Source organism: Micromonospora sp. NPDC005197 (genome assembly GCF_040608295.1).
Classification (GTDB): domain Bacteria; phylum Actinomycetota; class Actinomycetes; order Mycobacteriales; family Micromonosporaceae; genus Micromonospora.
Genome location: NZ_JBEXHY010000039.1, coordinates 1 through 49,652 on the forward strand (window position 1 = coordinate 1; position 49,652 = coordinate 49,652).

42 protein-coding genes and 2 pseudogenes are annotated in these 49,652 nt (G+C 73.7%); 16 read left to right on the forward strand and 28 right to left on the reverse strand.

Annotation, left to right across the window (positions count from 1 at the left end):
• Window positions 1-189: 189 nt before the first annotated feature.
• Window positions 190-402, reverse strand: a complete 213-nt coding sequence (locus ABZU46_RS15525) for a hypothetical protein (protein ID WP_354858099.1) — start codon at window positions 400-402, stop codon at window positions 190-192.
• A gap of 135 nt (window positions 403-537) precedes the next feature.
• Between ABZU46_RS15525 and ABZU46_RS15530 the strand changes: the two genes are divergently transcribed.
• From ABZU46_RS15530 to ABZU46_RS15540, 3 genes are read left to right on the forward strand one after another with little or no spacing between them, the layout of a single operon-like run.
• A complete protein-coding gene (locus ABZU46_RS15530) occupies window positions 538-1,653 on the forward strand; it encodes an ATP-dependent DNA ligase (RefSeq protein WP_354858101.1) in 1,116 nt (371 codons plus the stop codon).
• 58 nt (window positions 1,654-1,711) lie between these two features.
• Complete coding sequence (locus tag ABZU46_RS15535; RefSeq protein ID WP_354858103.1) at window positions 1,712-3,283, forward strand: alpha/beta hydrolase; 1,572 nt, start codon at window positions 1,712-1,714, stop codon at window positions 3,281-3,283.
• 21 nt (window positions 3,284-3,304) lie between these two features.
• Complete coding sequence (locus tag ABZU46_RS15540; RefSeq protein WP_354858105.1) at window positions 3,305-3,757, forward strand: GNAT family N-acetyltransferase; 453 nt, start codon at window positions 3,305-3,307, stop codon at window positions 3,755-3,757.
• Between the two features lie 580 nt (window positions 3,758-4,337).
• Here the strand turns inward: ABZU46_RS15540 and ABZU46_RS15545 are convergent.
• From ABZU46_RS15545 to ABZU46_RS15570, 6 genes are all read right to left on the reverse strand, one after another.
• On the reverse strand, window positions 4,338-5,063 hold the full coding sequence (locus ABZU46_RS15545; protein WP_354858170.1) for an ABC transporter ATP-binding protein: 726 nt from the start codon (window positions 5,061-5,063) through the stop codon (window positions 4,338-4,340).
• An 11-nt stretch (window positions 5,064-5,074) separates the two neighbouring features.
• Window positions 5,075-6,070, reverse strand: a complete 996-nt coding sequence (locus ABZU46_RS15550) for an ABC transporter ATP-binding protein (RefSeq protein ID WP_354858107.1) — start codon at window positions 6,068-6,070, stop codon at window positions 5,075-5,077.
• 1 nt (window position 6,071) lies between these two features.
• Window positions 6,072-8,777: an FtsX-like permease family protein gene (locus ABZU46_RS15555; RefSeq protein ID WP_354858110.1), complete on the reverse strand. Its 2,706-nt coding sequence runs from the start codon at window positions 8,775-8,777 to the stop codon at window positions 6,072-6,074.
• Complete coding sequence (locus ABZU46_RS15560) at window positions 8,774-11,971, reverse strand: ABC transporter permease (RefSeq protein ID WP_354858112.1); 3,198 nt, start codon at window positions 11,969-11,971, stop codon at window positions 8,774-8,776. The genes ABZU46_RS15555 and ABZU46_RS15560 overlap by 4 nt, the downstream gene beginning before the upstream one ends.
• 143 nt (window positions 11,972-12,114) lie before the next feature.
• Window positions 12,115-12,333, reverse strand: a complete 219-nt coding sequence (locus ABZU46_RS15565) for a helix-turn-helix transcriptional regulator (protein ID WP_354858114.1) — start codon at window positions 12,331-12,333, stop codon at window positions 12,115-12,117.
• Window positions 12,333-12,812, reverse strand: coding sequence for a DUF2975 domain-containing protein (locus ABZU46_RS15570; protein WP_354858116.1), 480 nt, complete (start codon window positions 12,810-12,812; stop codon window positions 12,333-12,335). Before ABZU46_RS15570 ends, ABZU46_RS15565 begins: the two co-directional genes overlap by 1 nt.
• Window positions 12,813-12,893: 81 nt before the next feature.
• On the opposite strand from ABZU46_RS15570, the gene ABZU46_RS15575 reads away from it, so the two are divergent.
• Window positions 12,894-13,313 (forward strand): barstar family protein, encoded by a 420-nt coding sequence (locus tag ABZU46_RS15575; RefSeq protein WP_354858119.1) that lies wholly within the window; start codon window positions 12,894-12,896, stop codon window positions 13,311-13,313.
• A 91-nt stretch (window positions 13,314-13,404) separates the two neighbouring features.
• Here the strand turns inward: ABZU46_RS15575 and ABZU46_RS15580 are convergent, their stop codons facing one another.
• Together ABZU46_RS15580 and ligD are read right to left on the reverse strand one after the other, a co-directional pair.
• The gene (locus ABZU46_RS15580; RefSeq protein ID WP_354858120.1) at window positions 13,405-14,655 is read right to left on the reverse strand and encodes a DUF222 domain-containing protein; all 1,251 of its coding nucleotides are present in this window, start codon (window positions 14,653-14,655) and stop codon (window positions 13,405-13,407) included.
• A gap of 211 nt (window positions 14,656-14,866) precedes the next feature.
• Complete coding sequence (gene ligD, locus ABZU46_RS15585; RefSeq protein ID WP_354858123.1) at window positions 14,867-15,892, reverse strand: non-homologous end-joining DNA ligase; 1,026 nt, start codon at window positions 15,890-15,892, stop codon at window positions 14,867-14,869.
• Window positions 15,893-15,939: 47 nt separating this feature from the next.
• On the opposite strand from ligD, the gene msrB reads away from it, so the two are divergent.
• Window positions 15,940-16,344: a peptide-methionine (R)-S-oxide reductase MsrB gene (msrB, locus tag ABZU46_RS15590; protein ID WP_139582112.1), complete on the forward strand. Its 405-nt coding sequence runs from the start codon at window positions 15,940-15,942 to the stop codon at window positions 16,342-16,344.
• A 9-nt stretch (window positions 16,345-16,353) separates the two neighbouring features.
• Here msrB and ABZU46_RS15595 read toward each other — a convergent pair whose 3' ends face one another.
• The 3 genes from ABZU46_RS15595 to ABZU46_RS15605 form a co-directional block, all read right to left on the reverse strand.
• Window positions 16,354-16,971 carry a DUF305 domain-containing protein gene (locus ABZU46_RS15595; protein WP_354858124.1) on the reverse strand — a complete coding sequence of 206 codons (618 nt, stop codon included), beginning with the start codon at window positions 16,969-16,971 and terminating at the stop codon, window positions 16,354-16,356.
• Window positions 16,972-17,034: 63 nt separating this feature from the next.
• The gene (locus ABZU46_RS15600) at window positions 17,035-17,781 is read right to left on the reverse strand and encodes a lytic polysaccharide monooxygenase (RefSeq protein ID WP_354858126.1); all 747 of its coding nucleotides are present in this window, start codon (window positions 17,779-17,781) and stop codon (window positions 17,035-17,037) included.
• A 109-nt stretch (window positions 17,782-17,890) separates the two neighbouring features.
• Complete coding sequence (locus tag ABZU46_RS15605) at window positions 17,891-18,166, reverse strand: isoamylase early set domain-containing protein (protein ID WP_354858128.1); 276 nt, start codon at window positions 18,164-18,166, stop codon at window positions 17,891-17,893.
• A gap of 157 nt (window positions 18,167-18,323) precedes the next feature.
• On the opposite strand from ABZU46_RS15605, the gene ABZU46_RS15610 reads away from it, so the two are divergent.
• The 4 genes from ABZU46_RS15610 to ABZU46_RS15625 all read left to right on the forward strand — a co-directional run bounded on the left by ABZU46_RS15610 (window position 18,324) and on the right by ABZU46_RS15625 (window position 21,440).
• Window positions 18,324-18,584 (forward strand): Prokaryotic metallothionein, encoded by a 261-nt coding sequence (locus tag ABZU46_RS15610; protein ID WP_354858130.1) that lies wholly within the window; start codon window positions 18,324-18,326, stop codon window positions 18,582-18,584.
• 179 nt (window positions 18,585-18,763) lie between these two features.
• Window positions 18,764-19,708 (forward strand): DMT family transporter, encoded by a 945-nt coding sequence (locus tag ABZU46_RS15615; protein WP_354858132.1) that lies wholly within the window; start codon window positions 18,764-18,766, stop codon window positions 19,706-19,708.
• A 24-nt stretch (window positions 19,709-19,732) separates the two neighbouring features.
• A complete protein-coding gene (locus ABZU46_RS15620; RefSeq protein ID WP_354858134.1) occupies window positions 19,733-20,188 on the forward strand; it encodes a GNAT family N-acetyltransferase in 456 nt (151 codons plus the stop codon).
• A gap of 118 nt (window positions 20,189-20,306) precedes the next feature.
• A complete protein-coding gene (locus tag ABZU46_RS15625; protein WP_354858135.1) occupies window positions 20,307-21,440 on the forward strand; it encodes a lytic polysaccharide monooxygenase in 1,134 nt (377 codons plus the stop codon).
• Between the two features lie 51 nt (window positions 21,441-21,491).
• On the opposite strand, the gene hemQ is transcribed toward ABZU46_RS15625, so the two are convergent.
• The 3 genes from hemQ to hemE are packed head-to-tail and all read right to left on the reverse strand — an operon-like array spanning window position 21,492 to window position 24,704.
• Window positions 21,492-22,193, reverse strand: a complete 702-nt coding sequence (hemQ, locus tag ABZU46_RS15630; RefSeq protein WP_354858136.1) for a hydrogen peroxide-dependent heme synthase — start codon at window positions 22,191-22,193, stop codon at window positions 21,492-21,494.
• Window positions 22,190-23,599 (reverse strand): protoporphyrinogen oxidase, encoded by a 1,410-nt coding sequence (hemG, locus tag ABZU46_RS15635; protein ID WP_354858138.1) that lies wholly within the window; start codon window positions 23,597-23,599, stop codon window positions 22,190-22,192. The genes hemQ and hemG overlap by 4 nt, the downstream gene beginning before the upstream one ends.
• A 7-nt stretch (window positions 23,600-23,606) precedes the next feature.
• Entirely contained in the window at window positions 23,607-24,704 is a 1,098-nt protein-coding gene (hemE, locus tag ABZU46_RS15640) for a uroporphyrinogen decarboxylase (RefSeq protein ID WP_354858140.1), read from the reverse strand.
• A 149-nt stretch (window positions 24,705-24,853) separates the two neighbouring features.
• Here hemE and ABZU46_RS15645 point away from each other — a divergent pair, with 149 nt between their 5' ends.
• A complete protein-coding gene (locus ABZU46_RS15645; RefSeq protein ID WP_266250991.1) occupies window positions 24,854-25,426 on the forward strand; it encodes a DUF3000 domain-containing protein in 573 nt (190 codons plus the stop codon).
• 27 nt (window positions 25,427-25,453) lie between these two features.
• On the opposite strand, the gene ABZU46_RS15650 is transcribed toward ABZU46_RS15645, so the two are convergent.
• Together ABZU46_RS15650 and ABZU46_RS15655 are read right to left on the reverse strand one after the other, a co-directional pair.
• Window positions 25,454-26,392 carry a hypothetical protein gene (locus tag ABZU46_RS15650; RefSeq protein WP_354858141.1) on the reverse strand — a complete coding sequence of 313 codons (939 nt, stop codon included), beginning with the start codon at window positions 26,390-26,392 and terminating at the stop codon, window positions 25,454-25,456.
• Between the two features lie 195 nt (window positions 26,393-26,587).
• Window positions 26,588-27,820: a trypsin-like peptidase domain-containing protein gene (locus tag ABZU46_RS15655; RefSeq protein WP_354858144.1), complete on the reverse strand. Its 1,233-nt coding sequence runs from the start codon at window positions 27,818-27,820 to the stop codon at window positions 26,588-26,590.
• 266 nt (window positions 27,821-28,086) lie between these two features.
• On the opposite strand from ABZU46_RS15655, the gene ABZU46_RS15660 reads away from it, so the two are divergent.
• The 4 genes from ABZU46_RS15660 to ABZU46_RS15675 all read left to right on the forward strand — a co-directional run bounded on the left by ABZU46_RS15660 (window position 28,087) and on the right by ABZU46_RS15675 (window position 33,745).
• Window positions 28,087-29,412 (forward strand): ribonuclease D, encoded by a 1,326-nt coding sequence (locus tag ABZU46_RS15660; RefSeq protein ID WP_354858146.1) that lies wholly within the window; start codon window positions 28,087-28,089, stop codon window positions 29,410-29,412.
• Window positions 29,413-29,521: 109 nt separating this feature from the next.
• Complete coding sequence (locus ABZU46_RS15665) at window positions 29,522-30,718, forward strand: thiolase family protein (protein WP_354858147.1); 1,197 nt, start codon at window positions 29,522-29,524, stop codon at window positions 30,716-30,718.
• Complete coding sequence (locus ABZU46_RS15670) at window positions 30,715-32,775, forward strand: 3-hydroxyacyl-CoA dehydrogenase NAD-binding domain-containing protein (RefSeq protein ID WP_354858150.1); 2,061 nt, start codon at window positions 30,715-30,717, stop codon at window positions 32,773-32,775. Before ABZU46_RS15665 ends, ABZU46_RS15670 begins: the two co-directional genes overlap by 4 nt.
• A gap of 181 nt (window positions 32,776-32,956) precedes the next feature.
• Window positions 32,957-33,745 (forward strand): hypothetical protein, encoded by a 789-nt coding sequence (locus ABZU46_RS15675; RefSeq protein ID WP_354858152.1) that lies wholly within the window; start codon window positions 32,957-32,959, stop codon window positions 33,743-33,745.
• A 66-nt stretch (window positions 33,746-33,811) separates the two neighbouring features.
• On the opposite strand, the gene ABZU46_RS15680 is transcribed toward ABZU46_RS15675, so the two are convergent.
• The 7 genes and pseudogenes from ABZU46_RS15680 to ABZU46_RS15710 form a co-directional block, all read right to left on the reverse strand.
• Complete coding sequence (locus ABZU46_RS15680; protein ID WP_354858154.1) at window positions 33,812-34,363, reverse strand: levansucrase; 552 nt, start codon at window positions 34,361-34,363, stop codon at window positions 33,812-33,814.
• A gap of 36 nt (window positions 34,364-34,399) precedes the next feature.
• Entirely contained in the window at window positions 34,400-34,861 is a 462-nt protein-coding gene (locus ABZU46_RS15685) for a VOC family protein (RefSeq protein ID WP_354858156.1), read from the reverse strand.
• A pseudogene (locus ABZU46_RS15690) lies at window positions 34,858-35,176 on the reverse strand (VOC family protein). Before ABZU46_RS15690 ends, ABZU46_RS15685 begins: the two are co-directional and overlap by 4 nt.
• Before the next feature lie 147 nt (window positions 35,177-35,323).
• Complete coding sequence (locus tag ABZU46_RS15695) at window positions 35,324-36,505, reverse strand: HAMP domain-containing sensor histidine kinase (protein WP_354858158.1); 1,182 nt, start codon at window positions 36,503-36,505, stop codon at window positions 35,324-35,326.
• On the reverse strand, window positions 36,502-37,170 hold the full coding sequence (locus ABZU46_RS15700; RefSeq protein ID WP_039907546.1) for a response regulator transcription factor: 669 nt from the start codon (window positions 37,168-37,170) through the stop codon (window positions 36,502-36,504). The genes ABZU46_RS15695 and ABZU46_RS15700 overlap by 4 nt, the downstream gene beginning before the upstream one ends.
• Window positions 37,171-37,255: 85 nt before the next feature.
• Entirely contained in the window at window positions 37,256-38,551 is a 1,296-nt protein-coding gene (locus ABZU46_RS15705) for a PQQ-binding-like beta-propeller repeat protein (protein WP_354858162.1), read from the reverse strand.
• Window positions 38,548-39,825, reverse strand: coding sequence for a PQQ-binding-like beta-propeller repeat protein (locus tag ABZU46_RS15710; protein ID WP_354858164.1), 1,278 nt, complete (start codon window positions 39,823-39,825; stop codon window positions 38,548-38,550). Before ABZU46_RS15710 ends, ABZU46_RS15705 begins: the two co-directional genes overlap by 4 nt.
• A gap of 117 nt (window positions 39,826-39,942) precedes the next feature.
• Between ABZU46_RS15710 and ABZU46_RS15715 the strand changes: the two genes are divergently transcribed.
• Window positions 39,943-41,838: a hypothetical protein gene (locus ABZU46_RS15715; protein ID WP_354858171.1), complete on the forward strand. Its 1,896-nt coding sequence runs from the start codon at window positions 39,943-39,945 to the stop codon at window positions 41,836-41,838.
• Here the strand turns inward: ABZU46_RS15715 and ABZU46_RS15720 are convergent.
• Both ABZU46_RS15720 and ABZU46_RS15725 read right to left on the reverse strand, forming a co-directional pair.
• Entirely contained in the window at window positions 41,835-43,637 is a 1,803-nt protein-coding gene (locus ABZU46_RS15720; protein WP_354858166.1) for a hypothetical protein, read from the reverse strand. The two genes, ABZU46_RS15715 and ABZU46_RS15720, sit on opposite strands and share 4 nt — an antisense overlap.
• A complete protein-coding gene (locus ABZU46_RS15725) occupies window positions 43,637-45,352 on the reverse strand; it encodes a hypothetical protein (protein ID WP_354858173.1) in 1,716 nt (571 codons plus the stop codon). Before ABZU46_RS15725 ends, ABZU46_RS15720 begins: the two co-directional genes overlap by 1 nt.
• 593 nt (window positions 45,353-45,945) lie before the next feature.
• On the opposite strand from ABZU46_RS15725, the gene ABZU46_RS15730 reads away from it, so the two are divergent.
• On the forward strand, window positions 45,946-47,106 hold the full coding sequence (locus ABZU46_RS15730) for a hypothetical protein (RefSeq protein ID WP_354858175.1): 1,161 nt from the start codon (window positions 45,946-45,948) through the stop codon (window positions 47,104-47,106).
• A 170-nt stretch (window positions 47,107-47,276) separates the two neighbouring features.
• On the opposite strand, the gene dxs is transcribed toward ABZU46_RS15730, so the two are convergent.
• Together dxs and ABZU46_RS15740 are read right to left on the reverse strand one after the other, a co-directional pair.
• Window positions 47,277-49,223: a 1-deoxy-D-xylulose-5-phosphate synthase gene (gene dxs, locus ABZU46_RS15735; RefSeq protein ID WP_354858169.1), complete on the reverse strand. Its 1,947-nt coding sequence runs from the start codon at window positions 49,221-49,223 to the stop codon at window positions 47,277-47,279.
• 81 nt (window positions 49,224-49,304) lie between these two features.
• A pseudogene (locus ABZU46_RS15740) lies at window positions 49,305-49,652 on the reverse strand (class I SAM-dependent RNA methyltransferase); the annotation flags it as partial.

The window sequence follows — 49,652 nt, forward strand, 5'->3', positions numbered from 1 at the left end:
GACCAGGTCGACCACGCCACGCAGGTCGACCTGGAATGTGTGGACCACGCCTGAGTTCTCCCCGCTCCCGATGCCGGCCGGCCGGCGCCGCCACGCCCTGCCGACGACGCTGCCCGGCGGATCGTGACGGCGGCATCCACCGGGCGGTCCGATCGTCGATCGGGCCGTGGGTCCGCCGGCCGCGCGGGATCAGGCGGCTTCGCGCAGGTCCGCCAGGCTCAATGGGGTACGCCGACGCAGCAGCTCCTCCAGCTCCGCCACCGAACCGACCTCGCCGAGCACGTCGCGGCCACCGCCGAACCGCTGCGGGTAACGGCGGGTCAGCCGGTAGCGGTAGCGGCCCCGGATCAGCTCCACGCTCACCCGCCACCGCCCGCAGCAGTCACAGACCCACTCGGACACCCCGCGAAACTAGCTCTGACCTGCGGTTATCTGATTCGCCCAGGCAGGACGAGCGGCGCGCGGGCGGACACGCCACCGCCGCACCCATGGTGATCTGCCTCACGACTGTCGGCCCCGTCTGATTGACTGGTCGCCGTGGACCTGCCGATCAACCCGCCCGTCGAGCCGATGCTGGCCAAGAGCGTCCCGAGGCTGCCCACCACCCCCGGGGTCACCTACGAGCCCAAGTGGGACGGGTTCCGGTGCATCGTGTTCCGTGACGGCGACGAGGTTGAGCTGGCCAGCCGGGGCGGCAAGTCGATGACCCGCTACTTCCCCGAGGTGGTCGAGCAGGCCCGCCGTCAGCTGCCCGAGCGGTGCGCCGTCGACGGCGAGCTGATCGTGATCCGGCGGGACGGGCCGTCCGGCCAGCCCCGGCTGGATTTCGAGCTGCTGGCCCAGCGCATCCACCCGGCGGCGTCGCGGGTGAAGCTGCTCGCCGAGACCACTCCCGCCGACTTCGTCGCCTTCGACCTGTTGGCGATCGGTGACGAGGCGCTGCTCGACCAGCCGTACCCGCGCCGCCGGGAGCGTCTGGTCCAGGCGCTGGCCGGGGTGCGCCCGCCGGTGCACGTCACCCAGGTCACGACCGATCCGGAGACCGCACGCCGCTGGTTCGACGTCTTCGAGGGCGCCGGGCTGGACGGGCTGATCGTCAAGCCGGCCGACCTGCCGTACGAGCCGGGCAAGCGGTTGATGTTCAAGGTCAAGCACGCCCGTACGGCCGACGCGGTGGTGGCCGGCTTCCGCTGGCACAAGTCCGGCCCGGTGGTGGGTTCGCTGCTGCTCGGCCTCTACGACGACGCGGGCGTCCTGCACCACGTCGGGGTGAGCGCGTCGTTCAGCATGGCCCGCCGCGCCGAGTTGCTCGACGATCTGGCCCCCTACCGGGACACCGGCGGCGAGCACCCGTGGGTGCACGGCGATCACGAGCGTGGCCAGCGCATTCCGGGTGGGGTGAGCCGGTGGACCGGCACCAAGAACCTGGAGTGGGAGCCGCTGCGCCCGGAGCTGGTGGTCGAGGTGGGTTACGACGCGATGGAGGGCGAGAGGTTCCGGCACACCGCCCAGTTCGTCCGCTGGCGGCCGGACCGCGACCCCCGCTCCTGCCGCTACGACCAGCTCGACCGCCCGATCCGCTTCGACGTGGACCAGGTGCTGCGCGGCGATCCGGCGGTCACCCTCGATCGGGCCGCCACCGGTCCGGCGTAGCCTGGCCGTCGACCCGACCCCGGAGGATCACGTGAGCTGCACCGCCGACCAGCCTCGGATGGCGACCAGTCGCCGGGTCCGTCGCAGCCTCGTCGCCTTCGCCGTGGCGGCGCTGCTCACCGCCGGCTGCACGCTGCCGGCGTTCGCGCCGCGCACCGACGTGGAGGGTGCGGCGGCGCCGGCCGGCTCGTCGGCGACCTGGCGGGCCTGCCCGGAGGCTGCCGAGGACCTGGTCGGGCGGGGCGCTCCGGACATGCGCTACGAATGTGCCCGGATCACGGTTCCCCGGGACTGGGGCACCGGCGGCGGGGCGACCGCCGGGCCGGGCGTCGGCCAGACCTTCGAGATCGCCCTGCTGCGGGCCCGGTCCACCAAACAGCGGGACCGGATCGGCTCACTGGTGGTCAACCCCGGCGGCCCGGGCGGCTCCGGTGTGGACACCGCCGTCTACCTCTCTTTCGGCCCCCAGTTCGGTGGGCTGCCCGCCTCGGTCACCGAACGCTTCGACATCGTCGGCTTCGACCCGCGCGGTGTCTCCCGGTCGAGTCCGGTGAAGTGCATCTCCGACGCCGACCTGGACGCCAGCTTCGGCTACGACCCGGATCCGGCGAGCCAGGCGGCGTTCGACGGCTTCGCCGGGTTGAGCCAGCGCATCGGGCGCGGCTGCGGGGACCGCTACGGCGACCAGTTGCCGCTGTACGGCAGCGAGCAGGCCGCTCGGGACATGGACGCGGTCCGCGCCGCGGTCGGCGACGACAAGCTCACCTACCTGGGTTACTCCTACGGCACGCTGCTCGGCGCCATCTACGCCCAGCTCTACCCGCAGCGGGTGCGCGCGCTGGTGCTCGACGGCGCCGTCGACCCGCAGCAGCGCCTGATCGCCGGCTCGGAGAGCCAGGCCCGCGGGTTCGAACGGGCCTTCGACAACTTCACCCGCTGGTGCGCCGCCAACGCCGCGCGCTGCCCGATCGCCCCGGACGCCCGCGCCGCCGTGACCTCTGCCATCGACAAGGCCAAGGTCTCCCCGGTCCGCGGCGACGACGGGCGGGAGGCCACGGCGGGCTGGGTCTTCTACGCGGTCATCTCCTCGCTCTACACCGAGGCCGGCTGGCAGGAGTTGGCCCGGGCCATCGACCGGCTGGCCGAGGGCGACCCGAAGGACGTGTTCCGCCTCGCCGACTCGTACGCCGGCCGGGAAGGCGACGGGCACTACTCCAACCTGTTCGACGCCAACCTCGCCATCAACTGTGCCGACGAGACCGAGAAGCCGAGCCGGGAGCAGATCCGCCAGTTGCAGTCGCAGTGGCGGACGAAGTACCCGCTGTTCGGTCCGGCGCTCGCGGTCGGCATGTTGAGCTGCGTCGAGTGGCCGGGTGGTCGGGACCCGTACCCGACCGGGCGGGCCAACGGCGCACCACCGATCGTGGTGGTCGGCACGACCGGCGACCCCGCCACGCCGTACGAGCAGACCGGCCGCCTCGCCTCGATGTTGGGCGTCGGCCGGGTGCTCACCTGGGAGGGCGAGGGGCACACCGCGTACCCGCAGACCTCCTGCATCACCAGGGCCGTCGACGCGTACCTGCTCGACCTGACCGTGCCCCGGGAGGGCCTGCGCTGCCCGGCCAAGTGACGCTGTGCCAGGCTGACCGGCATGACCGACATGATCTTCCGAGAGGCGGTACGGGCCGACCTGCCCGCCGTCATCTCCCTGCTCGCCGATGACGTCCTGGGCAAGACCCGCGACTTCACCGAGGTCGATGAGGCGTACGAGCGTGCGTTCGCCGACATCAGCGCCGACCCGCGCAACCAGCTGATCGTCGCCGAGCAGGGCGGCGAGCTGGTCGGCTGCCTCCAGATCACCTACATCCCGGGGCTCGGCCGGCACGGCGCCGAGCGGTCCCTGATCGAGGCGGTCCGGGTCCGCTCGGACCGGCGCGGCCAGGGGCTCGGCCGGGAGTTGATGACCTGGGCCATCGACCAGGCCCGGCACCGAGGCTGCGCCCTGGTGCAGCTCACCACGGACAAGTCCCGCGCGGACGCGCACCGCTTCTACCTGGGGCTCGGCTTCGTGGCCAGCCACGAGGGCATGAAGCTCCCGCTCTGACGCCGCCGAGGGCGTCGGCCCGCCAACGTCGCCAGCCCGCCAACGTCGCCAGCACCGTTGGTGGCGCCGGCGCTGTAGCGCCTCAGGGTCCCCAGGTTGCCCCTCCGGCCCTGTAGAGCTGCCCCAGATCTGGGGCAGCGAACAACGGCGGTGGCGGCGGGAAGGCCACGCCCGCACGAGTACCACCCAACACACGGCCCGCATGCCCACCCCAGCACGCCCAGCACAAGTCCCGCACACCCCCGCCCAGCATGCTCAGCACAAGTCCAGACGCCGTCGCCCTGCACGAGGCCCACACGCCCCGCCCAGCACACCCAGCACAAGGCCGCACGCCTACCGCGCGGCCCATATCTGGGGCAGCTCTACAGGATGCGAACAGACCACAGCCGGTCCCCTCTGATCGAGCCCGCGCGGCCCGCGGCACGCAGCCTGTGGTCCGCCGGCCGCCGACCGCCGACCGCGCACCACCGACCACCGATCACGGGCCACGGACCACGGACCACGGACCACGGGCCACGAACGACGGACCACGACCCCGGAGCACCGACCACCGGCCACCGACCACGGCCGGGGGCAGCGGTCAGCCGTCGACCAGGCGGCCGTCGCGCAGGACGAGCACCCGGTCGGCGAGGTCGATCAGGGCCGGGTCGTGGGTGGCGACCAGGGCCGTCATGCCACGGGCGTGCACCACCGCGCGCAGCAGGTCCATGATGGAGCGGCCGGTCTCCGAGTCCAGCTGTCCGGTGGGTTCGTCGGCGATGAGCAGGTCCGGCTCGTTGGCGAGCGCGCGGGCGACCGCCACGCGCTGCTGCTGACCGCCGGACAACTCGTACGGGCGCTGCGCTGCGTGCCCGCCCAGGCCCACCAGCTCCAGCAGCACCGCCACGCGCTGCTCCCGCTCGGCGGCCGGCACCTGTGCCAGTCGCAACGGCACACCCACGTTCTCGGCGGCGGAGAGGATCGGCACCAACCCGAAGGTCTGGAAGACGAAGCCGACGGTGCCTCGGCGCAGCCGCAGCAACTCGGCCTCCCCGGCCGAGGTCACCTCGTGCCCGGCCACCACCACCTGGCCGTTGTCCGGCCGGTCCAGCCCGCCGATGATGTTCAGCAACGTGGTCTTGCCGGCGCCGGAGCGACCCCGGATGGCGACCAGCTCACCACGGTTGGCGCTGAACGAGACGTCCCGTACCGCCTGCACGGCGTGCTCACCGCGGCCGAAGGTCCGGCTCACGCCGCTGACCCGCACCACCTCGTCCGCAGGCGTTCCGGAGCCACCGCTGAACCCGGCCGCTCCGGCCACCACCATGTCCTGAGGACTCACGCCCGTGCCTCCCGCTCGTCCGAGGCCCGGTCACCGGGCCGTACCTGCACGTGGTCGGGCTCCAGATCGAGCCGGACCCGCTCTTTCAGCGACAGCGCGTCGACGAACGCGGCCGGCAACTGCATCCGGCCGTTGCGGTCCAGCACCGCGTACTCCTCGCTGACCAGTTCGGTGTTGCCGTCCGCGCCGACGCGCGCGGTCCGGCGTACCTCGGAGGCGGTTCGGCCGTCGCGGATCGCGACGGTCCGGCGGACCTGGGTGGCCACGGCGTGGTCGTGGGTGACGACGACGATGGTCACGCCCAGTTCGGCGTTGATCGTGCGCAGCGCCGCGAAGACCTCCGCGCCGGTGGCCTCGTCCAGTTCACCGGTCGGCTCGTCGGCGAAGAGCACCTCCGGGTCGTTGGCCACCGCCACCGCCACCGCGCACCGCTGCTGCTCGCCGCCGCTGAGCTGACCCGGCCGACGGTCCGCGCAGTAGCCCACGCCGACCATGTCGAGCAGCTCCCGGGCCCGTTCCCGGCGGGCCTTTCCGCCCCGCTTGCCCGCCAACTGCATCGGCAACTCGACATTTTCCAGCGCGGTCAGGTACGGCAGCAGGTTGCGGCCGGTCTGCTGCCAGACGAAACCGACCAGCTCCCGCCGGTAGCTCAGCCGCCGCTTGGCCGACAACGAGAGCAGGTCGTAGTCGGCAACCCGGGCGATGCCGGCGGTCGGCGTGTCCAGACCGGAGAGGATGTTGAGCAGGGTCGACTTGCCCGAGCCGGACGCGCCGACGATCGCCACCAGCTCACCCCGGTCGATGACCAGGTCCAGACCCTGCAGGGCGACGACCTCCACCCCCTCGGTCTTGAAGATGCGCACCAGACCGTCGCAGACGATGTGTCCGCGCAGTCGGTCCTGCCCGCCGGCCCGCTCGGCAGCGCGTTGCGCGGCCCTCTGCTGCAGGGCGGCCAGGTCGGGCACCAGTGGAGTCTGTGCGGTAACGGTCATCTCAGCTCTCCTCTCCGAGCCGGAGCACCTCACCGAGGCGCAGCCGGCGGTTGTTCAGGGCCTCGACGGCGACCGCGAAGCCGAGGGCGACCGCCCCGAGTGCGAACACCGCGACGACCAGGCCGGGTTCGAACGCCACCCGAACCGGCATTCCGCCGGTGAACGCGGACAGGCCGAGCACCGGATTGAGCACCAGCGGGAGCACCGCGCCGACCAGCGCGCCGGTCAGCACCGACACCCCGACGAGCGGGGCCAGCTCGACCAGCAGCAGCCCTCGCCACTGTCGGCGGGACAGGCCGAGGGTGCGCAGCCGGGACAGCACCTGCCCCCGGGCCCGCGCGCCGGCCAGCACGGTGAACGCGATGGCCAGCAGTCCGAGCACGGTGCCGCCGGCGGCGCCGGCCACGAACCCGAAGGCCAGCACGCCGTTCGCGCCACCGTCACCGAGGTCCCGTCGTACGCCCGCCCGGGTGTCGACGGTGACCCGGAGCGGCCGTTCCCGGCCGGTCACCGCACCCTGCTGCTGGTACCGCAACTGGCCCTGGTCACCGGCCTGGCGCAGCGCCGCCACGTCGAGCCGGTCCCCGGCGACGAGCAGGCTGGTCGGCACCGGCGTGGTGTTCCGCGGCGGCAGCGCCTGCCAGGGCAGGATGACGAACCGGCTGGTGCTCGCCGCCAACACCGGGAAGCTGTCCTGCGCGCCGGCCACCCGGAACTCGTACCGCTGCCCCTGCACCGACACGAACGCCGAGCCCTGCAGGCCCGTCCGCGACAGGTCGGCGGCCACGGCCGGGGACACGATCGCGGGCAGCGGCCCCGGTTCGGCCCGGGCGGAGCGCAACGCGTCCGGCACCGTCACGTCCACCTCTGCGTCGCCGGCGACCCTGGCCAGTCCGGGGCCGTCGACCAGCAGCACCGTGGTCTGCCCGACCCGCGCGTCGGTGCCGACCTCGTCGGTCGCCAGCCGCTGGTCCGGCTCGATCAGCACCGGGGTGGCGGCCTGGACGCCGGGCAGACCGGCCAGTGCCTCGACCGTGTCCGGGGCGAAACGTTCCCCCCGGATCACCGCGTCGGCGGGAACGATCCGCTCCACGGCCCGGTCGCGGCTGGCGTCGACGCCGGCGGCGACGACCGCGCAGAACGCCGCGGTGCCGATCGCCAGCACCACGACGACCAGCGGCGCGGCGACGGCGGATCGCCCGGCCCGCGCGGTGCCGAGGAATGTCACGCTGCCGCGCGTCCGCGCGGCCAGCCGGCTGACCAACCGCAACGGCCAGGGGTACGCGCGCAGCGCGAGCACCGCCGCAGCGACCGCGAGCAGCACCGGCACGGACACCAGCAGCGGGTCCACCTCGCCGAGGGTGAGCCCGCGTCGGCGCAGCAGCACTGCGGCGAGCCCGGCCAGCAGCAGCAGGAAGACCTCGACGGTGAGCCGGCGCGCCGACGGGCGCACCCGGACCAGGTCCCGGCGAGCGACACCGCCGCCCTGCACCGCCAGCGTCGCCAGCGGCAGCGCCAGGGTGACCAGCACGGTCGCCGCCGCGGCGTACCGGGCGGTCGGATCCGGAGCGCCGGGGAACAGGGTGCCGAGCAACCAGCCGACCAGGGCGGCGACCGGCACCACCAGCAGTGACTCGGCCAGACTGCGCCGGGCGCCGGCGGTGGCGGCGCCACCACGGGCACGGATCAACGCGAACTCCGAGCGGCGCCGGCGGGTGGCCAGGATGGCCGCGAGCACGATCAGCCCGGCCAGGGTGGCCAGCACGCCGGCGCCGATGACGGCGAGCAGGGTACGGGCGGCGTTCACCTGGGCGGCGAACGCCCGCAGCGGAACGTCGACGCCGATGGTCAACGTGAAGCCCGCCGGAACGTTGCGCTGCATCTCCTGCAGGCCGCCGATCATCTGGTCCAGACCGCGTGCGTCGATCCGGTCGACGCCCAGTCGGTACCGCCACTCGGACTGGATCGGCCAGCCCTCCGCGGCTCGCTTGTTCATGGCGGATTGAGCGATCACGCCCGTGATGGTGAACGGCTCTCCGTCGCCGACCGGTTCGATGACCCGCAGCAGCTGCGGCAGTCCGTCCCACATCCCGTCCGCGCGGTCGATGGGCCGGAACAACCCGGACACCACCACAGGTTTCGGGTCGACGAAGGTGCCCGCGAGGTCGACGGTGCCGATGCGCAGCCGGCTGCCGGCGCGCAGGTTGAGCTTGTGGGCCACGTCGACGTCCAGCGCCACCTCGATCGGCCGGTCCGGGACGTAGGTCTCACTCGGCCAGGCGCCCTCGACGAGGGCGCCGGCGTCCTGAACCCCGGGCATGGCCCGCAGGCCCAGGTCGACAAGCAGGTTGCGGGCCGCGAGATCCGGCCCGACCAGGCGGGTCGGCGGGAGGTCCACCCGGTGCCACCGCTCGGTGACCGCCGAGCGCACCTGCGGCGGCATCGCCGCGGCCAGGGCGTCGGATCGCTCCTGCGCTTCCGCCATTGCCGTCTTCGTCGTGGGAACGGCGGAGTTCGACGTGTACGAAAGGTCCCGGCGGGCGGCGGGCTCGCTGGCGAGCTGCGACCGCAACCCCTGTTCCGCGAGCCGGTTGACGAGTCGGGGCACTCCACTGACCAGCAGCGTGACCACCAGGGTCAGCACCGCCAGAAGCAGGAACTGCCCGCCGTACGCCCGGACCCGGCGGGCGGCCGCGCCGACGCTCATCGTTCTCCCCCGATTCGCAGCTGCACCGCCGCCACCCGCTGACGGATGCCGGCGGCGATGAACGCGCTGAAGGCGAGCGCCGCCAGCAGCAGGCCGACCGCGGTCAGGCCGATGGGCACCCAGGGCAGCGCGAAGGCCGCCGGGGGCACCGGCCGGCCGGCGGCCGGGGTGAGGATGACCAGCGGAGCCATGGTGGCCCCGACCGCGGCGCCGAGCAGCAGCCCGACCCCGACGCCGATGCCGGCCAGGAAGGTCTGCTCGGCCAGCAACGCCCGGGCCAGCAGCCGCGGTGTCGCGCCGAGGGTGTGCAGCACCGCGAACTCGCCGAGCCGGCGCCGGGCGGTGGCCCACACGTCGACCATGAGACCGACCAGGGCGAGCAGCACCGCCCCGAGCGCGGCGGCGAGCATCCCCGTCCGCGACCCGCGCCAGTACGGGTCGTCGGCGGCGGCCTCGATCACGGCACGCCGGTCGAGGACGGTGACGCCGGCCAGCTCACCGCTGGCGCGGGCCGCAGCCGCCGGGTCGTCGGCGCCGATCCACCACTCCGGCACCGGCCGGATGGTTCCGCCGGAGCGGATCAGCGCGTCGACCGCCGTGGGCAGGTCGAGCAGCACGCCCTCGCCGGTGGTGGTCGGCACGGAGTCCAGTTCGCCGAGCAGTCGGGCCGGCACGGACGCGCCGGAGAGGGTCAGGTCGAACGTGTCGCCGGTGTGCAGGCCCAACGCGTCACGTACTCCGGCGGTCATCAGCACCGGGACGGGTGCGATCTGCCCGGCGGGCACGATGGCGAACCGGGTGGGCGGTTGGTAGGCGAACTGTCCGCCGGGGATCACCTCCACCGGGAAGCTCGCGGCGATCCCCGTCGCGGTGGCCTGCGCCGCGGCGGGCGCCTGGTTGTCCGCCTGGCGGCCGGTCGTCGTGCTCCAGTCCCCGGTCAACTCGGCGGGTCGCGTCGTGCCGTCCGCCCCGACGAGCGTCAGCCCGTCCACCTGGAGCCGGTACGAGTTCCCGGCCGCCGCCCCGCCGTCGGCCTCGAAGCCGGCGAGGCGCAGCCGCGCCGGGCCCACGTCGGGCAACCGCACGGTGAACGGCGCGGCCCGTCCGTCGCTGGTGGCGCTGACCGCCGGCAGCCGGAAGGCCAGCCCGTCGGTGCTGGTGACCAGCAGCGCCACCGCGATCTGCTGTGGCCGGACGGCCTGGTCGACGGGGGTGCGAGCCGTGCCGGTGATCGCACGGGTGCCGACGGGCAGTTCGACGCCGGCGGGGGCGCCGCGCGCGGCGACCATCCGTTGGTACTGCGTCGACACCGGCTCGTCGCTGAGCCGGTCGGCGAGCCGGACGACGCCTGTCGCGCTGGCCGGGTCGAACCCGATCACGGTGACGGGCAGGTCCGCACGGCCGATGCGTACCTCGTCGCGCCACGCCGGCACCGCCCGGTGCACGCCCGGCAGCGCGGCGAGCTGACCGGCCCGAGCCGGCGGGGCGGAGCCGGCCCGCTCGGTCACCCGCAGGTCGGCGCCGACCGTGTGGCCGGCCTGCTCGACCTGGGACCGCTCCCCCGTGCTGATCAGTGACCAGGCCAGGGTGCTCCCGCCGACGGCGAGGGCGAGCAGCAGCACGGGCCCGGCGTGCGGACGCCGGCCGGCCTGCCACATGCCGAACATGGTGGCCGTCCACGGCCGCCGGTCGACGAACCGCTCGGCGAACCGGGTCAGCGGCGGGAGCACCCGCAGCGCCAGCACGGCCCCGGCCAGCACACCGAGGGTCGGGGCGGCCACCAGCAGCGGGTCGAGCCCGAGACGGCCGTTCGAGCCAGCCAGCGGTGAGGCGTACCGGCGCAGTTGCACCCAGGCGAGCACGGCGAGTGCGACCAGTACCAGGTCGACGCTGGCCCGCTGGATGCTCGCCGACCGGTTTGGTCGGGACCGGGCGGCCATGTCGGCCACGTACGTGCCGGCCCCCCGCAGCGTCGGCGCGACCATGGCCACCAGGCATCCGGCGGCGGTCGCTGCGGCAGCCGCCCAGACCAGGGTGGTGTTGCCGCCGGCGGCGGACAGTTCCGCCGCCCCGCCGGGCCGGACGAACCGCAGCGCCTCCCCGGCGATCACCGGCCCGAGCAGGGCGGCCGGCGCCACCACGAGGGTCGCCTCCCGGGCGGCCAGGCCCGCCAGTTGCCTCCGGGCGGCGCCCCGGGCGCGCAGCAGCGCGGTCTGTGGACGGCGGTCCTCGTGCAGCAGGGCGGCGACCAGCACCAGCGCGTACCCGCCGAGCACCAGGATGAGCAGCAGCGGGGTGGCCAGTGCGGAGCGTCCCACCAGGTCGGCGCGGCCGATCCGGTCGAGCAGTTGGTCCATCTTCGTCAGGGACTGCGCCGAGCTGCCGAGTTGGGCGGCCTCCGGCACCGCCGTCGAGGCCGCATTCACGGCGGCCCGCACCGCGGGCAGGTCACCGGCGTCGACGCCGCCGAGGTCCGGTTCGGCCAGCCAGGACGCCGTCACCGAGCCCGGGAAGGCGGTCGCGAAGTCGGCCGGGTCCAGCGCGAACGGCCCGTACGAGGTGGCCGACCCGGCGCTGCCCGCACCCACACCGGGGGCCAGCAGCCAGTACACCTCGGTCGGGTCGCGGGGCCGCCAGGTGCCGGCGAGCACCACCTCGCTGGCCTTCTCGGTGGAGCGGTCCCGCAGCGGGATCCGCTCGCCGGTGGTCAAGCCGAGTGTCGTGGCGACCCGTTCCGGCAGGCTCACCTGGAGGGGTTTCGCTCCGGGACGCGGCCACGCTCCGCTGGTCAGCTCGGCGTGCGCGGCCAGGTCGTCGAGGGTGGCCAGGTTCGCGAAGATCGGCTCGTCGCCCGTACGCGGCACCGAGCCGAGGTCGCCGGTCAACTCCCGGCCGGTGCCGTACCGGGCCCCGGCGACGGTGACCGGGACCCCGGCGAGCCCGTCGGCGAACTCGGCCCGTGCCGCCTGGTCGCGGGTGGCTAACTCGGCGGCGTCACGCCCGCCGGCGCCGCTGATCAACAGGCCGCGCTCCTCGGCCGGCGACGCGGCGACCAGCGCCCGCTGCCCGGCGTCCACCGCCCGGCGGTTGTAGTCGGACAGGCCGGTGACCAACGCTACGGCCACCAGGGCGGCGATCACCGCGGCAACCAGCAGACCCCGCGCCTCGCGGGCCCGCCTCCACACCAGCTTCATCCGACGCCTCCCCTGGCCCTGGTGGGCCGACGACCTTCAAAACAGGTCACCCACGGGGAAAGGTTCGCGCCCGTTACATGATCGTTATTACGAGCACGGCCGGTGCGGTCACGTTCCGCACAAGACAGCGGCGATGACGTACCTCATGGGGTTTCCTCCTCCTCGACCCACTCGAGCAGATCTCCGGGCTGGCAGTCGAGCACTCGGCACATCGCTTCCAGGGTGCTGAAGCGGACGGCCTTGGCGCGGCCGTTCTTCAGCACCGCCACGTTCGCCGGGGTGAGCCCGACGCGCTCGGCGAACTCGCCGACGCTCATCTTGCGCTTGGCCAACTCGACGTCGATGCGGACGATGATGGGCATCAGATCACCGCTTCCATGTCGGTCCGCAGCGTGGTGGCCTGCCGCAGCAGCGCACGCATCACGACCATGAGGAGCCCGAGCACCGTCACGCCCATCGTCAACAGGAACAGCAGGATCGGGCCGCCCGGGTCGTCCGCGTTGAATCCGACGTAGAGGAAGACGCCCACCAGCACCAACCAGCCCGCACCGATGGCCCACACGATCAGGTCGACCCACCTCAGGGACGCCTCGGTGAAGATCCGGTCGTTCTTGACCAGGCTGAGCAACTGCCAGGTGCACACGATCACCACCTGGACGCACAGCACCCAGAACACCGTCACGGCGGTCAGCGGCCACCGCAGGTAGGCGTGCTCCGGCGACTCCTGGGCCATGTGCGCGAACTGCCCGGGCAGCGAGAAGGTCTGAAATCCGATCAGGACCACGAACAGCACCACAAGGACGACCCTGAGAGCGGCTACCGCTCGACGTTCAACAGCCATGCATCGAGTTTCGCTCGTTACCTATCGAAAGTCAATCGGTACGGGGTCCGCCCCATCCGGGTGGACCCGCATACTTGGACCGTGACCAACCAGAGCGACGCCCTCCCTGTGCTGACGATCGACGGCGCCTCGTTCGTCGACTTCGCCGGCTTCGTACGCGAGTTCTCGCGGCTGCTGCCGCACGCCACGTGGAACGGAAACCTCGACGCCTTCAACGACATCCTGCACGGCGGCTTCGGCACCCCCGAGACGCCGTGGGTGCTCAGGTGGCTCAGCTCCGACGCGTCGCGGGAGGCGCTCGGTCATGACGCGACGGCCCGATGGCTGGAGCAGATCCTGCGCACCTGCCACCCGTCGAACCGCGCCGGCATCGAGGCCAGGCTGCGCAACGCGCGACGCGGCCACGGGCAGACGCTGTTCGACATGATCGTCGAGATCATCCGCGACCACGGCCCACGCGGCGAGGAATCCGAGAACGGCATCATCCTCGAACTGCTCTGAACCGCGGCGGACGAACCAACCGCACCGTAACGATCTGGTCGGGATCAAGTCCGCGGTTGGCTGGCGAGAAGGGAACCCGGGTGCCGATCGCCTACGTTCGCCGGTGGTAGTGGTTGCGGCGCGGCAGTTGCTCCGGGTCGAGCCAGGCCGGCGGCACGAACTCCGGGTGCCCGTCGCCGCCGAGGCGGACAGCCCAGTCGCTCTGATGGACGTGGCGGTGGTGGTGGCCGCAGAGCAGGACGGCGTTGTCGAGGCTGGTCGGGCCACCGTCAGCCCAGTGGCGGATGTGGTGGGCGGCGCACCAGCGCGGTGGTCGGTCGCAGCCCGGGAACGCGCAGCCGCCGTCCCGGAGGACCAGGGCTCGACGCAGCGGACCAGAGATGAGACGGCGCTGTCGACCCACATCGAGAACCTGGCCGGCACCGCCCAGCACGGCAGGCAGGATGGCGGCATCGCAGGCGAGCCGACGCACCGTGTCGGGGGTGAGCCGCAAGCCGACATCGAGCGCGCCGGCGCCCAATTGCCGGGTCAGCCCGTCGAAGCTGGCGGTGACGACGAGCTGCGCCGGGTCGCCGCCGGTCTCGGGCAGCTCGTCGGTGCGCAGCGCCAGCCGGCACACGTCGGCGAGGGCGTCGTGGCGGCGCTGACCGGCACAGCGGGTGTCGTCGGGGCCGGAGGGCGCGCTCAGCGGATCGATGGCGGCGCGCAGCAGCGCGGCGGCCTCCGGGTCGAGGGTGCCGCTGAGCCGGAGCCGCCCGCCGGCCTGCTCGGAGATGGTGACGTGCCGGTCGCGGGCCACCCGGGCGGCCTCGGCGGCCAGGGCCGCCGCAGCGGCGGCATCGGCGAGGTCGGGGGCGACGTGGTCGAGGATCCGAGTGCCCATCTTGCGCAGCAGGGTGGGATCGAACTGCTCGGCCCACTCCACCAGTACGCCGACGGCCTTGTCCGCGACCTCGACGCCCGCCGAGGCCGACACGGTGGCGGCCGTCTCGGCGATGACCCGGGCCTGCTCGACGCTGACCGCCCCATCCGCCAGGGCGGCCCGCACGCCGGGCGGTGCCACGTCGAGCGACGCAGCGAGCCCGACCAGCCGACGGGCGGCGGCGACGTCGAGGCGCAGGCGGTGGCGCAGCCACACCGCCGTCGAGGACGCGCCCTGAGCAACCGCGGTGCCCCGACCGTCCAACTCCCGCACGACCGCCAACTGCACTGACGCCAGCCGCTGCTGGAGCCGGTGCGCGGCATCGAGCGCCACGACCAGATCGTGCTCGGAGAGCGCCCACGTGGCGGCGTCGGTGCAGGTCGCCACCGCACTCTCCGCCCGCGCCAACTCATCGATCACAGACAAATTTTAGAACGGGTGTACGACAACTTCGGGCCCCTGGCCCGACCGAATGCCGCCCGAGCCGAGCAACTTCCTCAGCCTTCGGCCAACTCTTCGATGCCACGGCTGAACTGATCAAGCTCCACCCCAACCCGGCGCCCGATCCGACGGAGCTGTTCACCCGGGTTCTGGCGTGGACCGCCCAGCCATCCCCGTGAGGCAGGGCCGGTCAGGCGCTCTCGCGCTTGGCGCGGCTGGGCTGCACGCGCTTGGGTTCGCCGGGCATCTTGGGGTGGTCCGGCGGGTACGGCAGGTCGCCCTGGCCGGCTGCGGCGTCGCGCTCGGCCCACTCCAGCAGGGGCGTGATGTCCCACGGGGCGTCGTCGATGCCGGCGTGCGGGTCGCCCTGCTCGGCGAGGCGGGTCGGGACGCTGCGCAGGTCGAAGTCGTCCGGGTCGACGTCGGGCAGCTCGTCCCAGGTGACCGGGGTGGAGACGGTGGCCCGCGGGTTGGCCCGCAACGAGTACGCGCAGGCGATCGTCCGGTCCCGGGCCATCTGGTTGTAGTCGACGAAGACCCGGGTGCCGCGCTCCTCCTTCCACCAGGCGGTGGTCACCAGGTCGGGGTTGCGGCGCTCCACCTCCCGGGCCAGCGCGATGGTGGCGCGACGCACCTCGGTGAACGTCCAGCGGGGCTGGATGCGCAGGTAGACGTGCACGCCGCGCCCCCCGGAGGTCTTCGGCCAGCCGGTCGCGCCGAGCTCGTCGAGGAGCGCGCGGACCTCCCCGGCGGCGCGCGCCGCGTCGGCGAAGTCGGTGCCGGGCTGCGGGTCGAGGTCGATGCGCAGCTCGTCGGGGCGATCCACGTCGGCGGCGCGCACCGGCCACGGGTGGAAGACGATCGTGCCCATCTGTGCCGCCCAGGCCACGTGCGCCAGGTCGGCCGGGCAGAGTTCGGCCGCGCTGCGACCGCTCGGGAAGGTGATCTGGGCGGTGGTCACCCAGGGCGGCACGCCCCGCGTGGGCACCCGCTTCTGAAAGAACGCCTCACCCTCGATGCCCTCGGGGAAGCGTTGCAGCGTGGTGGGCCGGTCCCGCAGGGCGCGCATGATCCCGTCGCCGACCGCCAGGTAGTAGTGGAAGACGTCCGCCTTGGTGAACCCCCGCTGCGGGAAGATCACCCGGTCCGGACTGCTCAGCCGTACGCTGCGCCCGGCCACCTCGACCTCGGCGACCGCTGCCTTGGTGCCACCCATCCCGCGACCATATGCCACGCCCCCGACGTTCGACGTACCGTTGACGGGTGAGTCTTGACGACAACAACCTGCCCAAGACCGAGGACGAGTGGCGTGTCCGCCTGAGCCCCGAGGAGTTCCACGTCCTGCGGGAGGCCGGCACCGAACGCCCGTGGACCGGCGAGTACGTGGACACCAAGACCCAGGGCGTCTACCACTGTCGGGCCTGCGGTCTGGAACTCTTCTCCAGCGACACGAAGTTCGACTCGCACTGCGGGTGGCCGAGCTTCGACGACGCCATCCCGGGCCGGGTCAAGGAGATCGAGGACCGCAGCCTCGGCATGGCTCGTACGGAGATCCGCTGCGCCCGCTGCGACAGCCACCTCGGGCACGTGTTCCACGGCGAGGGCTTCACCCCCAAGGACACCCGGCACTGCGTCAACTCGATCTCGGTCCGGCTGGAACCGCGCTGACGGGCACGCTCAGGGCGTACCCCTGAGCAACTCGACCTCGGCGCTGCGGGACTGGTCGATCCGCCGGGCCAGGTCGCGGACCCGCTCGTTGCGGCCGACGCCGACCTGGGCCCGGGCCAGGTCGGCGGCGGCCCGCTGGTGGTCGGCGAGGACCTCGCGCAGCACCCGGTCGACGTCGGCGTCCGACGCGGCCCGCAGCCGGTCGAGCGCGGTGTCGTCGCCGTGCCCGGCGTGGTCGTGCCCGGCCGCGCTGACGCCCGGCCCGGTCGTGGGCAGCCAACCGCGCATGGCCGACAGCTCGTCGGCCTCGGTCGCCTCGATGGCGGCGGCCAGGGTGCGCAGCGCGTCGTCGCGCAGCCGGTCCCGGGCGAGCCGGACGATCTGCACCGTGCGTTCGCTGTGCCCGATCATCGTGCTCAGGAACACCACGTCGATGCCGCTCATCTCGGCTCCGGCCGGCGGCGCTCCGGCCGGCGGTGCTCCGGCCGCCGCGGGCCCGGCCGCCGCGGGCCCGGCCGCCGCCGACGCGGCTGGGGACGCGGGAGCCGGCGGGCCCTCCGACGGCCCGGCGCAGGCGGTGAGCAGCGACGCGGCGAGCAGGCACGTCAGCAGGGTTGCGCGGGGCATGCCGGGGGCTCCGATCATCCGGGGACGGCGACACGGGTGCGGCCGGGGCCGCACCCGTGCGGGTCAGACCTGTTGCCAGAGCGCCGGCACGTTCGGCGGCTCCCAGCCGGGGATCGCCGTGTGGGCCTGCCGGCAGCGGTACGTCAGTCCGCCGTAGGTGACCTGGTCGCCGACCTGGTACGCCCGGCCGGCGGTCCAGGTGCCACCCGTCGGGGGCGGGGTCGTCGGCGCCGTGGTCGGGCTGGTGGTCGGCCGCGGCGTGGGTGAGGTGGTCGGGGTGGGGGTGGGCGTCGACCCGCCGCCGCCGATCTGCACGTCGATGCAGGAGTAGAACGCGTTCGCGGTGTCGGCGATGTTCCACACGGCGAGGATCTTCTGCCGGCCGGAGAAGCCACCCAGGTTGACGGTGTGCGAGACCGTCGCGCCCGGCTGCTGCCCGTTGCCGTTGACCACGCCGACGCGGGTGTTGCCGATCCAGTACTCCCAGTTGCTGGTGGCGTGCCGGGCGGTGTTGACCCAGGTGAAGGTCAGTGAGCTGCCGACCGACGTGGCCGGCCAGCCCCGACTGTCGTCGTTGAGGACGGCGAACTGGGCGATGCCGGCGTTGCAGCTCTTCAGACCCTTGGGCCCTTCGACGCTCTGCGGCTCGTACTTGATCTGCCCGCAGTCGGGCACCCGGCCCTGCGCGCAGAGCGCCTGCCGGCTCGGTGGGGCGGAGACGTAGCCGTGCGCCTGGGCGGGCCCAGCGACGGTGAGGGTGGCGGCGACAGCGCCCGCCGCCACCAGCGGGACGGTGATTCTTCGACGCATGGGGGCAGCTCCTTCTCCAGGTGCGGTGAGGTGCCCCCAAGGTAATTTAAACTTTATTAACAGTAAAGGGCGTGGTCGATAAATACATCGATGGTGACGACTTCGCTCCTCAGAGTCGCAGCAGGCTGCCGCGGTCGTCGACCACGTCGGCCGTCTCGTCGTCGAGCCAGACCCCGCCGCTGGCGAGATAGCGGAACCGGTACTCCCCCGGGCTGAGCTTCACGGTCACCGTCCGGGTGCCGTCGCGGCGGGCCACCAACTCGTGCCGGCCGGGCTCCCAGTCGTTGAAGGAGCCCACGACGCTCACCGGGCCGGGCGGGGCGTCCCGTGGGAGGCAGAACGTCACCCGGGTCTGGCTGCCGAAGAGCTTGTTGCGTTTGATCATGGCGATCCTCCGGGGGTCACGGCGGTTCATCGGGCCTAACGGACGACACGCCGGAGCCGACACGCCGCCCGGCCCGACCAGCTGGCGGTAATTCGCCCGCCGCCACCCTGCCCTGAGGCACTCTGGTGGCACATGTCCTGATACGGGGGGTTTTTCGGTGGCAACCTGCGAGGTCTGCGGCAACGACTACTGGATGGCGTTCGAGGTGCACACCGTCAGCGGTGACGTGCACACCTTCGACTCGTTCGAGTGCGCGATCCACCGCATGGCACCCATCTGCGAACACTGCCAGATCAAGATCGTCGGGCACGGCGTGGAGGTCAACGGCCGGTTCTTCTGCTGCGGGCACTGCGCCCGCGCGGTCGAGGGCACCGAGGGCGCCGAGATCCGCGACGCCGTCGGCGCCCGCCCCGCCTGACCGCGCGCCCTGCGGTACGGTCGCCCGATGCGGCCACTGCTGGGCGTCCTGCCCCCGCCGCGCTCCTGAGCGGAGCGCCGCGCCCCACACCGACCGGGTGACCGACCCGGGCCGGCCAGTTCGCCGTACGCGCTCCGTCGACGTCGTCCCCGTCAACGTCACCCCACCGGAGCGCACCCGTGTCCACGTCCCGTACCGCGCCGCCGGCCGCCCCGGCCCCGGCCGCCCTGAAGGCCCGCACCGGCCTGATCCAGATCACCGTCACCGGAGTCCTGTGGGGCACCACCGGCGTGGCGGTGCAACTGCTGCGCGAGGGCACCGGGCTCAGCCCGGTGAGCATCGGCTTTTTCCGCCTCGCGATCGCCGCGCTCGTCCTGCTGGCGTGCACCGCCGGCCGGCTCCGCACGCTCCCGGCCGCCCTGCGCGCGGCACCCGTACCGCTGCTGCTCACCGGCGTCGGCCTCGGCCTCTACCAGGCGCTCTACTTCGCCGCCGTGGCGCTCGCCGGGGTCAGCGTGGCCACCGTGGTGAGCCTGGGCCTGGCGCCGGTGCTCGCCGCGACCTGGGAGTCGCTGCGGGCCCGCCGGCTCCCCGGCCCGGTACGCCTCGGCACCCTGGTCACCGCCGTGGCCGGGCTCGCCCTGATCACCGGGGCCACCGCCGAGCCCACCACGGCCGCGCCGGCCCCGCTGCTGGGCCTGCTCGCGGCCGCCGGGTCCGGCCTCGGGTACGCGGTGACGACCCTGATCAGCCGCCAGGTGTCGCAGCACACCGCACCGATGACACTGACTACCATCTCCACTGTGGTCGGCGCGCTGACCCTGGCGCCGATGGCACTGGTCGCCGGCGTCGCCGTCGACGTACGCCTCGACACCCTGGCGCTGCTGCTGCACCTCGGCGTCGTCACCACCGCCGTGGCGTACGCGCTGTTCTACGCCGGGCTGCGCACGACCGCGGGCAGCGTCGCGGCCGTGCTGACCCTGCTCGAACCGCTGACGGCGGCGGCGCTGGCCGTGGCGCTGCTGCACGAGCCGCTCCCACTGCCGGTGCTCCTCGGCGGCGCGCTGCTGCTCACCGCCGTGGCCGCCACCTACCTCGCACCGACCCGCGGGGACGCCGCGTGAGCCGGCCCGGCCTACCATCGGTGGGTGCCCCAGCAGACCACCGAGATCCGGGTGGCGTCCTTCGCCGACCTGGACGCCCGCACCTTCCACGACCTGCTCAAGCTGCGCATCGACGTGTTCGTGGTGGAGCAGAACTGCCCCTACCCCGAGCTCGACGGGCGGGACGTGGAGCCGGGCACCCGCCACCTCTGGTTGACCGACGGCGGCGCGCCGCTGGCGTACCTGCGGATCCTCGCCGACCCCGACGGCGCCGCCCGGATCGGTCGGGTGGTGGTGGCCCCGCAGGCGCGCGGCGGCGGGCAGGCGGGCCGGCTGATGACGGCGGCGCTGGATCTGGTCGGCAACCGGCCCTGCGTGCTGGAGGCCCAGTCGCACCTGGTCGATTTCTACGCCCGGCACGGCTTCGCGGCCAGCGGCCCGGAGTACGTCGAGGACGGCATCCCGCACACCCCGATGCGCCGCAAGGTCATTGACGTCTGACGATCGACCTGGCATCGTGCCGGGTAGAGCCAGCGCGGGAGCAACGCAGTAGGCACGGGAGCGGGCAACTCCCGGCTGTCCGGGTGTCGTCGTCCGACCTCATCCCCCCGGGGGCTCCATGTCCACTCTCGCCCGATCACCACGCGTGCTCCGGCCACTCGCCATCGCGGCGGCCGCCACGCTCCTGCTGACCACCGCGCTGAGCGTCGCGCTGGTCCAGCCCGCCTCCGCGCACGGCTCGGTCGTCGACCCGGCCTCGCGCAACTACAGCTGCTGGCAACGCTGGGGCAGCGACTTCCAGAATCCCCGGATGGCCACCGAGGACCCGATGTGCTGGCAAGCCTGGCAGGCCGACCCGCAGGCCATGTGGAACTGGAACGGGCTGTTCCGCGAGGGTGTGGCCGGCAACCACCAGGCCGCCGTCCCCAACGGCCAACTGTGCAGCGGCGGACGCACACAGAACGGTCGCTACAACGCCCTGGACACCGTCGGCGCGTGGAAGGCCACCCCGGTGTCGAACAACTTCCGGCTGCGCTTCTTCGACCAGGCCAGCCACGGCGCCGATTACATCCGGGTGTACGTGACCAAGCAGGGCTTCAACTCGTCGACCGAGGCGCTCGGCTGGGACGACCTGGAGCTGGCCGGCCAGATCGGCAACACCCCGGCGTCGCAGTGGAACCCGGACACCGGTGGCGTCTCCATCCAGATCCCGGTCAGCGCGCCGGGCCGCACCGGACGGCACATCGTCTACACCGTCTGGCAGGCCAGCCACCTGGACCAGTCGTACTACCTGTGCAGTGACGTGGACTTCTCCGGCGGCACGAGCACGCCGCCGCCCACCACGCCACCGCCGACGACCCCGCCGCCCACCACGCCACCGCCCACCACCCCGCCCCCGAGCACGCCGCCGCCGAGCACGCCGCCGCCGAGCACTCCCGCGCCGGCCGGCGCCTGCTACGCGACGTACACGATCACCGGTCAGTGGGCTGGCGGCTTCCAGGCCGAGGTGAAGGTGACCGCGGGGGCCAGCTCGCCGACGCAGAGCTGGTCGGTGAGCTGGAACTTCAACAACGGTCAGAAGGTCGCGTCCGCGTGGAACGCCAACGTCACCACCAACGGCACACTGGTGACCGCGCGCAACGTGAACTACAACGGCGCCCTGGCCGGCGGAGCGAGCACCACGTTCGGCTTCCTCGGCTCGTGGACCGGTAGCAACCCCGTTCCCCTGGTCTCCTGTACGAAGACCAGTTGATCCCCGTCCGGCGCCGCACCCGGGCGGGGGTGCGGCGCCGGCCGGCGGGGATCAGACCAGGCAGTTGACGATCTCGGCGACCGACCGGCGGCGGCCCGTGTAGAACGGGACCTCCTCGCGGACGTGCCGGCGGGCCCCGGAGGCGCGCAGGTCCCGCATCAGGTCGACGATCCGGTGCAGCTCGTCGGCCTCGAACGCGAGCATCCACTCGTAGTCGCCCAGCGCGAACGAGGCGACCGTGTTGGCGCGTACGTCCGGGTAGCCGCGGGCCATCTTGCCGTGCTCGGCCAGCATCTCGCGCCGCTCGGCGTCGGGCAGCAGGTACCACTCGTACGAGCGCACGAACGGGTAGACGCACAGGTAGGGGCGGGCCTCCTCGCCGGCGAGGAACGCTGGGATGTGGCTCTTGTTGAACTCCGCCGGCCGGTGCAGCGCCATCTGCGACCAGACCGGGGTCAGCGCCCGGCCCAGCGTGGTGCGGCGGAACCGCAGGTACGCGTCCTGCAGCGCGTCGCTCGACGCGGAGTGCCACCAGATCATCACGTCCGCGTCGGCGCGCAGCCCGGAGACGTCGTACACGCCCCGGATCACCACGTCCTTGCCGGCCAGCTCGTCGAAGAGGGACTCGACCTCACCGGTGACGTTGTCCCGCAGGGACGGCAGTGGGGCGCTGGCCCGGAACACCGACCACATCGTGTAACGGATGCTGTCGTTCAGCTCCCGCAACCGGGCCGCGTTGGTCTGCTCGGTCATCTCGCCGATCCTCCCAGTGCTGTGATGATCTCGTCGGCCGCCGTCTCGCCGGAGCGGACGCAGACCGGTATGCCGACACCGTCGTAGCCGGCGCCGGCCAGAGCCAGGGTGGGATGCGCGGCCCGCAACGCCGTCCGCGCGGCGGTCACCCGGTCGGCGTGCCCCGGGGTGTACTGGGGCAGCGCGCCGCCCCACCGCTGCACGTGCCCGTCGACCGGGGCGGGCAGCGGGGCGCCGAGCACCGCCGACAGCTCCCGGTGCACGGTCGCGGCCAGGTCCGCGTCCGGGCGTTGGAGCTGCGCCTCCTCGCCGTAGCGGCCCACCGAGGCGCGCACCAGCGCCAGCCCGTCCGGCCGCCGCAGGTGCCCCCACTTCGTGGTGAAGAACGTGGCCGCCTTGATCAGCAGCCCTTCGGTGCTCGGCACCAGGAAGCCGGACAGCTCGGGCAGCAGCGGCTGCGGCAACGCCAGGGTGACCAGCGCGACGCTCGCGTAGTCCAGCTCGCCCACGGCCGAGGCGGCCACCGGGGCCGGGCCGGCGAGCAGCCGGGCCGCCGGCCGGGCCGGCACAGCCAGCACCACGGCGTCCACGTCGACCAGCTCAGGATCGCGGGTCGGGCCGACGGTGAGCCGCCACCCCGTGCCGGTGGGCGTGAGGTCACGCACCGCGGCGTCCCGTCGTACCGTCGCGCCGCTGGCCGTCACCGCAGCCTCGACCAGGGTGCTGAGCCCACCCGCCAGGGTGCCGAAGACCGGGGCGCCCGGCGCGCGCGGCGCGGCGGCCTGCGCCGCCCGGACCGCGCCGACCAGGGTGTGCTCCACCCGCGCGGCACGGGCCAGCGCCGGCATCGTGGTGACCAGCGACAGGTCGTCCGCGCGGCCCGCGTACACGCCACCCAGCATGGGGTCGACCAGCCGGTCGACCACCTCGTCGCCGAAACGGGACCGGACCAGCGCGCCCACCGAGACGTCCGCGTCCGGCCCGACCAGCGGCCGGCCGCCGTCGGTGTCGGCGTCCGCGGCCGGGCGCGCGACCGTGGCCACCCGCTCCAGATCCCCGGGTACGCCCACCAGCGTCCCGCCCGGGATGGGGCGCAGCCCTCCGTCGACGACAAGCGCGGCCTGCCCGACGCTGGGGTGCACGATCTTCTCGGCCAGCCCGAGCCGGCGAGCCAACGCCACCGCCGCGCTCTCGGCCCCGGTCGGGTCGCGCATCAGGAACGACTCGGCGCCGAACTCCACCGGCGCGCCGGCCAACGTCCCGGTGCGCAGCTTGCCGCCCACCGCGCCGGACTGCTCGTACACAGTGATCTCGGTGCCCTCCGGCGCGCGGTCGCGCAGCCGGACCGCGGCGGCCAGCCCGGCGATCCCGCCGCCGACCACCGCCACCCGCCAGGGCTGCCGCATCGCCGTGTCAGCCCTGGTCGGCCCGGCGGCTGGAGACCTCGTGCACCAGCGCGACCACCCGGGTCAGCACGTCCGGGTCGGTCTCCGGCAGCACACCGTGGCCGAGGTTGAACACGTGCCCGGGGGCCGCCCGCCCCTGCGCCAGGATCCGGCGCACCTCGGCCTCCACCACCGGCCACGGCGCGAGCAGCACGGTCGGGTCCAGGTTGCCCTGCACCGCCTTGTCCGGGCCGATCCGGTGCGTGGCCACGTCCAGCGGAGTACGCCAGTCGACGCCGACCACGTCCGCGCCGGCCTCGCCCATCGCGCCGAGCAGCTCGGCGGTGCCGACCCCGAAGTGGATGCGCGGCACGCCCGCGTGCGCCAGCCCGCTCAGCACGGCCGTCGAGTGCGGCAGCACGTAACGGCGGTAGTCGGCCTCGGAGAGCGCGCCCGCCCACGAGTCGAACAGCTGCACGGCGGACACGCCGGCCTCGATCTGCACCCGCAGGAAGGCCAGCGTCACCTCGGCCAACCGGCCGCAGAGCGCGTGCCACAGCTCGGGATCGCCGTACATCAGCGCCTTGGTCTTCGCGTGGGTCCGCGACGGGCCGCCCTCGACCAGGTAGCTGGCCAGGGTGAACGGCGCGCCGGCGAAGCCGATCAGCGGGGTGTCGCCCAGCTCGACCACCAGTTGGCGGACGGCCTCGTCCACGTACGGGACGTCGTCGCGGCCGATCGGGCGGATCCGCTCGATGTCGGCGGCGGTACGGATCGGCTCGGCCACCACCGGGCCGGTGCCCGGCACGATGTCCAGGTCGATCCCGGCCGCGGCGACCGGCACCACGATGTCGCTGAACAGGATGGCCGCGTCGACCCCGTGCCGGCGCACCGGCTGGAGGGTGATCTCGGTGACCAGCTCCGGGCGACGGCAGGACTCCAGCATCGGCACGGTGGCCCGGATCTCCCGGTACTCCGGCAGTGAGCGGCCAGCCTGGCGCATGAACCAGACCGGGGTGTGCGGGCCGGGCCGACGCCGACAGGCCCGGATGAAGGGCGAGTCGGCCGGGCCGCCGGGGCGCGGGTGTCCGTCTCGGGCGGCAGTGCCCGTGGTGTCCGTGGTCATCGCCGCAATCGTGCCACGCCGCCCGACCCCAGCCCGCCGCGGGTGAACGGAAGGGGACGCACCTAACGTCCGTCGCGCGGCCGGGCGGTCGGGGTACGTGTCGGCGCGCCGTCGAAGCGGGTGGGCCGACGGCGGCATAGGCTGCCGACATGGCCCCCCCGATCGCGCTCCCGGAGACCTTCGCCCGCGCGGTCGCCGGGCTGCGGTCGCCGGCACCCCGACCGGAGATCACCCTCGAGGAGGTCGGCGCCCCCCAGCGGCTCGCGCCGTTCACGTTCGCGCTCTCCGCGACGGTGCTGCGCGACGGCGACGAGGTGGCCACCGGCCGGCTGATCCTCCTGCACGACCCGGCCGGGCACGAGGCCTGGCAGGGCACGCTGCGACTGGTCACCTACGTGACGGCGGAGTTGGAGGTCGACCTCGCCGCCGACCCGCTGCTCCCCGGGGTCGGCTGGACGTGGCTGACCGACGCCCTCGACACCCAGGACGCGGGTCACCGGGCGATCGGCGGGACGGTCACCCAGACCATGTCGACCCGGTTCGGCGACCTCGCCGGGCCACCGACGGCCGGCGACATCGAGATCCGCGCCTCCTGGACGCCCGTCGACGACGACCTCGCCCCCCACCTGCTCGGCTGGTGTGCCCTGCTCGCCTCGACGGCCGGCCTGCCCCCACCCGGGGTCACCGCCCTGGCCGACCGCCGTCCGGCCGCCACCGCCTGAGACCCCGGCGGCGGCCGGCACAGCGGATCAGAGGTAGTTCTCCGCCTCGTTGCACACCTTGTCGAGGCCCTTCATCGCCGCGTCGTACGCGCCCTTGTTCCCCGCCGCCGCCGCACCCAGCGCGGTGGTCAGCTTGTCCAGGCAGCTCGCGATGACCTTCTTCTGCCGGGCCTGCTCGTCGCGGTCGTTGCGGGTGCCGGTCAGGTCCTGCTCGGTGTTGTCGAGCTTGTCCTGCATGGCCTGCAGATCGGTCTTGAGCTTCCCGATCTCGGTGGTGTTGGCCGCGATCGTCCCGTCGCGCTGGCTGACCTGACCGGTGAGGCGCTTCTCGGTCCGGTTCAGCTCGTTGTTCTTGGTCACGAACAGCCCGGTCATCACCCCGCTGAGCACGAAGAGCAGCGCGGCCACCAGGGCCAGCACCAGCACCGCGCGACCCCGCCGCGGAGCCGCGGCAGCGCCGTACGGCACCATTCCGGGCGGGCCCGACATGGGCTGCCCGTACGCCGGGCCGGAGACCGGCGGCGCGGACATCGGCTGGCCGTACGCCGGACCGGAGACCGGCGGCGCGGACATCGGCTGGCCGGCGTAGGGCGGGGCGCTGGCCGGGTAGCCCGGCGTCTGCGGGGTGCCGTACTGCGGCTGCGTGGGCGCGGCGGCACCGTACTGCGGCGCGGCCTGACCCGGCGCGTACTGCTGCTGCGGTGCCGTCTGACCCGGCCCGTACTGCTGCGGCGGCGTGGGCTGGCCCGGCGCGTACTGCTGCGGCGCGGGCTGCCCGGCCGCGTGCTGCACCGTCGCGTCGGGGTCGGGCGCGTGCTGCACCGTCGCGTCGGTGCCGGCCGCGTGCTGCACCGTCGCGTCGGTGCCGGCCGCGTGCTGCACCGTCGCGTCGGGGTCGGGCGAGCCGGCCGGCGGAGTCGGGGTGGCGGGCGGGAGACCCTCCGGCCCGGTCGGTGGCTGGGACATGTTCTTCCTCCAGGTGAGCAGGTCCTCCGCCGGTAGGCGCGACGGACCAGGTGCAGCGGCGGGATCGTCCGGGACCGAGGACCCGGATGGGTCGGGGACGGCCGGGGAGGCCGTCAGGCGCGAGCGGCCGGGGAGGCCGTCGGTGGCGGGAGCGGCCGGGCGGCCGTGGGTGGCGCGAGCGGCTGGGGCCGCAGGTCAGCAGATCTTGAAACCGTCGCAGGCGACCTTGATCGGGATGGCGAGCCCGATGCCCTCGGCGTCACGAGCCTTGGCGGTGGCGATGCCGACCACCTGCTTGCTGCCGTTGATCACCGGGCCGCCGGAGTTGCCGGGGTTGATCGGGGCGTCGAACTGGATGGCCGGTCCGGAGCCGCCCTGCGCGGCGCGCAACGCGCTCACCACACCGGTCGTGACGCTGTCCTCCAGGCCGAGCGGAGCACCGACGACGATGATCTGCTGCCCGGACTTCACGGCGCTGGGTGCGGTGACCAGGCCGGCGAACTTGCCGGTCGCCCGCAGGTGCGCCACGTCGTTGGCCTTGTCGACCTTGACGATGGTGGCCGGGAAGCGCTGGTCCGTGCGCTCCAGGAAGACCTGCCGGCCGCCGCTCTCCCAGATCGACTCGACCACGTGGAAGTTGGTGAACAGGTTCGTGCCGCCACCGGCGGCCGGCTTGCCCACCGCGAACGCGGTGCCGGTGAACTGGCCGGCCCGCACCCGGAAGACGCTGGGCAGCACGGCGCTGGCCACCGCCTCGGGGTTGAACGCCGCCCCGGCCTGCTTCTCCAGCGCGTCCGTGCGCTGTTCCAGGCCGTCGAGGCGGGTGCCGTCGCCGTCCTGGGCCTGGGCCAGCCGGCGGTCGGTGGCGGCGAGCCGGTCGCCGAGCCGGTCGAGCTGGTACGCCTGCAGGCCGGCCACGGCGGCCAGCGCGACGACGAGCAGCACGGCGAGCACCACTGGCCAGCGACGCCGGGTGGGTCGCGCAGGCGGGGTGACGCCCGGCCAGCCGGGCTGACCGGGGTGACCCGCGGTCGGGAACGGCGGTGCGCTGGCCAGGTCACCGGCGGGCGGATAGCCGCCGGCGCCGTAGGCCGTGGGAGCGCCCGGGGCGTACGGTCCGGCGCCGTACGACGCCGGACCTGCCGCGTACGGCGCTGGCCCGGGCGCGTACGGCGCGGCCGTGCTGTGTCCAGCGGCGGGGCCCGGCGCAGCGGCCGTGGTGTGCGGGCCGGCCGGCACGGGCCCCTGGGGCGCCGCGCCCCACTGGCCGGCGTTGGGTGGGGCCGCCCAGCCGGCACGGGGTGCCGGGACGGCGGCGGAGGGCTCGACCCCGGGGCCCGGTGCACCGGCCCAGGTGGCGCCGACCTCCGGGTGCGGTTCGATGCGCGGCGGCAGGGGGCCCGGCCGTTCGGCCGCCCGCCCGCTCACGTCGTCAGGCTCGGCGCCCGTTGGCCGTGCGTCCCCCGCACCGAAGCCAGCCGTCATGATCGTCTTGCCCTTCCCCGTGGTCGTGCGCTTGCGGCCACGGCCCAGGATCACCCGAGCGGGGCCGGCGGCTCGATGGACCGTACCTGCGCGAACGGGCTTTGTCTCCCCCAATGTCCGGCATCCGAAGGGACACCTTGTGGACACCTGACCGACACACGCCGGACCGGCTGCACACGCCGGATCACGGCGCGCACTAGGGTTGGCAGGTGACCGACGAACCACCCCTGCGCCGTCGGCCCACCGAAGAACTCCCGGGACACGCACCCCAGCACCCGCCGTCGGCCCAGCCGCAGCCGGCGGGCGAGGGGCCCGACCCGACCGACGGTGGGCCCGTTCCGCTGACCGCCCCCCGCGACGGCACCCCTGATCCGGTGACCACCCCGGCCGAGCTCGCCGAGGTCGTGGCACGGTTCGCGGCGGGCACCGGCCCGGTTGCCCTGGATGCCGAGCGCGCTTCGGGGTACCGGTACAGCCAGCGCGCGTACCTGGTGCAGCTGCGCCGCGAGGGCGCCGGCACAGCGCTGATCGACCCGCTGCCGCTGCCCGACCTCAGCACGCTGGACGCGGTGATCGGCGAGGCCGAGTGGGTGCTCCACGCGGCCAGTCAGGATCTGCCCTGCCTGGCCGAGGTGGGGCTGCGTCCGCGCCGGCTGTTCGACACGGAACTGGCCGCTCGGCTGGCCGGGTTCGAGCGGGTCGGCCTGGCCGCGCTGACCGAGCAGCTACTCGGATTCACCCTGGAGAAGCATCACTCGGCGGCCGACTGGTCGAGTCGACCGCTGCCCGAGTCGTGGCTGACCTACGCCGCGCTCGACGTGGAGATGCTCACCGACCTCCGCGACGCGCTCGACGCCGAGCTGGCCCGGCAGGGCAAGTCGGCCTGGGCCGCCGAGGAGTTCGCCGCCCTGGTCCGGACCGGCGCCCGGCCGCCCCGGGTCCGCGCGGAACCCTGGCGGCGCACGTCGGGCATCCACCGTGTGCGCGGGGCGCGGGCCCAGGCCCGGGTCCGCTCGTTGTGGTACGCCCGGGACCAGATCGCGGCCCGGCGGGACGCCGCGCCCGGCCGGGTGCTGCCGGACTCGGCCATCGTCGCCGCGGCCGAGCTGGACCCGAAGGACGAGAAGACGCTGCTGACGCTGCCCGGCTTCGGGGGGCGGTCGGTCCGTCGGCTGGCCCGTACCTGGCTGGCCGCGCTCGACGACGCCCGGGAGCTGCCGGACGACGCGCTTCCGGTCATCCCGGCGGTGGAGGGCCCACCACCACCGCACCGGTGGGCCGAGCGGGACCCGGTGGCGGCCGGTCGCCTGGCCCGCTGCCGGGAGGCGGTGGTCCGCATCGCGGGCGAGCACAACCTGCCCCCGGAAAATCTGATCACCCCGGATTCGGTACGCCGTCTGGCGTGGAGCCCGCCGGAGGAGGTCATCGAGGACACGGTGGCGGAGTCCCTGCGCGGCTTCAACGCCCGCGAGTGGCAGATCGCCCTGCTGACCCCCGACCTGACCCAGGCCCTGGCCCCCAACCCCATCCCCTGACCTGCCCCCGCTCTCTGGTGTGGGGTGTGCCACAGCGGGGGGCGGGCGGCAGGTTGGTTACTGGCGAGTAGCATCCGGGGTAACGTGCCCGTTCGGCTAGGAGGCTCAAGTGCCCCGTGAAGTTCGGGATGTCGTCTTCGTCGACGGCGTCCGTACCCCGTTCGGCAAGGCGGGTGGCATGTACGCCAACACCCGCGCCGACGACCTGGTGATCCGCTGTATCCGTGAACTGCTGCGCCGCAACCCGCAGCTGCCGCCGGAGCGGGTCGAGGAGGTCGCCATCGCGGCCACCACCCAGATCGGTGACCAGGGCCTCACCATCGGCCGTACCGCAGCGCTGCTGGCCGGTCTGCCCAAGACCGTTCCCGGCTTCGCGATCGACCGGATGTGCGCCGGCGCGATGACCGCCGTGACCACCGTCGCGAGTGGCATCGCCATGGGCGCGTACGACGTCGCCATCGCCGGTGGCGTCGAGCACATGGGCCGCCACCCGATGGGTGAGGGCGTCGACCCCAACCCGCGCATCATCGCGGAGAAGCTGGTGGACCCGTCGGCGCTGGTCATGGGCGCCACCGCGGAGAACCTGCACGACCTGGTCCCGCACATCACCAAGGAGCGCACCGACGCGTTCGCGCTCGCCTCGCAGCAGAAGACGGCGAAGGCGTACGCCAACGGCAAGCTCCAGGACGACCTGGTGCCGGTGGCCATCCGCGACGCCGAGGGCGGCTGGGGTCTGGCCGGAGTGGACGAGGCCCCCCGCGACACGTCGCTGGAGAAGCTGGCCACCCTGAAGACCCCGTTCCGCCCGCACGGCAAGGTCACCGCGGGTAACGCGGCGGGCCTGAACGACGGCGCCACCGCGAGCCTGCTCGCCGACGAGGCAACCGCCCGCGAGCTGGGCCTGCCGATCGCCATGCGGCTGGTGTCGTTCGGCTTCGTCGGGGTGGAGCCGGAGGTGATGGGCGTCGGCCCGATCCCGTCGACGGAGAAGGCCCTGCGCCTGGCCGGGCTGACCATCGACGACATCGGACTGTTCGAGCTGAACGAGGCGTTCGCCGTGCAGGTGCTCGCCTTCCTCGACCACTTCGGCATCGCCGACGACGACCCGCGGGTCAACCCGTGGGGCGGCGCCATCGCCATCGGCCACCCCCTCGCCTCGTCCGGCGTACGGCTGATGACCCAGCTGGCCCGCCAGTTCGCCGAGCACCCCGAGGTCCGCTACGGCGTCACGGCGATGTGCATCGGCATCGGCATGGGCGGCACGGTCATCTGGGAGAACCCGCACTGGACGGAGGGCGACAAGTGAAGGCGCCGAACGAGGTCGTCACCAGGGCGCTGCTGCGCTCGGTGACCGTACCGGGGCTGGACCGACCCGCCGCCCTGATCACCCTGGACAACGGCTTCGACCACACCAAGCCGAACACCTTCGGCCCGGCCGGTCTGACCAGCCTGGACGAGGCCATCACGGCCGCGCTCGCCGCCGACCCGGCGTTCATCGCGGTCACCGGCAAGCCGTACATCTTCTGTGTGGGCGCGGACATCGTCGGCCTGCCGCAGCTCGCCGACCGCGCGCAGGCGCTGGAGATCGGCCGGCTCGGCCACCGGGTCTTCGCCCGGCTCAAGGACAGCACCGTGCCCACGTTCGCGTTCGTCAACGGCGCGGCCATGGGCGGCGGCCTGGAGCTGGCGCTGCACTGTCACTACCGGACGCTCTCCGGCGGCGCGGCGGCGCTCGCCCTGCCCGAGGTCTCCCTCGGTCTGGTGCCCGGCTGGGGCGGCACCCAACTGCTGCCGAACCTGATCGGCATCCCCGCCGCCACGCAGGTGATCATCCAGAACCCGCTCATGCAGAACAAGATGCTCAAGCCGAAGCAGGCCGCCGAGCTGGGCATCGCGGACGTGCTGCTGGAGCCGGCCGACTTCCTGGAGCGGTCGCTCGAATGGGCCGCCGGCGTGGTGCGCGGTCAGGTCACCGTGACCCGGCCCGAGGTCGACAAGGACATGTGGGCGGGCGTGCTCTACTTCGCCCGGGAGACGCTGAACCAGCGGCTGCACGGCGCGGTCCCGGCCGCGTACAAGGCGCTCGACCTGTTGGAGACGGCGAAGGACGGCGACTTCGCCGCCGGCACCGCCGCCGAGGACGAGGCCCTCGCGGACCTGGTCTTCTCCGAGGAGCTGCGCAGCGGCCTGTACGCCTTCGACCTCGTGCAGCGGCGGGCCAAGCGGCCGGCCGGCGCACCGGACAAGGGCCTGGCCCGCCCGGTCACCAAGGTCGGCATCGTCGGCGCCGGCCTGATGGCCAGCCAGTTGGCGCTGCTGTTCGCCCGCCGCCTCCAGGTGCCGGTCGTCATGAGCGACCTGGACCAGGCCCGGGTGGACAAGGGCGTCGGCTACGTGCACACCCAGATCGAGAAGGCCGTCACCAAGGGCCGGATGGACAAGGGCACCGCCGCCAAGCTCTACGGCCTGGTCAGCGGCACCGTCGACAAGGGCGCCTTCGCGGACGCCGACTTCGTCATCGAGGCGGTCTTCGAGGACCTGGGCGTCAAGAAGCAGGTCTGGGCCGAGCTGGAGAAGATCGTCTCCCCGGAGGCGGTGCTCGCCACCAACACCAGCTCGCTGTCCATCACCGAGATGGCCGCGGAGCTGGAGCACCCGGAGCGGGTGGTCGGCTTCCACTTCTTCAACCCGGTGGCCGTGCTGCCGCTGCTGGAGATCGTCCGGGGCGAGCGGACCGACGACGCCACCCTCGCCACCGCGTTCGCGGTCGGCAAGCAGCTCAAGAAGTCGAGCGTGCTGGTCAAGGACGCCCCGGCGTTCGTGGTGAACCGGCTGCTCACCCGCTTCCTGGGCACCGTCTTCGCGGCCGTCGACGCCGGCACGCCGTTGGACGTGGCGAACAGCGCGCTGGACCCGCTGGGCCTGCCGATGCGCCCGCTCGCCCTGCTCCAGCTCGTCGGGCCGGCCGTGGCGTACCACGTGGGCGGCACCCTGCACGAGGCGTTCCCGGACCGGTTCGGGGTCAGCGAGAACCTCAAGCGGATCGCCGACTCGGGCCAGCCGATCGTGGTCGACGACCAGGTCAACGACGAGGTGGCCAAGCTGCTCGTCGTCGGTGACCAGCCGCTGACCGCCGAGCAGGTACGCCAGAACGCGCTCGACGCGCTCGCGCAGGAGATCCGGCTGATGCTGGACGAGGGCGTGGTCGCCGAGGCGCAGGACATCGACCTGTGCATGATCCTGGGCGCCGGTTGGCCGTTCCACCTGGGTGGCGTCACGCCGTACCTGGACCGGACCGGCACCAGCGAGCGGGTCACCGGCCGGCGGTTCCTGCCGCTCGGGGCGGCGAGCCTGCCCGCCTGACACGACCCCAGCACCACCGTCGCGGTGGCCGGACCGTCCCTCGTGGACCGGGCCGGCCACCGCGCTCGTTGGTGACCGGCCCGGGAGCGCGCGGGACCGGGCGGGACCTGGGCGGGGGCCACGCTGGGGCGGTCGCCGGGTTACGATCACGCGCTTTGCACACCCATCCTGGAGCTGACTGATGTCCCAGCCGCCGGCCAACCCCTTCGGCCCGCCGCACGATTCCCCTCCCCCGCCGCAGCAGCCGGGCCAGCCGGCCGTGCCGCAGCAGCCGGGCCAGCCGCAGCAGCCCGGCGGTTGGCCGCCGCCGCAGCAGCAGGGCTTCCCGCCGGCTCAGCCGGGGCAGCCGTACGGCGACCCGAACCAGTTCGGCGGCCCGCCACCGGCGAAGAAGTCGAACGTCGGCAAGATCATCCTGATCGTGCTGGCCGTGGTGCTCGTGCTCTGCCTCGGCGGCGCGGCGATCACCTGGTTCGCGGTCAAGGACGAGGTGGGCGACGTCGTCGACGCCACCAAGACCCGGGTGGTCGCGCCGGCCACCCTCGCCGGCCGGGCGAAGAACACCGACCCGCAGTTGCAGACGATCGCCGACCAGATGGTCACCGAGATGAAGACCGAGGTGCAGAACGAGACAAGCACGATCGGCGCGTTCTACGGCGATCCGGCCAAGCAGGACCTGATCATGATCACGGCGGTGTCCGGCGTGATGGCCGACCCGAAGAAGGAGCTGGACGAGGCCGTCACCGGGCTGTCCAGCGAGCTGTCGGTGACCAACATGGCGGTGGCCGAGGCGGGCCCGCTGGGCGGTGACGCGCGCTGCGGCGACGGCAAGACCGAGGGCGTGCCGCTCGGCGTCTGCGTCTGGGCCGACCGGGGCAGCGTGGGCCTGGTGGTCATGTACTTCAAGTCGGCCGAGGAGACGAAGGCCGAGTTCGTCACCATCCGGGGCCAGATCGAGCAGCGCTCCTGACCCGTGCACGACCGGGGCCCCGGCCACCTCACGGTGATCGGGGCCCCGCCGTACGGCACGGACCGCTCAGGCTCCGGCCACCGGGAAGTACGCGTTCAACTTGCTCCGCAGGTGGGCCGCGTAGATGAAGCCGAGCGCCGGATTGCCGCGGTACGCGCTGGCCGTGCCGCTGCCGGCGTCCACCGCCACCGGACGGGCCACCGCGGCGAACTTCATCTGCTGGCCCCCCTGCGCCCACGCCGAGGCCGCCGGCTCGACCTGGGTGCCGACCAGGGCGGGGAACACGGCCACGCCGTTCTGAAAGCCACGCAGCTGCCCCTTGCGGGCCAACACGTAGTCCATCGCCGTGGCGGTGAACCTCTGCAGAGCGTCCGCCGTGACCAGCGTCGTCGGCGCGGCCACCGTGAACAAATGCAGCTTGGTCGCCATCCACCGCATCCTGAAGTCGCCCCGGTAGCCGATCAGCACCGGTACGCCGCCCCAGTCCTCGGTCCGCACCTCGCAGCCGTCGGCCCGAAGCCGCTCGCCGGTCGCGGTGAGGTACGCCTGCACCGGCTCGGTCGCCGTCGTGTCCATATCTGCCCACACATCCTTCATCTGGCTGCTGTGGTCGCTCATCCAACACCACGCCAACCTGTTACGCCGTCCCGTGGATCACGGCGACGCGACAGGATCCCCGGCGGCCGTCTCCAGCGCCTGGACCGGCTCGACGTCACCCGTCGCCGCGACGCCCGCCGGTGACGTGGCCCGCTCGGCCGCGCTGCGCAGCACGCAGAACTCGTTGCCCTCCGGGTCGGCGAGCACCACCCAGCCGGAGCCGTCCGGCCGGATCTGGTCCGCGACGTGCACCGCGCCGATGCCGAGCAGCCGCTCGACCTCGTCGGCCCGCGACCGGTCGGCCGGCTCCAGGTCCAGGTGCAGTCGGTTCTTCACCGCCTTGCCCTCGGGCACGGCGATGAACAGCACCTCCGGCCCGCCCGGCGGCAGGAGCATCGCCTCCGGGTCGCCCGGAAAGTCGTCGGGCTGCCGGGGGCAGTCGAAGACCTGCGACCAGAAACCGGCCAGGGCGTACGTGTCGCGACAGTCGAAGCTGATGTTGTGGATCGTCGAACTCACGGTTGGTCCTCCACAGTGGTGATGGCGACACGTTCCCCGGCGCTGCGCAGCACGCAGAACTCATTGCCCTCCGGGTCGGCCAGCACCGCCCAACCCGTCCCGTCGGCATGCCGCCGGTCGGCGACCATCGTGGTGCCGAGGCCGAGCACCCGCTCGATCTCCTCGTCGCGGGTTACCGCCTCCGGATCACCCGGGACGTCCTCGCTGTGCCGGGCGTAGGCCGAGCACGGCCGACCAGAAGCCGGCCAGGGAGTACGTGTCGTGGCAGTCGAAACTGATGTTGCGGATCCGTGGATACACGGGGGGTCCCTCCATGCTCGGATGGGGACGCTCCGCTGCCCGGGGTCAGCCGGCGACGACCCGGGGTGCGGAGCCCTGACTGGTGGACATCGACGTACCCCCCTTCGCCTCCGAGCTGACGGCGTGATCTTGCCACCGGCCGAGCGCCGTGTGCAACCCAATTCAGCCGGTGGTGGTCACCGCACCGGTCACCGCCGGGGCGTCCGCGGTCGGCAGGGTGACCGTCACCTCCAGGCCGCCGCCGGGCTGGGCGATCACCCGGACGGTGCCGCCGTGCGCCTGGCAGACCGCCCGGACGATGGACAGGCCCAGGCCGGAGCCGCGCGCCCCGGTGCGTTCCCGGCCACCGCGCCGGAACGGCTCGAACAGTCCGGGCACGTCGGCCTGGTCGACCTCGAAACCGGTGTTGCCCACCACCAGCCACGAGCGGTCGCCGTCGGTGCCGGTACGCACCCAGAGCCGACCGTGCAGGTGGTTGTAGCGGACCGCGTTCTCGATCAGGTTGCCGGCCAGCCGGTCGAGCAACCCCGGATCGCCGACCACCGGCGCGGATTCCAGCGACGTCTGCACGCGCAGGCCGATCCGCTCCACCTCGCGGCGCATCGCCGACAGCGCGTTGGCGGTGCCCGTCGCGAGGTCGCACTCGGTACGCCGGCCCAGCCGCCGCCCGGCCTGCGCCTCGCTGCGGGCCAGCACCAGCAGCGCGTCCACCAGGCTGTTCGCCCGCTCCGAGGCGTCCCGGACGACGGTCGCCATCCGGCGGTACTCGGCGGCGTCCGCGTCGTCGTCGCTGAGCGTCACGTCGATCTCGGTCCGCATCACGGCGAGCGGGGTCCGGAGCTCGTGCGAGGCGTTGGCCACGAAGCGCTTCTGCGCCTCGAACGCGGACGCGATCCGGTCCAGCATCGCGTCGAACGTCTTGGCCAGCTCGGCGACCTCGTCGTCCGCGCCCGAGTAGCCGATCCGCTGGTCCAGCGTCGCCTCGCCGAGCCGCTGGGCGGTCGCGGTCACCTGGTGCAGGGGCCGCAGCGCCCGGCCGGCCACGGCGTACGCGCCGGCCACCCCGACCACGCTGATCGCCAACAGCGCGACCAGGCCCTTGGCCAGCAGCTCCCCGGAGGCGGCGTCGACCAGCTCCCGCTGCCACTGGGCGGCGTCCATCCGCCCACCGTCGGAGAGCAGCACCGTCGTGCCGGGCAGCAGCTCGTCGGTGGGCCGCAGCGCGTCACGGACCAGCAGCCAGGCCAGCAGCACCAGGATCGCGCCCGCGCCGACCAGCAGCACCCCGTTGAGCAGCGTCAGCCGCAACCGCAGGGTGGGTCGCAACCGCCCCGGCCGGCTCACGGCAGGACCTCGGCCGTGCGGTAGCCGGCCCCCACCACCGTCTCGATCAACGGCGGGTCGCCGAGCTTTCGACGCAGCGTCATGACGGTCACCCGGACGATTGTGGTGAACGGGTCGGTGTTGGCGTCCCACACCCGCTCCAACAGCTCCTCGCTGGACACCACCGCGCCCCGGGCCTTGAGCAGCTCACTGAGCACGCCGAACTCCTTGTTCGTCAGGTCCATCGGCACACCGGCGCGGGTGGCGACCCGGCGGGCCGGGTCCAGCACCAGGTCCGCCAGTTCGAGAACCGGCGGCGCGGCCGGGGTGGCCCGCCGGCCCAGTGCCTGCACCCGGGCGACCAACTCGTCGAACGCGAACGGCTTGGGCAGGTAGTCGTCCGCCCCGAGCTGCAACCCCTCCACCCGGTCGGCCACCGTGCCGCTCGCGGTCAGCATCAGCACCCGGGTCAGCGCCCCGGAGGCGGCGAGGTCGGCGCAGATCTGGTCGCCGTGCACGCCGGGCAGGTCGCGGTCGAGCACCACCACGTCGTACCGGGTGACGAACGCCGCCTCGTGGCCGGCGTCGCCGTCGTACGCCACGTCCACCGCCATGCCCCGCTTGCGCAATCCACGCGCGATCGCGTCGGCGAGGTTGCGTTCGTCCTCCACCACCAGTACCCGCATCCCGGCCTCCTCGCTGCTGACCACCGACAACCTAGTGCCGGCGGGCAACAATCCTCCCTCGCCGCCCACACCGACCCGGCGGTGGTCAGCCAGGCAACCGCCACAGCCCGTACGCGCTGTCTCGGCGCCGGCAGAGCAGTCGCCCGGTGAGGGCCTGACAGTCCCCGGTCGCGTCCCGCAACACGTCCAGCATCCGTGCCCGGCCACCGGCGACGTCCAGCTCGGCGACGAGCAGGCCCCCGTCGGGATGGCGGCGTACGCCGATCAGCGGGTCGCCGAGGGCGAACCGGGCCAGCTCCCACCGACCCAGCTCGGCCAGCACCCGGCCGGTCGGTGGGTCGAGCACGACGAGTTCCTCCGCGCCCGGCCCGGCGCTGCTCACCGTGGTGGCCACCAGCCGACCGGCGTAGGGCCAGACCCACCCCCAGCGGTCGCTCCCCCAGAGGTCCCGACCGGTGGCGGTGTCGAGCGCCCGCAGCCCGCCGGAGCGGGTCTGCACGCAGATGACGACGCCACAGTCCGACGCGTACAGCGCCTCGCCGGCGGGCACACGCCACCGCTGGCGCAGGTCGTCGAGCCCGTACGCGGTGATCGTGGCCGACGGACCGCCGATGGTGAGCAGCAGGTCGTCCGCCAGTTGCACGGACAGGCTGGACCCACCGCCGGAGGCGCCCAGGTCGGTGCGGGCCAGCACCGCGCCGGTGGTCGCGTCGCGGACCTCGGTCGACCCGCGCAGGCGGACGACGACCACGCGGTCCACCCCGTGCTCGCCGTCGTGAAAGACGAACTCACCGCCGGGGCTGATCGGCACCTGCCAGCGCACGGTCCCGCAGCACGGGTCGACCCCGCGCAGGGTGTCCAGCTGGTCGTCGCTGCCGGCGGACCACATGAGGATGTTGCCGTCGGGAAGCGCGGCGGGGTTGCCGGGCTGCTGCCAGCGGTACGCCCCGGTCCGGCGGTCCAGCGCCATCGTGAGCGTCCCCTGACTGTCCGGGCCGACCTCGTGGCCGGTGACCAGCAGCGTCTCGCCCTGCTGCGCGACTCCCCAGTACCGGCCCTCGGTCGGCAACGGCACCTGCCAGGCCGGCTCGCCGCCGGGCAGCCAGGTGGCGGTGATCCGCCGCTGCCCCGTGCGGCCGAGCGGCTCGACGAGGACGAAGAGGTCGTCGGTGACCAGCGCGTCGGCGCCGAGCTCGGCCTGCACCGTCACCACCTCGCGCCGGTGCAACGGCCCCGAACCGGCGAGGCCGGCGAGCACCAGCAGCAGGACCAGCGCGCAGCGCAGGGGCCGCTGCCGGGCCAACGGCGGGCGGGGCAGCCGGACGGTGTCGAGGTCCGGCCCGTGCCGCAGCTCCCCGAGGTCGATCACCGGACCGGTCACCGGGGCAACCGCCACAGCGCGGTCGAGCCGTCGAGGCGGCGGCAGAGCAGGACGGGCAGCGCCGCCTGGCACCCACCGACCACGCCCGGCAGCACGTCCAGGATCCGCGTCCGACCGGCGGTGAGGTCCAGCTCGGCGACGACGAGCCGGCCGTCGGGAGTCGGCCGTACGCCGATCAGCGGGTCGTCGCGGCGTAGCTGGTCCACCAGCTGCCACCGGCCCAGCTCAGCGCGTTCCCGCCCGGTCTGGGCGTCCCGCACCGCGTACCGTTGCTCGGGCGCGGCCACCAGCAACATGTCCCGCCGGACGTCGACCAACGTGTCCGGCCCCGGGTCCGACCAGCGAACGGCGCCGGTGGCGGGGTCGATGGTCTGGATGGCGCCGGTCTGCTGGACCGTACAGAGCAGGTCCGCACACGGGACCGCCCAGGCCACCAGCGGCACCGACGACGTCCACACCCGGTCCAGTCCGGGCAGCCGGAAGGCGACCAGCCCGGTGCTGCCGGGCGGGACGAGCAGCACGAGGTCGTCCACGACCTGCACCCGCTGGAACGCCGACCGGGCACCGGGCAACGTGTCGACGCTGCGCAGCAGGTCGCCGCTGCCGGCGTCGTACACCTGCAGCTCACCGGTCGGCTGGACGAACACGATCTGGTCGACCTGACCCGCCGGCCCGTGGTAGTCGGGGCTGCCGGACGGGATGGGCACCGACCAGAGCACCCGGCCGGTGTCGGGCACCACCCGGCTCACCGTGCCCGGCCCGTCGCCCAGGTCGTTCGCGAGGAGCAGGCCCCCGTCGGCCGTTCGCCTGGCGATTCCCGGCTGGCGCCAGCGCCGCTGGCCCGTCCCGGCGTCGAAGGCGGTGGTCTCCAGCACCCCGTTCGCGGTGCTGGCACCCACCGCCAGCAGCATCCCGCGGTCGGCCCAGACCGCCAGGAAGTCGCCGCTGCGTTCCAGCGGTGCGCGCCACCGGCGCCGCACGCTGTCCCCGCCCCTCGGCCCGGGACGGCCGTAGGCGGTCAGGTACCGGTCGCCGATGGGAGTCGACGTGTCGACCACGACGATGGCGTCCTCGGTGAGGTACACCGAGGCGCCCGGCGAGGCCGGCACCGACGTCACGATCCGTTGCCGCACCGGGGTCGCGCTGGCCAGCGTGACGAGGGCCAGCAGCAGCACCGCCGCGCTGCGCAGCCGACGGCCGGCGGCGCGCGGTCGGCGGGCCGTCGCCCGCGACTCGGGCTCGTCCCGGACCTCGCCCAGCTCGATGATCGACAACGGCCGTCCCTCCATCGCCGGTCGGGTCGGCCGGGGGCGGCCCCGGCAAACCGGCCGTGGGCGTACCGGCCCGGCAAAAGCGACGCATCCTCGCCTGTACGATGGCGCGTCGTGGCTGTGCCGGTGGTAGACCCCTCGCTGAATCCCGTGACCGACGCCGAGCCGGCCGAGGCCGAGCCGACACGGCGGCCTCGACGCCGTCCGGCCCGAGCCGACCTGTTGGCCCTCGGAGCCTATGTGGTGCTGGGCGTCTTCGTCTGCCTCCACTACTGGGGGGACGTGACCGGCCGGGTGTCCTCGCACCTGCCCACCGACCACAGTTGGTTCGAGTGGCTGTTCGCGCACGGCGCGTACTCGGTGCAGCACCTGGAGAACCCGCTGTTCACGGCCCGGCAGAACGCCCCGGACGGGGTGAACATGATGGCCAACACCTCGCTGCTCGGGGTGACCCTGCCGCTGTCGCCACTGACGATGCTGTTCGGTCCGCAGGTCACGTACGCGCTCTATCTGGGTGGGGCTCTGGCGGCCACCGCCGGCACCGCCTACTGGATGCTCTCGCGGCACCTGGTGCGCTCCCGGGCGGCGGCCTTCGTCGGCGGGGCGTTCCTCGGCTTCGCGCCGGGCATCATCCACCACGCCAACGGCCAGCCCAACTTCGTGTCCAACTTCCTGCTGCCGTTGATCGTGGTGCGGGTGCTGCGGATGGGCGAGCCGGGCCGGTGGCGGCGCAACGGGCTGGCGCTCGGGGTGCTGGTGACCTACCAGATCTTCATCAACGAGGAGATGCTGCTGCTCACCGCGCTGGCCTGCCTGGTCGTCGTGCTGGCGTACGCGGTGCAGCGGCCACGGGCGACGCGCGCCGCGGCCGGGCCGTTCCTCGCCGGGATGGGCGTCGCCGGTGGGCTGGCGCTGCTGCTGGCGGCGTACCCGATCTGGTTCCAGTTCAACGGCCCGCAGTCCTACCGCGGGCTGCAGGGTGGCGTGTTCCACAACTGGGGCGAGGACCTGGTCGCGTTCGTGACCTTCGCTCGGGACACCTGGGCGGGCGACCCGGCGGTGGAGCAGACGATCGGCATGACCGAGCAGAACACCTGGTTCGGCTGGCCGCTGGTGCTGCTGTCGGTGGTGGCCCTCGTGCTGCTGGTGCGCCGTTCGCTGGCCGCCCGGATCGTCGCGGTGCTGATCGTGGTCTTCACGGTGGCCGCGATCGGGCCGCGGGTGCGCTTCGACGGCGTGGAGACCGGGGTGCGCGGCCCCTGGTCGTACGTGCCGGACGACCTGCCCCTGGTCGAGATGATGATGCCGACCCGGTTGACCCTGGTGGTCGCCGCCGCGGTGGGCGTACTGCTGGCGCTGACCTGGGACGCGGCGCACCGACAGGGCCGCCCGGTGGCGGCGCCGGGCCGCGTGCCGGCACCGCGCGCCGGGGAGCCGGCGACGTCCGACGAGCCGGCCGCGGCCGCGCCGGTCGCGCCGCGTCGCCGGTGGCTGCGCCCGCTGGGGTACGCGGCGGTCGCCCTCGCCCTGCTGCCGCTCTTCCCCCGACCGCTGCCGGCCCAGCAGATCGACCCGCCGCCGCACTTCATCACCGCCGGCGGCTGGCGACCGTACGTGCCGGAGGGCCGGACCCTCGTGCCGGTGCCGATCCCGAGCAACGTGCACGGCCTGCCCACGCTGCGCTGGAGTGCCCTGACCGGGCAGGAGTTCCCCGTCCCGGGCGGCTACTTCATCGGCCCCAACGAGCTGGGCGAGGGCGTCTTCGGCGCACCGAACCGGCCCACCAGCAGCCTCATCTACTCCACGATGGACGCCAACGCGGTCCCCGTCCTCACCGACGAGAACCGCCGCCAGGCCGTCGAGGACCTCCGGTTCTGGCGGGCGTCGGTGGTGGTGCTCGGCGCACACCCGCGCGAGGCGGTGCTACGCGAGCTGGTCACCGCACTGATCGGGCCGCCGCAGCGGGTCGACGACGTCTGGGTCTGGAATGTCCGCGCGCTTGTGGATCAGCGCTAGCCGACCAGCGTCCGGACGTCCCACAGCCACCCGCCGTCGACCGGGCGGCCGGGGCCGAGCAGCTCCTCGACTGTCCGGCGGACCGGTTCGTCGTGCGTCGACCGGCCGAGCACCACCACGGCGGCCCGCCAGTGCCGCAGGTCGTCGACGGCCTGGCGGCGGTCGGCCTCGGTGAGCACCGGCACCGCGCCGGTCTCGGCGACCCGGCGCAGCAGCACGGCGGTGGGCCGGTCCGGGGCGCCCCAGCGGGCCGCCGGGTCGTCCGGACCACTCGGCCCGATGAAGTACCCGCCCGGGGCGCGGAACGCCAGGCCGGTGCGGGCGGACCAGAGCATCACCGGGCTCAGCGCGGCGCCGGTCACCGGGGGCACCGCCACCACGGTCCGGCCCGCAGGCACCAGCGACCGCCACCCGCCGTCGGCGACGAACCCCGGCACCGGCGCGACCGGCACCGCCCGGATCGGCGTCGGCGTCAGCGGCAGCAGCGCGGCGGCCACCGCTCCCGCCCCCAGCAGTCGTACCGGCAGTCCCGGCACGGCCGGTGACCGGCGAGCCGCCCGCACCCGGTCCACGAAGAGCGCCACCAGGACACCCAGCACCGGCACGCAGACCAGCGCGAACCGGGCCGGCACCGCGAGGTCGAGCAGCGGCAACCCGGCGACCAGCCGGTACGGGCCCGCGACGCCTGTGGCGTTGCCGTCCACCCGCAGGTCGGTGCCGAGCGACAGCAGGGCGAAGACGACACCGCAGCCGGCCAGCGCGCGGACCAGCGGCCGTCGCCACAGCCAGATCACGATGACCACGGCGAGCACCAGCAGGCCGGGGCCGAAGAACGAGTTCTCCTCGGTCGGGTTCGGTGAGAGCAGCCCCGGCAGCCAGTCGTCACCGAGCACGGTCTGCCGGGCCGACGCGGTGAACGACGCGGCGTCGAGCTGGAAGCCGTGCGCGGCGAAGGCCATCCCGGTGTAGTGCTGCGGCCCGTGGAACTGGAACCACAGTGGGTACGCCAGCAGCGTCACCGCCACCACGGCCGCCACCGCGAGTCGACCGAGCAGGGCCGGCGCGAGGCGGCGGGCCGCGGCCCGGTCGGCGAGGGCGTAGCCCAGCGCGAACACCCCGGCGGCGAGCGCCAGGAAGACGAGCACCTCCTCGCCGATGAACACCTGCCACACGAGCAGCAGCCCGAGGCCGACACCGGGCCGCCACACCCGGCGCGGGCTCGACCCGGGACGGAACACCAGGGCGAGGATCGCCGGTAGCAGGAACTGGGCGGCCACGTGCAGATGCGCCCCGGCCTGGGCGATCATGCCGGGGGCGAAGCCACAGACCAGCCCGCCGAGCGCCGCCGCGGAGCGGGCGGTGACCAGTCGACGGCGCAGCAGCGCGTACCAGGCCGTGGCGGTGCCGGCGAGGCAGCCGACCACCGCCACGCAGAACGCCGCCTGCGAGCCGAACAGCAGCGTGACCGGGGCCAGCGGGACACCGAGGCCGAGCACCGAGGTGTTCGCCATCAGGTTGACCCCGTCCGGCGCGTTCAGGGCGGTGCTGAAGAGCGGGTTCTCCCCCGCGACGACGGCGTGTGCCGCGTGGGCCAGCATCCACTCGAAGAGCACCTGGTCGCCGGCCTGGTGGAACAGCCGCCCGGGGTGGCCCCACTGGGCGCTGGTCAGCAGCACCGCCAGCCCCAGGTAACCGGCGATGACCAACGCGTCCGGCAGCCACGCCGGCCGGGGTGGGCGCGCGGTGGGCGGACCGACCGTCGCCGTCTCCGTCGGCGACGACGTCGTTCCGGTGGACATCAGACCGAGCGGTCGGTCAGCGTCCGAACGTCCCACACCCAGACGTCCAGCTCCTGGCGACCGGGGCCGACCAACTCCTCGACGGTACGCCGCAGCGGTTCGACGTGCTGCTGACGAACCGGCAGCACCAGGATCGCCGCGTGCCAGTGCCGCAGCTCGTCGGTGAAGCGCCGACGCTGCCGGTCGTCCAGCTTGGGGGTCCGGCCGGTGGTCGCCACCTCCTCCAGCAGTTGGCCCACCCCGCTGGGCCGGCCGCCGAACCGACCGGGGTCGCCGGTGTTGCCGTTGCGGGGGGCGAGGAAGTAGCCACCCGGGATCTTGAAGTCGAGGTTGGTGGCCGCCGCCCAACGCATGCCGTGGGTGTTGCCCATGCTGGGCACCGGGATCGGCACCAGCGTCTGGTCCGGGCCGACGTACGCCCGCCAGCGGTCGGCGGTGATGAACTCCGGCACCGGCGGCCGGGACACCATCCGCAGCGGCATCGGGGCGATCGGCAGCAGCGCGAACGCCAGGCCGGCGGCGGTGAGCGTCCGGACGGTACGCTGGTCGGCCGGGCGCAGCTCCCAGGCCCGCTCGACGGCGAGCGCGAGCAGCAGACCGATGACCACAGTGGTGATCAGGCCGAACCGGGTCGGCACGACCGCGTCCAGCAGGGGCAGGTGCACCAGCAACTCCCACGGCCCGGTGATCAGCTCCCGGTCCCACCAGGAGATCCGCTCGCCGAGGGAGAGCAGGGCGAAGAAGCCACCGGTCGCGGCGAGCGCCCGCACGACCATCTCCCGCCGCAGCCACACCACGACGCCGACGGCGAGCAGCGACAGGCTCCAGCCGAAGAAGGCGTTCTCCTCGGAGTAGTTCGGGGCCAGGTTGACGTTGGCCCGCTGGTTGCCGCCGAGGGTGGCCGAGCCGGGGGCGAAGAAGGCGGCGATGTCGTTGCCGTAGTCCTGCACGGCGTCGCTGAGCCCGTGGTACGCCATCGGCCCGGCGAACTGCACGTACAGCGGGTACGCCAGCAGCGCCCCGGCCAGCAGCGCGCAGGCGGCGAGGCCGGCGGCCAGCGGTCGCCACGCCGCCCGCCAGCGGGCCGGCTCCTGGGCCACCACCGCGAGCAGGAAGATCCCGCAGGCCAGCGCCGTGAAGAGCAGGATCTCCTCGTTGATGAACGCCTGCGCGGTGACGAGCAGGGCGAGCAGGGCACCGTCGCGGACCGGCCGGCGCGAGCGGGTGAGCACCAGCACCCGCCAGACGATGAACGGCAGCAGGAACTGGCTGATGATGTTCGGGTGCCAACTGGCGTGCGAGAGCATCGCCGGGGAGAACCCGCAGAACCAGCCGCCCGCCGCGGCCGCGAGCGGCGTACGCACGACGTGGCGGCGCAGCACGAGGTACCAGGCCATCGCGGTGCCGGCGAGGCCGAGCGTCACCAGCACCACGAAGGACACCGCCGGCCCGAACAGCAGGGTCACCGGCACCATCGGGATGCCCAGCGCCAGCACCGCCGTGTTGGCCATCAGGTTGACGCCGTCGGGGTAGTTGAACTGCTCGGTGTAGAACGGGTACTCGCCGTGCAGCACCACCCGCACCGAGTGGGCGAGGAAGAACTGCACCTGGGCCGGGTCTCCGGTGTAGAGCGACGCCACCCGGCCGGCCGGGTCCAGCCAGATCCGGCTGGTCACCCAGAGCGCGGCGAGCAGGAACAGCGCGCCAACCGCCAGGTGCTGCCGTCGCCGGGTCCAGCGGGCCCACCGACGTCGACGCGGCCCGGCAGTCCCCTCGTCGCCGTCCCCTTGCGCGGGTACGCCAGCCGGGGTGACTTCGACGGGTACGCCAGCCGGGGTGGCTCGGGCCGGCGGCGCTGCCGGGGTCTCGACCGGCGCTGCCGGTGGGGCTTCGGCCGGCGCGGCGGCGACCGCCGTCGTGGCCGGTGCGGGCTCGGGCTCGCGCTGAACGGTGCCCACGCCGGCGGCGGCACGGGCTGCCGGAGCAGCGGAGCCGCCGGGAGCGCCGACGGCCCTGGCCCGGGAAGCGGTGGGAGTGTGGTGGCTCACTGTCTCGTCGGGGCCGGCCGCCTCCGGGTGCGGCGCGGACAGGGCGCGGGACTCGGCAGGCGTCACAGTCGGCGGAGTCTACCCGAGCGGCGAAAAGGCACTAAAGCCCCGGTGACGTCCATTGTGGTGGGTGCGGGGCCGGCCAGCGGCAGCGTCGCGTCGGACATCTCGTACTATGGCGCTTTCCCACAACGACGGCGAGGCGATCGGGGGCGGATCAGGTGACTCCGGGCCGCCGGCACGGCAGGGCGCTCAGCGTCCTGCTGACCGCGCTGTTGACCGCCACCGCGTGCGGTCCCGTGGCGGAGCGCACGCCCCGCGACCTGCGGGTGGGGTACGACAGCCTCGACGGCACGCTGGCGGTGTGGCCGCCCCGGGGCGACCTGGCCGGTGACGCGGCGGCGACGGCGGCGGTTACCAGGGCCGTCCGCGACTGGCGCTCGCCGGCCGACGACCGGGCGCACCTGCCCTCGTCCGGCATCCTCTTCTCGGGCCGGGTCGACGGGGCGCCGGTGGCCCTGGTCGCGGCCGACGTGCCCGGTGAGAGCGCCTCCTGGCTGCTGCAACTCACCGGCGACGGCGGCCGGTACGCGATCGCCCGCGCCACCGAGTACACCGACCCCGGCTACCTGGTCTACTCCGACGTCCTGCCGGTGCAGACGGCAGGTGGTCGGCGCTACCTGGTCTCCGCCCGGGTGCAGCAACTGCTCGGGCCGCAGGGCCGGGCGCTGACCGTCGCCGACGGCCTCAGCGCCCCGGTCGACGTGCCGGCCTGCACGGCGGTCGGCGTGACGGCAACCCTGCGGGCCACCGAGTCGCTGCCCCGCGGGCGGGCCGCCGACCGGCTGCTCGACCTGGGCACCGGCACGACCGACCCGCGCTATCCGCTGGTCCGTGACGAGTCCGGCGCGGGCCGGCGGGCGCTCACCGGCCTGGACACCTGCGTGCTGGCCGGCGAGCGGGGTCCGTTCGGCAGTATTCCGCGACGGATCGGCGACCGGGACGCGCCGAAGTCGGTGCCGACGTCCTGGCCGATGGCGAAGCTCTCGGTCCGCTCGCTCGGTGAGGTGGCTCTCGGCGGCGGCGAGCCGGCCGAGTTGCAGCAGCTCAGCTGGGACACCGACGCCGGCACGATGACCGCGGTCGTCTACCGGCCGGCGGACGGGAGCGCGCCGGTGGTCTCACCGGCCGACCGGGCCACGCCGTTGCAGACGTACCAGCTGCCGGTGCCCGGCCAGCCGCTTGTGGTGCTCAGCTGGCGGGCCACCCGGGACAGCTCCCTCTCGGTGCCGCCCGGCACCCCGCTGCTGGTGGAGCGCCCCGGCCTGGTGGTCGTCCCCGAGCCGGCCAGCACCCAGACCTACAGCCTGGCCAACACCGACAAGACCCACTACCGCTCAGTAAGCCCCCACCCCCGCTAACCCCCCAACCCCCCAACCCGGTCGATCATGGACTCCTGGTGGGCGTCGCATACGTCTTTGCCCGTTCTGTGCGGCACCACAACTCCATGATCGACCGCGCAAGGGTGTGGCGCGGCACGCCGACGGCGGGCGACCCCCTTGAGGGGCGCCCGCCGTCGGGTCGAGCCGGGTCAGTTCTGGGCCGGGGTCTTCGTGGGGGTCAGCCGGTCCGGGGTGGCGTCCAGGCCGGAGATCCAGCCGGTGACGTTGCGGGCGACGTCCTGGGCGGTCAGGCCGAGGTCGGCGAGGATCTGCGCGCGGGTGCCGTGCGGGTGCCAGTCGGCCGGTACGCCCAGGTCCTTGAGCGGCACCCGGACGTCGGCGTCCCGCATGGCCTGGCCGAGGGCGTCGCCGACTCCGCCGACGCGGACGCCGTCCTCGACGCTGACCACGAGCCGGTGCCGGGCGGCCAGCTCGACCAGCTCGGCCGGGACCGGGCGGACCCAGCGGGGGTCGACGACGGTGACGCCGTAGCCGTGCTCGGCGACCCGGGCCGCGACCTCCATGCCCAGCTGGCCGAAGGAGCCGACGGCGACGAGCAGCACGTCGGTACGCGCCGACTCGGCCAGCACGTCGACCGGGCCGACCCGGCGCAGCGCCGGCAGGTCCGCGGCGACCGCGCCGGTCGGGAACCGCACGACGGTCGGGCCGTCGTCGGTGGCCAGCGCCTCACGCAGCTCCTCGCGCAGCGTGGCGGCGTCCCGGGGAGCGGCGATCCGCAGGCCGGGAACCACGCCGAAGACCGACATGTCCCAGATGCCGTAGTGGCTGGGGCCGTCCGGGCCGGTGATGCCCGCCCGGTCCAGCACGAAGGTCACCGGCAGCTTGTGCATCGCCACGTCCAGCAGGACCTGGTCGAAGGCGCGGTTGAGGAAGGTGGCGTAGACCGCGACCACCGGGTGCAGGCCGCCGAGCGCCAGGCCGGCCGCCGAGGTGGCGGCGTGCTGCTCGGCGATGCCCACGTCGTACACCCGCTCGGGGTACTTGCGGGCCAGCTTGGCGATGCCGGTCGGCTCGGCCATGGCGGCGGTGATGCCCACCACGTCCGGCCGCTCGTCGGCCACGGCCAGCAGCTCGTCGGCGAAGACGTGGGTCCACTTCACCGAGGGGGCGGCCAGCAGCGCGCCGGTCTCCACGTCGAAGGCGCTGCCGGGGCCGTGCAGACAGTCCGCCTCGTCCTCCTCGGCCGGGCGGTAGCCGTACCCCTTGCGGGTGACGGCGTGCACGATCACCGGGCCGCCGAAGTTCTTCGCCGCGCGCAGCGCCGACTCGACGGCCGCAACGTCGTGCCCGTCCACCGGGCCGACGTACTTGATGCCGAGGTCCTCGAACATGGCCTGCGGGGCGACCGCGTCCTTGATGCCCTTCTTGACCGCGTGCAGCACCTCGTACATCGGCTTGCCGACCAGCGGCGTCGAGCCGAGAGCGTCCTTGACCGTGTCGAGGACCTTCTCGTAGCCGGGGTTGAGCCGCAGCGAGGAGAGGTGGTCGGCGAGACCGCCGATGGTCGGCGAGTAGGACCGGCCGTTGTCGTTGACCACGATGACGAGGGAGTTGCCGGCGGTGGCGATGTTGTTCAGCGCCTCCCAGCACATGCCGCCGGTCAGCGCGCCGTCGCCGACCACTGCCACGACGCTGCGCGCCTCGCCCCGCAGGGCGTACGCCTTGGCCAGGCCGTCGGCGTAGGAGAGCGCGGTGGAGGCGTGCGAGTTCTCGATGAGGTCGTGCTCGCTCTCCGCCTGGCTGGGGTAGCCGGAGAGGCCGCCGCGCTGGCGGAGCTTGTCGAAGCCGGCCTGGCGCCCGGTGAGGATCTTGTGCACGTACGCCTGGTGGCCGGTGTCGAACAGGAGCCGGTCCCGGGGGGAGTCGAAGACGCGGTGCATGGCCAGCGTCAGCTCGACCACACCGAGGTTGGGCCCGACGTGCCCGCCGGTGCGGGAGACCTTGGCGATCAGGAAGTCCCGAATCTCCGCGGCGAGCACATCCAGCTCCTCGCCCGACATCCGCTTGACGTCCTGCGGACCGCGTACCGTCCCCAGCAACCGACCGTGGTTGGCCGTGTCCTCTTCAACACTCATGACCGGAGAGTCTATCGGCCGTCCGACACTCCGCAGCCTGGCCCGAGCCGCTTACACCGGACCAGCCGACTGAGCGCCTGGTCAGGCCGGCGGCAGCAGCAGTCCGACGCACTCGACGTGCTGGGTCATCGGGAACAGGTCGAAGCCGCGCAGCGCGGCCAGCCGCCAGCCCAGCTCGGCGAAGGTGCGCACGTCCCGGGCGAAGGCGGCCGGGTCGCAGGCCACGTACGCGACCGCCCGCGGACCGGCGGCGGTCAGCGCGCGCACCACCGGGGCGCCGGCGCCCGAGCGCGGCGGGTCGAGCACCACCACGTCGACCGGGCCGGTGATCCGTCGACGGGCCAGCGCGGTCTCCACCCGGGCCGCCACCACCTCCACGCGGGGCAGGTCGGCCAGGTTCTCCCGGGCGGCGGCGACGCCCTGCGCGGC

Excerpts from the sequence above, each read along its gene's own strand:
- ABZU46_RS15680 (WP_354858154.1), bottom strand. The coding sequence starts at position 34,363 with ATGAGCGACCACAGCAGCCAGATGAAGGATGTGTGGGCAGATATGGAC.
- ABZU46_RS15595 (WP_354858124.1), bottom strand. The coding sequence starts at position 16,971 with ATGCCCCGCGCAACCCTGCTGACGTGCCTGCTCGCCGCGTCGCTGCTC.
- ABZU46_RS15540 (WP_354858105.1), top strand. The coding sequence starts at position 3,305 with ATGACCGACATGATCTTCCGAGAGGCGGTACGGGCCGACCTGCCCGCC.
- ABZU46_RS15535 (WP_354858103.1), top strand. The coding sequence starts at position 1,712 with ATGGCGACCAGTCGCCGGGTCCGTCGCAGCCTCGTCGCCTTCGCCGTG.
- ABZU46_RS15600 (WP_354858126.1), bottom strand. The coding sequence starts at position 17,781 with ATGCGTCGAAGAATCACCGTCCCGCTGGTGGCGGCGGGCGCTGTCGCC.
- hemQ (WP_354858136.1), bottom strand. The coding sequence starts at position 22,193 with ATGACCGAGCAGACCAACGCGGCCCGGTTGCGGGAGCTGAACGACAGC.
- ABZU46_RS15555 (WP_354858110.1), bottom strand. The coding sequence starts at position 8,777 with ATGAGCGTCGGCGCGGCCGCCCGCCGGGTCCGGGCGTACGGCGGGCAG.
- ABZU46_RS15675 (WP_354858152.1), top strand. The coding sequence starts at position 32,957 with ATGTCCCAGCCGCCGGCCAACCCCTTCGGCCCGCCGCACGATTCCCCT.
- ABZU46_RS15625 (WP_354858135.1), top strand. The coding sequence starts at position 20,307 with ATGTCCACTCTCGCCCGATCACCACGCGTGCTCCGGCCACTCGCCATC.
- ABZU46_RS15645 (WP_266250991.1), top strand. The coding sequence starts at position 24,854 with ATGGCCCCCCCGATCGCGCTCCCGGAGACCTTCGCCCGCGCGGTCGCC.
- ABZU46_RS15700 (WP_039907546.1), bottom strand. The coding sequence starts at position 37,170 with ATGCGGGTACTGGTGGTGGAGGACGAACGCAACCTCGCCGACGCGATC.
- ABZU46_RS15545 (WP_354858170.1), bottom strand. The coding sequence starts at position 5,063 with ATGGTGGTGGCCGGAGCGGCCGGGTTCAGCGGTGGCTCCGGAACGCCT.
- ABZU46_RS15720 (WP_354858166.1), bottom strand. The coding sequence starts at position 43,637 with ATGTCCACCGGAACGACGTCGTCGCCGACGGAGACGGCGACGGTCGGT.
- dxs (WP_354858169.1), bottom strand. The coding sequence starts at position 49,223 with ATGAGTGTTGAAGAGGACACGGCCAACCACGGTCGGTTGCTGGGGACG.
- ABZU46_RS15570 (WP_354858116.1), bottom strand. The coding sequence starts at position 12,812 with ATGGCTGTTGAACGTCGAGCGGTAGCCGCTCTCAGGGTCGTCCTTGTG.
- hemG (WP_354858138.1), bottom strand. The coding sequence starts at position 23,599 with ATGCGGCAGCCCTGGCGGGTGGCGGTGGTCGGCGGCGGGATCGCCGGG.
- hemE (WP_354858140.1), bottom strand. The coding sequence starts at position 24,704 with ATGACCACGGACACCACGGGCACTGCCGCCCGAGACGGACACCCGCGC.
- ABZU46_RS15565 (WP_354858114.1), bottom strand. The coding sequence starts at position 12,333 with ATGCCCATCATCGTCCGCATCGACGTCGAGTTGGCCAAGCGCAAGATG.
- ABZU46_RS15605 (WP_354858128.1), bottom strand. The coding sequence starts at position 18,166 with ATGATCAAACGCAACAAGCTCTTCGGCAGCCAGACCCGGGTGACGTTC.
- ABZU46_RS15550 (WP_354858107.1), bottom strand. The coding sequence starts at position 6,070 with ATGACCGTTACCGCACAGACTCCACTGGTGCCCGACCTGGCCGCCCTG.
- ABZU46_RS15650 (WP_354858141.1), bottom strand. The coding sequence starts at position 26,392 with ATGTCCCAGCCACCGACCGGGCCGGAGGGTCTCCCGCCCGCCACCCCG.
- ligD (WP_354858123.1), bottom strand. The coding sequence starts at position 15,892 with ATGGGTGGCACCAAGGCAGCGGTCGCCGAGGTCGAGGTGGCCGGGCGC.
- ABZU46_RS15560 (WP_354858112.1), bottom strand. The coding sequence starts at position 11,971 with ATGAAGCTGGTGTGGAGGCGGGCCCGCGAGGCGCGGGGTCTGCTGGTT.